This is a genomic window from Nonomuraea mesophila, from assembly GCF_004352805.1.
Taxonomy (GTDB): Bacteria; Actinomycetota; Actinomycetes; order Streptosporangiales; family Streptosporangiaceae; genus Nonomuraea; species Nonomuraea longispora.
In genome coordinates this window covers 1-56203 of the sequence record NZ_SMLD01000010.1, presented here as the reverse complement: position 1 = coordinate 56203, position 56203 = coordinate 1, and the positions used below count along the sequence as shown (strand labels likewise).

General features: G+C 69.4%; 55 protein-coding genes and 1 riboswitch (1 of these 56 cut by a window edge). Of the genes, 25 read left to right on the top strand and 30 right to left on the bottom strand.

The features are described from left to right. Together E1295_RS06100 and E1295_RS06095 are read right to left on the bottom strand one after the other, a co-directional pair. On the bottom strand, positions 1 to 79 hold the 5' portion of the coding sequence (locus E1295_RS06100) for a TetR/AcrR family transcriptional regulator (RefSeq protein ID WP_132628681.1). Its footprint begins 500 nt before the window's first position; only the first 79 of its 579 coding nucleotides appear in the window; its start codon is at positions 77 to 79; the stop codon falls past the left edge of the window. 28 nt (positions 80 to 107) lie between these two features. Further along, positions 108 to 1625 (bottom strand): MFS transporter, encoded by a 1518-nt coding sequence (locus E1295_RS06095; RefSeq protein WP_132628680.1) that lies wholly within the window; start codon positions 1623 to 1625, stop codon positions 108 to 110. A 264-nt stretch (positions 1626 to 1889) separates the two neighbouring features. On the opposite strand from E1295_RS06095, the gene E1295_RS06090 reads away from it, so the two are divergent. Further along, on the top strand, positions 1890 to 2456 hold the full coding sequence (locus tag E1295_RS06090) for a kinase (RefSeq protein ID WP_246079871.1): 567 nt from the start codon (positions 1890 to 1892) through the stop codon (positions 2454 to 2456). On the opposite strand, the gene E1295_RS06085 is transcribed toward E1295_RS06090, so the two are convergent. From E1295_RS06085 to E1295_RS06060, 6 genes are all read right to left on the bottom strand, one after another. Beyond that, complete coding sequence (locus E1295_RS06085) at positions 2398 to 3333, bottom strand: DUF6891 domain-containing protein (RefSeq protein ID WP_132628679.1); 936 nt, start codon at positions 3331 to 3333, stop codon at positions 2398 to 2400. The genes E1295_RS06090 and E1295_RS06085 overlap by 59 nt on opposite strands. 9 nt (positions 3334 to 3342) lie before the next feature. Then, a complete protein-coding gene (locus tag E1295_RS06080; protein ID WP_132628678.1) occupies positions 3343 to 4140 on the bottom strand; it encodes a polyphosphate polymerase domain-containing protein in 798 nt (265 codons plus the stop codon). Then, complete coding sequence (locus E1295_RS06075) at positions 4137 to 4688, bottom strand: DUF4956 domain-containing protein (protein ID WP_132628730.1); 552 nt, start codon at positions 4686 to 4688, stop codon at positions 4137 to 4139. The genes E1295_RS06080 and E1295_RS06075 overlap by 4 nt, the downstream gene beginning before the upstream one ends. Positions 4689 to 4776: 88 nt before the next feature. Then, positions 4777 to 5439, bottom strand: coding sequence for a response regulator transcription factor (locus tag E1295_RS06070; protein ID WP_132628677.1), 663 nt, complete (start codon positions 5437 to 5439; stop codon positions 4777 to 4779). After that, entirely contained in the window at positions 5436 to 6845 is a 1410-nt protein-coding gene (locus E1295_RS06065) for a sensor histidine kinase (protein ID WP_220448558.1), read from the bottom strand. Before E1295_RS06065 ends, E1295_RS06070 begins: the two co-directional genes overlap by 4 nt. A gap of 80 nt (positions 6846 to 6925) precedes the next feature. After that, a complete protein-coding gene (locus E1295_RS06060) occupies positions 6926 to 7300 on the bottom strand; it encodes a hypothetical protein (RefSeq protein WP_132628676.1) in 375 nt (124 codons plus the stop codon). Between the two features lie 167 nt (positions 7301 to 7467). On the opposite strand from E1295_RS06060, the gene E1295_RS06055 reads away from it, so the two are divergent. After that, complete coding sequence (locus E1295_RS06055; RefSeq protein ID WP_132628675.1) at positions 7468 to 8250, top strand: SDR family oxidoreductase; 783 nt, start codon at positions 7468 to 7470, stop codon at positions 8248 to 8250. On the opposite strand, the gene E1295_RS06050 is transcribed toward E1295_RS06055, so the two are convergent. The 7 genes from E1295_RS06050 to E1295_RS06025 form a co-directional block, all read right to left on the bottom strand. Further along, positions 8240 to 9730 carry a hypothetical protein gene (locus E1295_RS06050; RefSeq protein WP_132628674.1) on the bottom strand — a complete coding sequence of 497 codons (1491 nt, stop codon included), beginning with the start codon at positions 9728 to 9730 and terminating at the stop codon, positions 8240 to 8242. The genes E1295_RS06055 and E1295_RS06050 overlap by 11 nt on opposite strands. Then, positions 9727 to 10455, bottom strand: coding sequence for an ABC transporter ATP-binding protein (locus tag E1295_RS06045; RefSeq protein ID WP_132628673.1), 729 nt, complete (start codon positions 10453 to 10455; stop codon positions 9727 to 9729). Before E1295_RS06045 ends, E1295_RS06050 begins: the two co-directional genes overlap by 4 nt. Next, the gene (locus E1295_RS06040; protein ID WP_132628672.1) at positions 10452 to 11024 is read right to left on the bottom strand and encodes a peroxiredoxin family protein; all 573 of its coding nucleotides are present in this window, start codon (positions 11022 to 11024) and stop codon (positions 10452 to 10454) included. Before E1295_RS06040 ends, E1295_RS06045 begins: the two co-directional genes overlap by 4 nt. Then, positions 11021 to 11590: a MauE/DoxX family redox-associated membrane protein gene (locus E1295_RS06035; RefSeq protein WP_132628671.1), complete on the bottom strand. Its 570-nt coding sequence runs from the start codon at positions 11588 to 11590 to the stop codon at positions 11021 to 11023. Before E1295_RS06035 ends, E1295_RS06040 begins: the two co-directional genes overlap by 4 nt. Beyond that, a complete protein-coding gene (locus E1295_RS06030) occupies positions 11584 to 12483 on the bottom strand; it encodes an SDH family Clp fold serine proteinase (protein ID WP_166427101.1) in 900 nt (299 codons plus the stop codon). The genes E1295_RS06035 and E1295_RS06030 overlap by 7 nt, the downstream gene beginning before the upstream one ends. Then, the gene (locus E1295_RS48515) at positions 12480 to 13499 is read right to left on the bottom strand and encodes an MvdC/MvdD family ATP grasp protein (RefSeq protein ID WP_342775838.1); all 1020 of its coding nucleotides are present in this window, start codon (positions 13497 to 13499) and stop codon (positions 12480 to 12482) included. Before E1295_RS48515 ends, E1295_RS06030 begins: the two co-directional genes overlap by 4 nt. Positions 13500 to 13590: 91 nt before the next feature. Then, positions 13591 to 13800, bottom strand: a complete 210-nt coding sequence (locus E1295_RS06025) for a hypothetical protein (RefSeq protein ID WP_132628669.1) — start codon at positions 13798 to 13800, stop codon at positions 13591 to 13593. Positions 13801 to 13964: 164 nt separating this feature from the next. Here E1295_RS06025 and E1295_RS06020 point away from each other — a divergent pair, with 164 nt between their 5' ends. Next, positions 13965 to 16808, top strand: coding sequence for a helix-turn-helix transcriptional regulator (locus E1295_RS06020; protein ID WP_246079870.1), 2844 nt, complete (start codon positions 13965 to 13967; stop codon positions 16806 to 16808). A 113-nt stretch (positions 16809 to 16921) separates the two neighbouring features. Beyond that, positions 16922 to 17341: a helix-turn-helix domain-containing protein gene (locus tag E1295_RS06015; RefSeq protein WP_220448557.1), complete on the top strand. Its 420-nt coding sequence runs from the start codon at positions 16922 to 16924 to the stop codon at positions 17339 to 17341. 84 nt (positions 17342 to 17425) lie between these two features. On the opposite strand, the gene E1295_RS06010 is transcribed toward E1295_RS06015, so the two are convergent. From E1295_RS06010 to E1295_RS05990, 5 genes are all read right to left on the bottom strand, one after another. Beyond that, the gene (locus tag E1295_RS06010) at positions 17426 to 17692 is read right to left on the bottom strand and encodes a hypothetical protein (protein WP_132628667.1); all 267 of its coding nucleotides are present in this window, start codon (positions 17690 to 17692) and stop codon (positions 17426 to 17428) included. Between the two features lie 21 nt (positions 17693 to 17713). Further along, on the bottom strand, positions 17714 to 21631 hold the full coding sequence (locus tag E1295_RS06005) for a WXG100-like domain-containing protein (RefSeq protein WP_132628666.1): 3918 nt from the start codon (positions 21629 to 21631) through the stop codon (positions 17714 to 17716). 3 nt (positions 21632 to 21634) lie between these two features. Further along, positions 21635 to 21925 carry a hypothetical protein gene (locus tag E1295_RS06000; protein ID WP_132628665.1) on the bottom strand — a complete coding sequence of 97 codons (291 nt, stop codon included), beginning with the start codon at positions 21923 to 21925 and terminating at the stop codon, positions 21635 to 21637. A gap of 228 nt (positions 21926 to 22153) precedes the next feature. Continuing rightward, a complete protein-coding gene (locus tag E1295_RS05995) occupies positions 22154 to 22648 on the bottom strand; it encodes a flagellar hook assembly protein FlgD (protein ID WP_132628664.1) in 495 nt (164 codons plus the stop codon). A 606-nt stretch (positions 22649 to 23254) separates the two neighbouring features. Further along, positions 23255 to 23866: a hypothetical protein gene (locus E1295_RS05990; protein WP_132628663.1), complete on the bottom strand. Its 612-nt coding sequence runs from the start codon at positions 23864 to 23866 to the stop codon at positions 23255 to 23257. 152 nt (positions 23867 to 24018) lie between these two features. On the opposite strand from E1295_RS05990, the gene E1295_RS05985 reads away from it, so the two are divergent. The 3 genes from E1295_RS05985 (at position 24019) to E1295_RS05975 (ending at position 25771) form a co-directional block, all read left to right on the top strand. Then, positions 24019 to 24570, top strand: coding sequence for a hypothetical protein (locus E1295_RS05985; protein ID WP_132628662.1), 552 nt, complete (start codon positions 24019 to 24021; stop codon positions 24568 to 24570). Between the two features lie 313 nt (positions 24571 to 24883). After that, the gene (locus E1295_RS05980; protein ID WP_132628661.1) at positions 24884 to 25291 is read left to right on the top strand and encodes a hypothetical protein; all 408 of its coding nucleotides are present in this window, start codon (positions 24884 to 24886) and stop codon (positions 25289 to 25291) included. Positions 25292 to 25474: 183 nt separating this feature from the next. Beyond that, positions 25475 to 25771, top strand: a complete 297-nt coding sequence (locus E1295_RS05975; RefSeq protein ID WP_132628660.1) for a hypothetical protein — start codon at positions 25475 to 25477, stop codon at positions 25769 to 25771. Positions 25772 to 25851: 80 nt separating this feature from the next. Here the strand turns inward: E1295_RS05975 and E1295_RS05970 are convergent, their stop codons facing one another. Together E1295_RS05970 and E1295_RS05965 are read right to left on the bottom strand one after the other, a co-directional pair. Beyond that, positions 25852 to 26391: a hypothetical protein gene (locus tag E1295_RS05970; RefSeq protein WP_132628659.1), complete on the bottom strand. Its 540-nt coding sequence runs from the start codon at positions 26389 to 26391 to the stop codon at positions 25852 to 25854. Between the two features lie 120 nt (positions 26392 to 26511). Then, positions 26512 to 28011, bottom strand: coding sequence for an alpha/beta fold hydrolase (locus E1295_RS05965; RefSeq protein ID WP_132628658.1), 1500 nt, complete (start codon positions 28009 to 28011; stop codon positions 26512 to 26514). A gap of 1783 nt (positions 28012 to 29794) precedes the next feature. On the opposite strand from E1295_RS05965, the gene E1295_RS05960 reads away from it, so the two are divergent. Continuing rightward, positions 29795 to 30316, top strand: coding sequence for a hypothetical protein (locus tag E1295_RS05960; protein WP_132628657.1), 522 nt, complete (start codon positions 29795 to 29797; stop codon positions 30314 to 30316). A gap of 54 nt (positions 30317 to 30370) precedes the next feature. Here E1295_RS05960 and E1295_RS05955 read toward each other — a convergent pair whose 3' ends face one another. The 4 genes from E1295_RS05955 to E1295_RS05940 form a co-directional block, all read right to left on the bottom strand. Then, a complete protein-coding gene (locus E1295_RS05955) occupies positions 30371 to 31192 on the bottom strand; it encodes an HNH endonuclease (protein WP_220448556.1) in 822 nt (273 codons plus the stop codon). Positions 31193 to 31389: 197 nt separating this feature from the next. Next, entirely contained in the window at positions 31390 to 33018 is a 1629-nt protein-coding gene (locus E1295_RS05950) for a caspase, EACC1-associated type (RefSeq protein ID WP_281284720.1), read from the bottom strand. Next, positions 33015 to 33368: an effector-associated constant component EACC1 gene (locus tag E1295_RS05945; RefSeq protein WP_132628654.1), complete on the bottom strand. Its 354-nt coding sequence runs from the start codon at positions 33366 to 33368 to the stop codon at positions 33015 to 33017. Before E1295_RS05945 ends, E1295_RS05950 begins: the two co-directional genes overlap by 4 nt. A 187-nt stretch (positions 33369 to 33555) precedes the next feature. Next, the gene (locus E1295_RS05940; protein ID WP_166427099.1) at positions 33556 to 33807 is read right to left on the bottom strand and encodes a GntR family transcriptional regulator; all 252 of its coding nucleotides are present in this window, start codon (positions 33805 to 33807) and stop codon (positions 33556 to 33558) included. Positions 33808 to 34160: 353 nt separating this feature from the next. Between E1295_RS05940 and E1295_RS05935 the strand changes: the two genes are divergently transcribed. From E1295_RS05935 to E1295_RS05925, 3 genes are all read left to right on the top strand, one after another. Continuing rightward, positions 34161 to 34451 (top strand): hypothetical protein, encoded by a 291-nt coding sequence (locus E1295_RS05935; RefSeq protein ID WP_132628652.1) that lies wholly within the window; start codon positions 34161 to 34163, stop codon positions 34449 to 34451. Beyond that, positions 34448 to 34741 (top strand): hypothetical protein, encoded by a 294-nt coding sequence (locus E1295_RS05930; RefSeq protein WP_132628651.1) that lies wholly within the window; start codon positions 34448 to 34450, stop codon positions 34739 to 34741. Before E1295_RS05935 ends, E1295_RS05930 begins: the two co-directional genes overlap by 4 nt. Positions 34742 to 34969: 228 nt before the next feature. Beyond that, positions 34970 to 37411, top strand: coding sequence for a tetratricopeptide repeat protein (locus E1295_RS05925; protein ID WP_166427098.1), 2442 nt, complete (start codon positions 34970 to 34972; stop codon positions 37409 to 37411). 54 nt (positions 37412 to 37465) lie between these two features. Here E1295_RS05925 and E1295_RS05920 read toward each other — a convergent pair whose 3' ends face one another. From E1295_RS05920 to E1295_RS05910, 3 genes are all read right to left on the bottom strand, one after another. Next, complete coding sequence (locus E1295_RS05920; protein WP_132628649.1) at positions 37466 to 38212, bottom strand: DUF429 domain-containing protein; 747 nt, start codon at positions 38210 to 38212, stop codon at positions 37466 to 37468. A gap of 98 nt (positions 38213 to 38310) precedes the next feature. After that, a complete protein-coding gene (locus E1295_RS05915) occupies positions 38311 to 39108 on the bottom strand; it encodes a hypothetical protein (protein WP_246079869.1) in 798 nt (265 codons plus the stop codon). 445 nt (positions 39109 to 39553) lie between these two features. Beyond that, a complete protein-coding gene (locus E1295_RS05910; protein WP_132628648.1) occupies positions 39554 to 39805 on the bottom strand; it encodes a hypothetical protein in 252 nt (83 codons plus the stop codon). 318 nt (positions 39806 to 40123) lie between these two features. On the opposite strand from E1295_RS05910, the gene E1295_RS05905 reads away from it, so the two are divergent. The 8 genes from E1295_RS05905 to E1295_RS05870 all read left to right on the top strand — a co-directional run bounded on the left by E1295_RS05905 (position 40124) and on the right by E1295_RS05870 (position 48660). Then, complete coding sequence (locus tag E1295_RS05905) at positions 40124 to 41995, top strand: hypothetical protein (protein ID WP_132628647.1); 1872 nt, start codon at positions 40124 to 40126, stop codon at positions 41993 to 41995. Beyond that, entirely contained in the window at positions 41992 to 43479 is a 1488-nt protein-coding gene (locus E1295_RS05900) for a type 2 periplasmic-binding domain-containing protein (protein ID WP_132628646.1), read from the top strand. The genes E1295_RS05905 and E1295_RS05900 overlap by 4 nt, the downstream gene beginning before the upstream one ends. Continuing rightward, on the top strand, positions 43476 to 44126 hold the full coding sequence (locus E1295_RS05895) for a hypothetical protein (RefSeq protein ID WP_132628645.1): 651 nt from the start codon (positions 43476 to 43478) through the stop codon (positions 44124 to 44126). The genes E1295_RS05900 and E1295_RS05895 overlap by 4 nt, the downstream gene beginning before the upstream one ends. A gap of 63 nt (positions 44127 to 44189) precedes the next feature. Next, positions 44190 to 44867, top strand: a complete 678-nt coding sequence (locus E1295_RS05890; RefSeq protein ID WP_132628644.1) for an ABC transporter permease — start codon at positions 44190 to 44192, stop codon at positions 44865 to 44867. Beyond that, positions 44860 to 46044, top strand: a complete 1185-nt coding sequence (locus tag E1295_RS05885; RefSeq protein ID WP_281284719.1) for a betaine/proline/choline family ABC transporter ATP-binding protein — start codon at positions 44860 to 44862, stop codon at positions 46042 to 46044. Before E1295_RS05890 ends, E1295_RS05885 begins: the two co-directional genes overlap by 8 nt. Then, on the top strand, positions 46041 to 46817 hold the full coding sequence (locus E1295_RS05880) for an ABC transporter permease (protein ID WP_132628642.1): 777 nt from the start codon (positions 46041 to 46043) through the stop codon (positions 46815 to 46817). Before E1295_RS05885 ends, E1295_RS05880 begins: the two co-directional genes overlap by 4 nt. After that, positions 46814 to 47770, top strand: coding sequence for a glycine betaine ABC transporter substrate-binding protein (locus E1295_RS05875; RefSeq protein WP_246079868.1), 957 nt, complete (start codon positions 46814 to 46816; stop codon positions 47768 to 47770). Before E1295_RS05880 ends, E1295_RS05875 begins: the two co-directional genes overlap by 4 nt. A 38-nt stretch (positions 47771 to 47808) precedes the next feature. After that, positions 47809 to 48660: an SDR family oxidoreductase gene (locus tag E1295_RS05870; RefSeq protein ID WP_132628641.1), complete on the top strand. Its 852-nt coding sequence runs from the start codon at positions 47809 to 47811 to the stop codon at positions 48658 to 48660. Here E1295_RS05870 and thiC read toward each other — a convergent pair. Then, entirely contained in the window at positions 48657 to 50261 is a 1605-nt protein-coding gene (gene thiC, locus E1295_RS05865) for a phosphomethylpyrimidine synthase ThiC (protein WP_132628640.1), read from the bottom strand. The genes E1295_RS05870 and thiC overlap by 4 nt on opposite strands. Beyond that, positions 50254 to 50366: riboswitch (TPP riboswitch) on the bottom strand. Its footprint overlaps the gene before it by 8 nt. Positions 50367 to 50417: 51 nt before the next feature. Between thiC and E1295_RS05860 the strand changes: the two genes are divergently transcribed. The 6 genes from E1295_RS05860 to E1295_RS05835 all read left to right on the top strand — a co-directional run. Then, the gene (locus E1295_RS05860) at positions 50418 to 51029 is read left to right on the top strand and encodes a class I SAM-dependent methyltransferase (RefSeq protein ID WP_132628639.1); all 612 of its coding nucleotides are present in this window, start codon (positions 50418 to 50420) and stop codon (positions 51027 to 51029) included. A 38-nt stretch (positions 51030 to 51067) separates the two neighbouring features. Next, complete coding sequence (locus tag E1295_RS05855; RefSeq protein WP_132628638.1) at positions 51068 to 51415, top strand: hypothetical protein; 348 nt, start codon at positions 51068 to 51070, stop codon at positions 51413 to 51415. A 9-nt stretch (positions 51416 to 51424) separates the two neighbouring features. After that, the gene (locus E1295_RS05850; RefSeq protein WP_132628637.1) at positions 51425 to 52258 is read left to right on the top strand and encodes a universal stress protein; all 834 of its coding nucleotides are present in this window, start codon (positions 51425 to 51427) and stop codon (positions 52256 to 52258) included. A 116-nt stretch (positions 52259 to 52374) separates the two neighbouring features. Continuing rightward, positions 52375 to 53133: a hypothetical protein gene (locus tag E1295_RS05845; RefSeq protein ID WP_132628636.1), complete on the top strand. Its 759-nt coding sequence runs from the start codon at positions 52375 to 52377 to the stop codon at positions 53131 to 53133. 151 nt (positions 53134 to 53284) lie between these two features. Beyond that, the gene (locus tag E1295_RS05840; protein ID WP_166427096.1) at positions 53285 to 55333 is read left to right on the top strand and encodes an FG-GAP-like repeat-containing protein; all 2049 of its coding nucleotides are present in this window, start codon (positions 53285 to 53287) and stop codon (positions 55331 to 55333) included. Between the two features lie 28 nt (positions 55334 to 55361). After that, positions 55362 to 56203: FG-GAP repeat domain-containing protein (locus tag E1295_RS05835; protein WP_132628634.1), on the top strand; the 842-nt coding region annotated here is incomplete at its 3' end.

Genomic DNA, 56203 nt, shown 5'->3' with positions numbered 1-56203 from the left:
CCAGGGCGGCTTCGATGATCTCAGCCCGGCGCTTCTGTCCTCTGGCCCTGCGTGCGTCCGTCACCCTGTCGTCGCCCATGCCCCCTCCTGAGCACAAGGTTAGACGATCACGAGTTCGTTTCTCCGATGGGGCGGATGTGCCCCAGCCTCAGCAGGCACAGCAAGGTCACGGCCACGATCGCGGCTCCCGCGGTGAGGGAGGTGATGTTCAGCCCTGTGGTGAACGCTTCCCGCGCGCCTTGAAGGGCGCCTGGGGGAAGCCTGTCGGAGACGGCCACGGCTCCGTCCAGGCTGGCGCCGGCGCGGGCGGCGATGTCGGGCGCCACCTGCGACGGCAGCCCGACCTGCGAACGGAAGACGGCCGTGGTGAGGCTGCCCAGCAGGGCGACCCCTGCGGCGAGCCCGAGTTCCTGCACGGTTTCCGACATCGCCGCCGCCGATCCGGATTTCGTGGCGGGAGCGGCTCCGACGACGATGTCGGTGCCCAGCGCGGCGATGGCCCCCAGACCGAAATAGACGAATGCGAACCCGATCACGACGCTCACCGCGCTGCCGGTGTCCGCCGTGACGAGGAGCGCGTAGCCGATGAGGGAGAGCCCCTGGGTCGCCGCCATGACCTTCCCCGGCCGCCAGCGCGCGGCCACGACAGGGGCGCCGATGGCAGCGGCGAACATCGCCAGCGCCGGTGGCCCCATCCACAGGCCGGCCTCGGCCGGTGAGAGCCCTTCGACCAGTTGGAGGAACTGGGTGACGAGGTACATGGTGCCTCCCACGCCGACGAGCCCGATCAGCAGGACCGCCAGGGCGGCGGAGAAGGCACGGTCGGCGAACAACGTCACGTCCAGCAGCGGGGAGGTGAGCCGGAGTTGCCTGCGGACGAAGGCGACGCCCGCTGCCGCGCCGACCAGCAGGAGCAGCAGCGTCCACACGTCAGCCCCGTGCGTGGCGAAGCTCTTCACCGCGTAGACCACCGGCAGGATGGCGGCCAAGGACAGGGTGACGCTGATGAGGTCGAGGCGCCCTTCGCCCGGCGCCGCGTACTCGGGCAGCAGGGCGCGCGCGCCGGCCAGGACGACCAACGCGACCGGTACGGCGAGCAGGAAGGCCGCCCCCCACCAGAACCGGTCGACCAGGGCGCCGCCCACGATCGGACCGGCGGCCATGCCGAGGGCGAACATGGTGGCCCACACGCCGATGGCCACGGCGCGCTGGCGCGCGTCGGTGAACATGTTGCTGATCAGCGACAGCGTCGAGGGCATGAGCGTGGCGCCGGCGATGCCGAGCAGCGCTCGGGCCAGGATCAGCAGGCCGGCGTTCGGCGCGAACGCGGCGACGACCGAAACGGCGGCGAACGCGGCGACACCGATCATCAGCAGGCGCCGCCTGCCGATCCGATCGCCCAGCGTTCCCATCGTGATGAGGAAGCCGGCCACGAAGAAACCGTAGGCGTCCATGATCCACAACACTTGCCCAGGAGTGGGGTCCAGCTCGGCGGCCATGCTCGGCGACACCAGGTACAGGACCGTGACGTCCAGCCCCAGCAGCACGGTCGGCAACGCCAGCAGCCCCAGGCCGAACCACTCCCGCACCCCGGCACGCGTCGGTGCGTTCTTCTCCGTCAACATATTTGAACGATAGTACAAGTAGTACCATCGTTCAAAATGTTGGGAACACCGCCGGCAGGTCCCGGTCCCCGATCCGCAACATCGCCTCAAGGTGTCCGGCCCCACGCTGCCGCCTACGAACCACCTCCCGGACCCGTCCCAGGTCTCCCGGGCTGGGTGAAGTCGTAATGTCACAGCACGAGCCGTGCCCGGTCCCCGCCGGGCGCGGCCCGCCTGCCCGGTGGTGCGCGCCGGGGTGCTTCTCGCACGAACTAGCCTGGTGCGGTGCGTACGTGCTCGGACGAGACGCAACTGATCGTGCTGCGCGGCAACTCCGGCTCGGGCAAGACCACGGTCGCCCGCGCCATCCGCGACGCCTACGGCCGGCGCGGCCTCGCCATCGTCAGCCAGGACCTGCTGCGCCGCGAGATCCTGCGCGAGCTCGACGAACCCGGCGGCGTCAACATCGGCCTCATCGACACCGTCACCCGTTATGCCCTCGGCCACGGCCACCACGTCGTCCTGGAGGGCATCCTCACCGCGGCCCGCTATGGCGACATGCTCACCGCGCTGCGCCGCGGCCATCCGGGCCGCTGCCACTTCTTCTATCTCGACGTCTCCTTCGAGGAGACCCTGCGCCGCCACACCACCCGCCCCCAGAGCAGGGAGTTCGGGGCGGACCTGATGCGCGGCTGGTACGTCGAGCGCGACCTGCTCCCCGGCGCCCGCGAGACCGTCATCGGCCAGGCCAGTTCGCTGGAGGAGACGGTCAGGTGCATCGTGTCGCGGACGTTCACCACGGCACCGTCTCCACCTCCCCCAGATCCGCCAGGGTGGTCCGCCCGTTCGTGACGTGGACCGTGATCAGCTCCAGCGCCTCGTCGACGGTCACGTGCCGCCCGTGGAAGCACCGCGCCTCCGGGTCGGGCGACTCCGCCCACAACCGCATCTCCTTCTCCCACGCGAACTGCAGGGTCGGCCCCGGCCGTCCGTGGTAGCTGACGAAGTTGCCGGCGTACGGGGTCATCCAGAGCAGCAGGTCGCGGCTCTCCTGCACCGTCAGGTCCACGGGGGCGTCGGCCGCGAGCGAGGTGTAGTCGCAGAAGGTGACCGGCACGGTGGGACCGGCGGACGGCGGCTGCGCGCCCGGGTGGTCGGCCAGCGGCCCGAAGCGCCGTCGCCGCCAGTCGAGCGGCACGTCGATCCGCTGCCGGACGTCGCCGTCCCACTCGGGCTCCAGCCCGCGGCTCCGGCAGGCGGCCACGATCTCCGCGCCGATCCCGGCGGCGTCACCGTCGCCGGTGGCCCCGTAGGCGAGCATGACGCCGCCGCCCCCGGCCGCCGCCTGGGCGTCCTGCTGGTGGTAGAAGGCGTAACCGCGCATGCCGGGGAGGTCGCCGAGCTCCCCGCCGATCTCCGTGCTCGCGCAGTTTTGACAGCAGGTGTAGCTCTCGCGCGACAGGATTCCGGCCATCGCGAGGTCGATCATGGCCATGCTCAGCCGGTCGCAGTCGGTGACCTGCGGCCACGTCGCCTGCGCCGCGAGGTGGCCGGCGAACGCATGCCCGGCGATCTCCTCCGCCGTGCGCACGAAGAGGTCGTGGTCGTCGGCCCCCATCTCCCACACGTCCACGGCGTCACGGATCACCTGCTCGAACGTACGGCGCCCGATCGCCACGTTCATGCGGATATGAGCGGTGAGGGTCTTTCGCAGCAACTCGTCGTCCATGGCCGAGCACTATGCCACCTGGCTGAGACAGGAACGGCTCTCCCGGGGCGCGAGATAGCGCCGTACCACCGGACGCCAGCGGTTGCTGCCCGGCAGGTCCCGTAGCGCCGCCATGCCGATGCAGTATTTGCTCACGCTGACCGGCCGCACCCCCATCTCGCGCAGCACCCTGTCGACCAGCGCCCTGCCGTCGGCCGACTTCGACTCCAGCAGCACCAGGTCGCGCCGGGCGGGCACGTGCCCACGCCCGTCGTGGCAGAGCAGGCCCGTGTCGCAGGTGATCCGGGCCGCGCCCGCCCGGTCGATGAGCGTCACCCGCCGGTAGTCGGTGGACAACACCGGTCCGAGCCCGGCGGGCGGGGACAGACGCAACTCGCCGACCAGGGTGTTGTGCACGAAATCGCGCGCCTCCTGGGTGAGGACGTGCGCGGGCACGCCGTCGTACGGGATGCGGTGTTTGTCGGTGCTGCCGCGCGCGCCGCTGAGCTTGAGCTCCAGCCAGCGCCCGCCGCCGTCCAGATAGGTACGGGTCCGCAGCTTGAACCTGCGCCGTCTCCCCTGCCGGTGCTGGCGGAAGGTGAGCAGGTCGGGGGTGTCGAAGTAGGTCGAGGTGTAGCGGAACTGGCGTCGCCCGCCGATCCGCAGCACGGAGAGCCGGTCCCCCAGCTCCCCCGCCAGCCGGGCCATGGTCGCGCCCGTCACGAGATATTTGCGGTCGACCCGGCTCATCAGCTCGGGCACGTCCGCCAGCCCGACCGGCCTGGCGGCCGCGGCCACCCCGGCGAGCAGCACGTCCGCGTCCGTCATCGCCGCACCCCCATCGCGCTCGGCGCCGTCTTCGGCATCGCGTAGCGCACGTCGACCACGGTCACGTCCCGCACATAGTCGACCTGGGTGACCACGCAGTGCAGCACCCGCGCGCGCAGCCGGCTCTCCAGGTCGGCCCGGAGCAGGTCGGGGTCGGCGTGCACGACGTCCAGCGTCACGACCTGCTGCCGGGTGCGGCCGAGCAGCCGGGGGTGGTCGGCGACGTACATGATCGCCAGCAGCACGCCGTTCAGCAGCAGCGCGGTCAGCGGCCACGCCCCGGCCAGGCCGTTGACCAGCCCCAGCACGATCGCGATGAAGTAGTAGGCGATCTCCTGCTGGGTGATCTCGCTGGACCGCAGCCGGATGATCGACAACACCCCGAACAACCCGAACCCGACCGCGATGTCGACCCGCTGGACGAGCAGCAGGGACACCACGGCGAAGATGCCCACGTTGAGCGCGACGTAGGCGAACAGCAGGTCGCGCCGGTGGTGCCGCCGATAGTAGAGCCCGTAGGCCAGCGCGACGATCGCCGCGAGGTCCATCACCAGCCCGGTTGCCACGTTTTCTCCCTCTGTAGTGCCGTCGATGAACAGCCTCTATGGAGGGGGTGAAGCGACCGTGAGGTGATGATTAGGCCGCTCTCATCCGGTAGCCGGTGCCGCGCACGGTCTCGATGCGCTCGGCGCCGATCTTGCGGCGCAGGTAGCGTACGTACACGTCCACGACGTTGGAGCCCGGGTCGAAGTCGAAGCCCCACACGTGGCTGAGCAGCTGTTCGCGGGTCAGCACCTGGTCGGGGTGGCGGCAGAAGATCTCCGCCAGCGCGAACTCCCTGGCCGACAGGTCGACCGAGCGGTCCCCGACGTACGCCCGCCGCGTGCGCAGGTCGAGCGACAGGTCCGAGACCCGCAGCACGGTCACCTCGGGGGTGCGCTCCGCGCGCAGCCGCAGCCGCACCCTGGCCAGGAGTTCCTCGAAGGCGAAGGGTTTGGCGATGTAGTCGTCGGCGCCGCCCTCCAGCCCCGCCACCGTGTCGCTCACGCTGTCACGCGCGGTCAGGATGATCACGGGCATGGTGACCCGCGACTCGCGCAGCCGCCGCAACACCGTGAACCCGTCGCTCAGCGGCAGTCCGATGTCGAGGATGAGCAGGTCGAACCCGCCCCCGCAGGCCAGATCGTACGCGGCGACCCCGTCGCCGACCACGGCGGTCACGAAGCCGTTGGCCCGCAGCCCCTTCTCCACGAAGGAGGCGATCCTGGACTCGTCCTCGGCGATGAGAATACGGTTCACCACTGCCTCCACACCTGCCGCAGCGGCAGCGTCATGACAAATTTCGCTCCTCCGCCCGGAGCCTCCGTCACTTTCACGTCGCCTCCATGGGCCTCGGCGATGGACTTGACGATGGCCAGCCCCAGGCCGGCCCCATCGTGGGCGCCGTCATGGGCGCCGGTGCGGCCGTTGCCGCGGACGAAGCGCCCGAAGATGCGTTCGCGTTCGGCGGGCGGCACTCCCGGGCCGCTGTCGCGTACCCACAGCTCCACGTGCTGGTCGCGGACGGCGGACCCGACGGCGATCAGGTCGCCGTCGGCGGTGTGGCGCACGGCGTTGGCCGCCAGCTGCATGAGCGCCTGCGTGAGCCGCTGCCGGTCGGCGGGCATCCCCGCCTCGGCCACCTCGTCGACCCGCCACCGGCGCTCGCCCAGCGCACGGGCCTTGGCGACCACGCTGACCGTCAGGTCGGCCAGCTCCACGTCGTCGACCGTGAGGAAGCCGGGCTGCTCGGCCTTGGCGAGAGTCAGCAGGTCGTCGACGATGCGGTTCATGCGGTCGAGCTCGTCGGTGACCAGGGCGATGGTCTCCGCGCGGTCGGCGGGGTCGTCGCCCATGAGCTCCAGGTGACCGCGGATGACCGTGATCGGGGTACGCAGCTCGTGACCGGCGTCGTCGAGGAACCGCCGCTGGCCGACGAACGCGCGCTCCAGCCGGTCGAGCATGTGGTTGAACGTCCCGGCCAGCGCCGCCACGTCGTCGTTGCCGGGCACGTCGAGCCGGCGCGTGAGATCGGTGGAGTCGCTGATCTGCTCCGCGGTCTGCCTGACCAGCCGTACCGGTGCGAGCACCCGCCCGGCCACCAGCCAGCCGGCGCCGCCCGACAACGCCATCGCGGCCAGCGCCGACAACCCGAGCGTGCTCACCGCCTCCACGATCTCGTCGCGGTGCCGCTCGTAGAAGATCGCCACGACGAAGTGGCCCTGTCGGGGGTCGCCCTGCACGCGTACGGGGATCACGGCGTACTTGACCGGGCCCTGCGCGCTCTCCACCGTGCCGCGCTCGGCCTCGGTGGCCTCGGCCAGGTCGGCGACCAGCTCGGCGTCGGTGTCGAGGCGGACGGGCGGCGGGATGGCGGTGACCTTGTGCGCCTCGCCGTCGACGATGCTGAAGAAGGTCTCCCACCGGTCGGGCGTGTTGACCGACAGATAGCCGTCGAGCAGGTCGTCGAGCGCGGTGAACGAGTGTCCGGTCTCCGGGTGGACGTAGGCGCGCAGCTTGTCGACCTCGTTGCCGATCTCCAGGTTGATCCGGCTGTCGAGCCGGGCCAGCAGGACGGACCAGGTCGCGAAGATCGACACTGACAGGGCGAGGCCGACGACGGCGAGCATCCAGCCCACGATCCGGGCACGGGCGCTCACCCGCATGCGCCCTCCCCGTCAGTCGTCATCATCAGTCGCCATCAGCCGTCACCGGCCCAGTCGTCACCCGTCGCCACCGGTCGCCATCAGTCGTCATCATCATCGTCGTCGTCGTCACCATCATCGTCATCATCGCCGCCCCCCGGCCTCGGCGAGGGTGGTCTGACCGGCTCCGCCTTCGTCTTGCGAGGTGTGGGGCCCATGCTGGGGCGGGGTTCCGGGCTCGTGGACGGCGAGCCGGAAACCGCGGGCTCGGAGGTCTGCTGTCCGCTCGGAGCCGGGTCGGACGTGCGGGGGTCCGAGGTTCGGGGGTCGTACGCGCCGCGCCCGTCGGACGAGGGCGTCACCACGACCGGCCCGCCCAGGTCGGGCTCCTCGGACGCCTGCACCAGCCCCACCGACATGAATCCCGCCACGGCCGCCGCCAGGACGAGCAGGATCACCGTTCCCCGCTGCTTCATGAAGCCGAGCATGATGGCTTTCGAGGAGACCACGCTGAGGCCCGGATGAGAGAACTCTCATCTGAGGCCCGCTCCACCACAGTAGAATCATGTTCTGGCACCGGCCGGCTCGCTCGGAAACAGCTCGGGCTCGGGCCGGTCCGGGCTCGGGTACGGGAGGAGCACGGATGCGCGTACAGGGCAAGGTCGTCGTCGTCACGGGCGCGGCCGGCGGGATCGGCAGGGCGATGGCCCGCAGGTTCGCCGCGGAGGGAGCGGCGGGCGTGGTGGTCGCCGACCTCGACGCCGCCGGGGCGAGCGCGGTGGCCGCGGAGATCGGCGACCGGGCGGCCGCCGTACGCGTGGACGTGTCGTCCGAGGAGGAGGTCGCCGCGCTCGTCGAGACCCCGTTCGGCCCTGTCGACCTGTTCTGCTCCAACGCCGGCGTCATCGACGGCCACGGCCTGGACGCCTCGGACCAGGACTGGAACCGCCTCTACGCGGTCAATGTGCTGGCCCACGTCCACGCCGCCCGCGCCGCCGTACCGTCCATGATCGCTCGCGGCGGGGGCTACCTCCTCAACACCTGCTCGGCGGCCGGGCTGATCAGTTGCCCCGGCGACGCGCCGTACGCGGTGACAAAGGCGGCGGCGATCGCGTTCGCCGAATGGCTGGCCATCCACTACGCGGACAAGGGCATCGGGGTCAGCGTGCTGTGCCCGCAGGGAGTGCGTACGGCGATGCTGGAGCAGGGCCTGGAGGACGACCACCTGACCGCGCGGGCCGTCAAGGCGTCCGGGCCCATCCTGGACCCGGACGACGTGGCGGGCACGGTGATCGACGGCCTGGCGGCGGAACGGTTCCACATATTTCCGCATCCGGAGGTGGCGGAGTACGTACGCCGCAAAGCCGAGGACCCCGACCGGTGGCTCACCGGCATGTCCCGGTTCGTCACCTCACTCACGACCTGAGCTCGCCGGGGCGGCGGAGCGGCCATGGTGTGCGCGCGGCAAGGGCCGCACCGGCCCAGACCGCCACCGCCGCCGTCGACAGGCTCGCCACGACCATGGGCAGTGGCGCGTCCACGGCCAGCAGGCCCGCGCACGGCGTCCAGCCGAGCCCGCACACGGCCAGCGCGACCGTGAACCTCGCGGCGATCGGGTCGATGAGCGAGCCGGCCAGTTCGCCCGCGCCGCCGACGAGCACGGCGGTGATCGGAGCCAGCAGCACCCCGGCCCACCACAGGGGCGCCTCGACCACGGGCGAGAAGATCTGGGGCAACCACAGCGCCTCCAGCACCACGGCCGTGCGCGCCACTGGGAGGAGGTTGGCCCAGATCAGGACCCGCTCCATCCGCATGCCCGTCACCCGCGCGAAGTGGTGGTCGCGCTCGACGGCCACGCCTCCGACGAGATGCTCGCCCAGCAGATGCGGCACCGCCGGCAACAGCGGCACCCAGCCGTACGCGGGAGCCACCACCATGAGCCCCGCCACCGCCGCCAGGAGCAGGACGGGCATGACCAGGCGGTCGGCCAGCACCCGCCGCTCCTGCGCCAGCGCCCGGTAGAACACCGCCCGCTCACCGGTGAGTGCCGAAGGTGGCCTCAGCGAGGCGACCCCGGTCCGGAACCGCTCGGCTCCCAGCTCCTGACCGGAGTGGGAGTCGCGCAGCACCTCCTGCGCGCCGGCCCTCTCCCGCGCAGCCGCGTCGGCGGGCTCCTGGTAGCCGTCGGCCACGGCGATCAGGAGGGCCACTGCGCCCATCAGAGACGCCAGACCGGCCAGCAGCAGCGGCGCGGATCCCGGTGCCGGTTCGAACAGCAGTCCGGCCAGTCCCCGCACGAGCGGCGCGAGCCGTACCCAGGCCGCGGCGGGCAGGTCGGAGGCGTACGAGATCAGCATCGCCACGGCCCACGCCGCTCCGGCGACGCGCAGGGACACTCGCACCGGGGCGGGCCCCAGCGCCAGCAGGTGGCGTACACAGGCGACCAGCCCGAACAGCAGGAGCAGCACGGCGCAGGCAGCGGCCGGTTGCCACGCCCACATCGGGTCGAACCCCGCCCACCAGCGGGTCAGCGCTCCGGCGGCCAGGACCATCAGCGCGAAACGTGCCGGCCCGGCCAGCAGATGCCTGGCCAGCAGGGCGCGGCCGCCTCCGGGAGCGGTCAGCGACCACGAGGCGTCGGCGGTCGACAGCCGCAGCGGTGAGCGGCGCGTCGCGGTCAGCAACAGCAGGGGCAGGATCAGCGGCGCGACGGTGACGACCCGGTCGGCCACGCCGTCCTGGCCTGGAGGCGCGAGCGCGGTGATCCGCAACTGGAGCAGGGCCACCAGTGCCGCCCCTGCGGCCAGCAGCAGCATCCGCCACGGGCGCAGTTCCCGCACCCGCCGGGACCATGTGGCGAAGGAGAGATGGGCGAGGGCGCGGCTCGCGGCCGCGAACTCGTTCATCGGCTCTCCGCCGTCAGAGCGAGATAGACGTCCTCGAGCCCGGTTTGCCCGGCCAGCCCCGCCTGACGCACGAGGCTGGACAGGTCGCCGCCGGCGATGACCCGCCCGCGCTCCAGCACGATCACGTGATCGGCGATGCGCTGTGCGTCATGCAGGATGTGGGTGGCCACCACGACGGCCGCACCACCCGCCGCCAGGTCGGTGAGGGTGGCGCGCAACCGCATGGCGCTGTGGGGGTCCAGGCCGTTGAACGGCTCGTCGAGCAGCAACACCTCGGCTCCGTGCAGCAGCGCCATGACCAGGGCGAGCCGGCGCCTCAGCCCCTGCGAGAGCTCGTGGGGCAGCGCGTCGCGCCGGTCGGTGAGCTCGAACCGCTCGAGCAGCTCGCGGGCGCGGGGCTCCCATGCGCGCAACCGGTAGGCCAGGGCGACGAAGGTGATGTGTTCCCAGACCGACACTCCCGGGTACAGGTCGGGCTGCTCCGGCATGTAGGACGCCGTCTGCTGGGCCTGGGTGCTGCCGGGTGCGTGGCCGCCGACCAGCGTGGCGCCCGCGTCGAGCCGTACGAGCCCGGCCGCCGCCTTGAACAGCGTGGACTTGCCGGCCCCGTTGTGCCCCAGCAGCGCGGTGATCTGCCCGTACGCGCAGCGGAAGGTCGCGCCGTCGACGGCCGTCCGCTCCGCGAACCGTTTGACGGCCGCCTCGCACTCCCACGCCGCTGTCATCGTGCACCTACGACGTCCGCCTGCCAGCCGCGTACGAGGTTCTGCCAGCCCTGTGAACCGAGCGGGCCGCTGCCGCGCACCACGCCCGACTCCACGTGGCAGTACAGCGGCGTGGCCTGCCGCGGGTTGTAGAGCTCGCGCAAGGGGTGGCCCGGCGCGGCCAGCACGGTCCTGGCCGGGACGGCGTGTTCGGCGACCATGCGCTCGGCCTCGGCACGGCTTCCCGACTCTTCGTCGAAGACCACCATCACCAGTTCGCTCCCCGCCGACGCGGCCAGCGACCACAGCGCTTTCATGTGGGGGAGGTGCTCGTGGCAGCTCGGACAGTGGTGGGAGACGAAGACGAGGGTGAAGGCGCGCTCGGCGTAGTCCTCGGTGTCCAGCACCTCCCCGTCGAGCGTGGACGCGGAGAAGGCCGGCGCGGACGTGCCCTCCGGAAGTGTCAGGTCGGCCGGCTGATGGCGGAAGGGATCGAGCACGAACCTGAGCTTGGCCGCCATGAAGAGGGTCAGCGCCACCGAGCCGAGCAGGACGGCCCAGGTGAGGGCGAACATCGTCGTCGTGGTCATGAGAGGCTCTCCTTCGTGGCCGCCGCCTGCCGCGCCGGGCGCAGGATCAGGCTCACATCGGGCAGGCGCAGCCAGACAGTGACGAACAACAGGGCCATCACCGCGACGAGCGCGAGCGCGTCCGTACGCACGACACTCTGGTGCGACGTCAGCAGTTGCAGAACGAGCGCGGCGCAGGCGCAGGCGATCAGCCCGGCGTTACGGAGCAGGTCGAGCGCCGAGATGGGCTGCGTGCTGCGGCCGAAGCAGTTGCAGGAAACGCTCCGCCCTCTCAGCAGTGCCAGCGTGAGCTGGGCGGAGAACAGCAGCAGGAGACCCGCCGCGAGCGCGAGCCCCCACGTCAGCGCGGCGCCGCCGGCCGCGATCGACACGGCGGCGGTGGCCTCGGCCAGCACCACCGCGGTCGCGGCGGGCCGGGCCGCGCGGGCGGGCAGGCCCGACAGGTCGGCGGTCGCCTTCGTGAAGGCCGGCAGGTCGCGCAGCTTGGCCACGACCGCCAGGACGAAGACCAGGGCCAGGCTCAGGCGGAAGAACAGCAGCGCGTATTCGGGCAAGGGGCTCAGCATGTGCGTTCACCTCCGGGGTGGTCGAACTCCCAGTAGGGGCGGGGCGGCTGGTCGGGTGTGGGGGCGGTGAAGAGTCTGCGGGCGCGGAAGCCCTCGGCGTCGGCGACCATGCCGAGCAGGCCGCCGTTCTCGTCGCTGCGCGTGTGCCACTCGCGCAAGGGCTCGGCGCAGCGCCACATCAGCTCCTCCTCACGCGGGCTCGGCATGGTCACCCGGAGCCCCAGGCGCGCGATCTCGGCACGTGTGATGGCGTGGCCGTGGCTGTCGTAGCCGGAGACCAGTTCGTCGACGACGCGGGTACGTCCTTCTTCGCCCAGGCCGGGCCGCTGGAGGGCGATGAGCTCGCGTGCCGCCCTGCGGATGTTGCGGTCGGCCCGGTAGAAGGTGGACAGGGTCGTGGGGAACAGCCGCTGGCTCACGGCCGAGAAGATGTGCACCTGGTCGGCCTTCTGGTCCAGGCCGAACCACTCACCGGCCATCCTGGGCAGGAGCCGGATGTCCTCGGCGGAGATCCGGCCGGGACCCGCGGCCTGCTCCCCCGCGGCGGAGACGTGCGGATCGATCGGCCCCAGTTGCGCCATCGGACCCAGCACCAGCTCGTCAGCGGCCAGACACAGCAGGGTCCCCGCGGACTCGGCGTGGTCGGGAACGAGCACGGTCAGCCGGTCGGCGTGCTCGCGCAGCAGCAGGGCGATACGCCGCGTGGCGTCCACGTCGCCTCCGCTGGTGAAGAGCACGAGGTCGATGCGCTCGGTACGCTCGCGGCCGCGCAGGCACTCGTACAGGGCGTAGGCGTGCGTGGCGTCGAGGCGGTCGGCCAGCAGGGCGAGCGCCCGGCCACCGCGTACGCTCTCCAGCTCGGCCAGCACGTCGGCGACCACGTGCCCGCTCACGACGGCCGTCCCGCGTTGACCAGGCAGCCGGCCAGCGCATCTGTCATGCGCAGCTCCGGCACCCGCTCCTCGATGTAGAGGAACTGGCCGATGGGATTGTTCTCCAGGAAGACGTGGCGGCCGTCCGGAGTCAGGATGAGGTCGAGCGCGCCGAAGGTCAGGCCGTAGCTGTGCACGAACTCCAGGCATCGCCTCGCCACCTCGTCCGGCAGCCGGGCAGCCCGGTAGGGGACGTCCACCTCGAAGTGCCGCAGGTCCACCGCGGTCTCCGGCCGTGCCTGCGAGTGGATCTCGGCGGCGAAGACCTCGTCGCCGATGACGGTCACCCGCAACTCCCTGTCCTTGTCGACGTACTCCTGGAACAGGCAGGGGGTCAGGCGAACGGCGTCCAGCGCCGCCAGCTCGGCCTCCCCGAGCATGGTCGTCGGCATCTCCAAGGTCGTCGGCGGTGCGGGCACCGCCTCCGAGGTGGGCTCGACGGAGGCGAGCGCCGCGGGTCCCGTCATGCTCTTGAAGATCATCCTTTCCCCGCACTCGGCGTGGAAGGCGCGTGCCGCTTCCGGGTCGCTGGTGATGAGCGTGCGCGGCACCTCGAAGCCCATGCGTGCGGCCCGCCGCAGTTGCTCGGGTTTCCAGCTCGCCGCCCTGACGTCGCCCGGACGGCTCATCCAGTAGCAGTCCAGCGAGGCGAGCAGCCCGCCCATGGTCTGCTCCAGTTCCGCGACGGCGAAGGCGCGCTCCAGCGGCCCGAGCGCGGCCGACGGCCCGTACGGGTGGGGGCGGCGCAGCCACACCGACCGCACGCGCTCCAGGTCGGCGACCCGCTCGCCGGCGTTCATGTGAAATCCGCCCGTCCAGCGCGGGCCGCGCAGCGCCGTACGGATCACCGCCGCGTCGGGCAGGTCGTCGGAATTCAGCCGCACAGGTTCATGACCCCAGCTGTTCAGTTTTTTGATGACGACGTCGGCGTGCGGATCCATGGTGTTCGTGAATATTAATATCTGCGATTCCTGCATTTCTGCGGCCCGCCGGTTCGTAGGGATGTGAACGGGGTGGGGGCTCGGGGCGGACGCCGCGAAGGTGTCCGCCCCGAGCTGTCCCAGCGGGTCAGCAGCCGATGGGGCCGGTGTCCCAGAGCTGCCGGTTGTAGGTGATGCAGCCGCCGAGGGCGCACACCTTGAACTTGGTGCAGTAACCGGCGGAGACGTCCTCGCCGCCGACCCACACCTGCCGGCCGGCGTCGTAGGCGCCGGCCGGCTCGCCGGTCGCCTCGGCGGGGACGGTGCGTGCGATTCCCAGACCGAACGGAGCATTCATTTTCTGTTCCCTTTCTTTGGGGGCTTTCTTTCGGGCGATGGCTTAATAGTGCCGACGGCCGGGAGATGACAACAGTCACGAAAACACCTGACATCCGCGTGGTCAGGCAACCGCCCAGGCAATAGGGTTGAAGATCGTTGATCTCGCCCAACCGGAGGTCGTACGTGGACGGTCGAGTCAAGCGGCTCGTGGGAAGACAGGCCGAGCTCTCGGCGCTCGACGGTGTGCTGAGGACGACTCTCTCCGGGCGTTTCCAGCTCCTGGCGGTGACCGGTGAACCCGGCGTGGGCAAGTCGCGGTTACTCGATGAGGTGACGGCCAAGGCGGAGCAGCACGGCATGTGCGCGGCCAGGGGGTTGGCTTCGGAGTACGAGTCCGACCTGCCGCTCGCCCTGGTCGTCGACGCCCTCGACGAACGGCTGGCCGGCCTGCGTGAGGAGCTGGGCGAACGCCTCGACCGGCCGGCGATCTCCCTGCTGGCCTCCGTCTTCCCCTCTCTGGCCGGCGAACCGGCCGACGACGCGCGGCTGAGTCCGTTCACCCGCAACCGGTTCTACCGGGCCGTCAGGGGTGTACTCGAGGAGCTGGCCGCTCCCGGGGGTCTGGCCCTGGTGCTCGACGACGTGCACTGGGCCGACGAGGCGTCGGCGGAGCTGCTCGGCTATCTGATCCGCCATCCGCCCGACGGCAGTGTGCTCATGGCGGTGGCCTACCGTCCCGCGCAGGCCCCCTCCCACCTGGTCAAACTGGTGCAGCCCGGCAAGCACGCCCACCGGCTGACGGTGGATCCGCTGAGCCGTACCGAGGTGGAGGAATTTCTCGGCCCGGCGGCCGGCCCAGCCCGTTCACAGGCGTTGTACGAGGTCAGCGGCGGCAACCCGTTCTACCTGGAGGTCCTGGCCGACCTGGGTTCGCCGGTCATGGCCGAGGCGATGCCGGGCGGTCTGCCCGCCGACCTGCGTAGCGCGCTCAGGCTCGAACTCGACGCGCTGCCGCCCGACGCGCTGCTGGTGGCCCACGGCGCGGCGGTCGCGGGCGAGGAGTTCGATCTGCCGATCCTGGAAGTGGCCGCCGCGCTGCCGGAAGAGGCCGTCGCCGAGAGCATGGACCGGCTGGCCGCTCGCGACGTCATCCGCCCGGCCAGGTCGGCCAGTCGCTTCCGCTTCCGCCATCCCCTCGTCAGGAGCGCCGTCTACGACTCGGCGGGCGCCGGCTGGCGGGTACGGGCGCACGCGCGCATCGCCGCGTACCTGGCCGAGATAGGCGCGCCGGCCTCGCTGCGCGCCCACCACCTGGTGCAGTCGGCCCGCCCCGGCGACGGCGGCGCGATCCGGACACTGAAGGCGGCGGCGCAGTCGGCGGAGGAACACGCTCCCGCCACAGCCGCGCGCTGGCTGCAGGCGGTGCTGCGCCTGATGCCGGAGGAGGAGCCGGACCGGGTGGAGGTCCTCATGGAGCTGGCCAGGCTCCAGGCGATCAGTGGCCAGCTGCGCGAGGGCAGGAGCACGGCGCAGCAGGCGCTGCGGTTGCTGCCCGATTCCGATCACGCCCGACGGGCGTCGGTGGTCCGGCGCTCGGCCATGATGGACCGGATGCTCGGCCGGCCGGCCGAGGGGCAGGCCCTGCTCACGGCGGAGCTCAGCCGCATGCCGCACCCCCTGCTGCGCGCGGCGGTGCCCCTGCGGCTGCGGCTCGTCGGCGACAACCTCATGCGCGGCGACGTCCAGGCCGCTCAGCACTACCTGGACCTCATCCCGGAGATCCCCGTGGAGGAGGAGCCGGGCATGGCCGTGGCCGTGGCCGCGCTGCGGCCCATAGCGGCCTACTCGGCCGGGCGGGCGGACGACGCGCTCTTCCACATCGAGGCCGCGGAGCGCCTGGCCGGCAAGAGCTCCGACGAGCACCTGGCCGAATGGATCGACGCCTTGTCCTGGTTCTGCTGGGCGCAGACGTTGCTGGGCCGCCAGAAGCCGGCGCTGCACTGGTTCTCGCGCGCTGTCGCCGTGGCCCGGTCGACGGGCCAGACCTACATTTTGCCGAACCTGCTGGCCGGGCACGCCCGTACGCTCTGGCAGGCCGGCGAGCTCTCAGCGGCGGAGTTGGCGGCCGACGAGGCGACAGAGATCGGCAGATCCCTGTCGTCGGTGCAGTTGCTGACCTTCGGGCTGACGGAGCGCTGTCTGGTGGCGTCCTGGTCGGGACGGCACGAGGAGGCCCTGCGACACGCCGAGGAAGCGATGCAGGTGTGCGCGGGCAGAGAGGAGTCGTGGGCGGCCACCGCCCGCTACGCCGGCGCGCGGGCGCTGATCAACTCAGGCGAGGTGAGCGCGGGTGCTCAGGCGCTCGCCGAGGTCTGTACGCCGTCCGCCAGGATTCTCCTCGACCGGGCCACACTGCTGGCCTCCTACGAGACCATGGCCTTCGCCGAGATGGCCCAGGAGCGAGGCGAGCAGGCCACGCTGTGGGCCGAGCGCGCCACCCGCCTCGCCCCGTCCGCCTTACCCGCCTCCCAGGCGACGGCCCGGCTGAGCAGGGCCCACGCGCTGCGCCTCGACGAGCCCGCCGCCTCGGCCGAGCAGGCCGCACGCGCAGCCGAGGAGTTCACCCATGCCGGGCACTGGGTCGACGCCGGGCGCGCGTGGCTGGGCGCGGGCGCCGCCTTCACCGCCGCGAACGCGCGCGGCCCCGCGCGTACGGCCCTGCAGCGAGCAGCGGAGATCTTCATCCGATGCGGGGCCAAGCACCTGCTGGCCGAGACCGTACGAGAGCAACGAAAGATCGGGGTGCGCGTGCCGTCGTCACCAGGCCGCGCGGCGGGGCCGTTCGGGCTCTCGCGCCGCGAGATGGACGTGGCCGCGCTGGCGGGCGAGGGCAGCAGCAACAAGCAGATCGCCCAGCAACTGTCGATCAGCATCCACACGGTCGAGACCCACCTGTCGCACATCTTCACCAAACTGGGCGTCACTTCCCGTATCGGGATGAGGAACGCCCTCGATGGCTGGATCTGACCACCAAGAACCCTGATGCGGCGGATCGCGGGGAATCAAGGTTTACCGCGATGTTCGCCTGGCCCCTCGTCCCCCATGCTGAGCAGGTCCGTCACAGAGCTTGGGGTGCCTACATGACGATCGTCTCTGTTGTCTCACCATCGCCGGTTCTCACGCGCGGCCTGTCGGAAGTGCTCCATGAGGAGGGCATCGACGCCGCCACCATCACACCCGTCCTCGTACTGGTGGCCGGCGGGCAGCACGGCGGCCTGGTCGAGAAGGTCGTGGGAGTGATCCAGGAAGTGGTGGAGGACGATCCGCCCCTGCGTCACCCCGACCTGTCCAGCAGGGAGAACGAGGTTCTCCAGCGGATCGCCGGCGGCCTGACCCAGCAGCAGATCGCGCAGAGCCTGGGCATCAGCCGGCACACCGTCGACACCTACCTGCGCCGGATCAGGACCAAGCTGGGGCTGGGCAACAAGGCCGAACTCACCAGGGCGGCCGTGCTCGGCCATCATGCTGAGCCGACACTGACGGAGGGCCGGAGCGCCTGAAGCGCCGAGCGCGCCGGCCCGCATCGCGAACCGGACCCCGCCGTCGCCCGGCCACGGCTGCCCGGCGCGCACGTTTCCCCTCATTCACGACCTGAGAACACCCCGCTCGCCGGTGTCCTGCTCATAGGCGGCCAGCGCCGGCTCGCCGCCTTCGCGCAGCTCGAAGAGCACGCCGCCGTCCCCCGGATAGCCCTGCCGGTGATCGAAGCCACCGAAATAGATCTGGTCCGGTACGCCGCCGGGAAATGCCTCACAGAACGGCAGGACCCGGTCGAGCGACGTCGTCCCCGCCGGGTTGGGCCGCTTCCTGATCCGGGAACACGCGTCGCAGATGGCCGGCCGTGGCCGCATATCCTCTCCCCTGCCTCTCTTCTATGGCGGTTCGTAGTCGGGGTTGTCGTGCCACGGGCCATATTCCGGCGCGGCCCCACCGTTCCCGACCTCTTCCTCGTTCAGCATCACCCGGAATCTCCGCACGTGCTTGTAGGGGAAACCGCCAGGGATGGCGACCTCCTGCTGGTGCCCGCCGTACAGTTCGCTGCCGACGGTCCGGTCCGCGTCGACGCCGCCCTCCAGGTCGAGCTCGTACTGGTATCTCCCACGCCAGGGCATCGCGGGATTGCGGCTGGTCGACACGAAGGCCCCGTTACCCGCGCCGAGGTGCTGGTCGAGGTCGGCGTCCTGGATGTCCTTCGCCACGAAACCGGTCTCCTTCAACTGGTCCGGGCCACGGTTGTCCACCCGGTAGAGCGGCTCCCGTGTCTCCCGTATCACCACGTTGTCGACATGGCGCCCCAGATTGTCGATGACGTATTCCGACAGGGCCTTCCACTGGGCGTCGGTCCGCGGAGGGGCGACCCGCCCCGCCGCGTACTCGTTGGGCGGGGCGTAACCGGTCGGGGAGATGCCTTGGGGGAAAAAGCTGAGGCCGAGCCGGTCCTTCACCCGCCCCCGCGACTTGAGGTCGTTCTCCGTCCGCACCGTCATGTCGAAGACGTGGGCCGGTACCCAGCGCTCGACAAGGCGCTTGTCCCACACCGTACGCTCGATGACGATGTCGGCGCGGACGGCTCCTACTCTCTTGTGCAGTGGCAGCCGCTCGTCAGCCGGCACGTCCATCTCGCGGCCACGCCGGTCGTACTGGACCCCGCCCCGGATGCGATAACCCCGTCCCTCGTCGAGCAGGCCCGGCCCGTTGCCGGCGAGCCACTCGGCGAGCTTCTCGCGGGCATGCCTCATGGCAGCGTCCTTGGCAGGCCCCGCGAAATGCACGTCGCTCCTGTGCAGATCGGGCTGCGTCTTCTTGACGTATTCCATCCCCGCTGCCCAGGCGGCGTCGATGGCGTCCGTCAAGCTGTCTCGCAGATGGCGGATCGTCCGCTGGATCTGCCGCTGCACGACCCGGTCGTCGTTGGGCACCTCCGGATCGTTCAGCGGAGGCACGAATTCGCCGCGCCGCGCCGCCGCCTCGGCCTCTTCCTCTGCACGCTTCACATAGCCGAGGGCGTCGGAAGACTCCAGGGTGCGGCCGAGATCATGTTTGCCGGACCCGGGCGAGGAAGGCTCCGCCACCGCCGGGCGCGCGCCGGAACCCGCATGGTCTCCCCCCTCCGCCGTCCGGGCGCCCTCACCCGGCGGATAGAGCTCATCGTGCGTCCTGCCGAAATGATTTTTCAGCGCCGCGTAGACGTACTCGTGGCCCTTGCGGATCTCGTGCCATTGTGGATGATGTGACGGTACCGCTCGCCAGTTCTCCTTGAACTCCCGCCAGGCGGCCAGGTCATCAAGGCCGGCGGCGATGATCAGCTCCCGTTCCGCGGCCTTGCCCTCCTCCCACCTGACCCACTGGTGGTTCAGCGCCGCGGTGGCACGGGCATCCCCGACGCGAAAGGCCTCCAGCGCCACATTCACCCAGAAGTCGTCGACGTCGTCCGGCCGCGAGGAGAAGGCGTCCCGGGCATGCACCTCCTCCAGCTCCCGCGTACCCGGCTCCGTGGAACCGTCCGGCCGGCTCGCCGCATCACGAGACAGGTGCCGGTCGATCAGCCGGCCGATCGCCGTGGCCAGCGGGCGCGGCCGTTCGGCGTTGTGGAATTCGGTGAACGCCTCCGCGATCATCTCGTGCGGGTCCGCCGCCCCGATGGTCGACAGGTGCCACTCGACCTCCGTCCTGATCGCCGGATCGTCGTGGAAGTCCCCCGCGTCGTACCGCATGCGCAGCGTCCGCGACACGGCCTGGTCGAGCTCCGCGCGGAGGGCGGGGTCGCCCAGTACGCCCTCGGCGAGCTGGTGACCGTACTCGTGGTGGACGATGCCTTCGACCGTGCCTCCGCCGGGCACCGTACGGCCTGTTTCCTCGTCCCGGGCCGCACGCGCCACCACGCCGGCGGGGTCGGCGAACTGCCGCCGGTTGAGATAGATGCCCCGGCGTTCCCCGTTGGTGACGGCCAGGGCCGATTGCGTGTCCGCGCCGGGGATGTGGGCGAAGTCCTCGTCGAAGTTCACGGCCCGGAAGTGGCGGAGCCCTTCGACCGGATAGCGCTCGGCCAGCTTTCGTACGGCCGCCGCACTCGAACGCGCCGCCTCCGGGTGCATGCCGCCGAGATCGACGCGGAGATCGACGCGGGGGCCGGTGCCAGGCAGGCGTTCCGCCTCCCGCGAGGCGTGGGCTCCGGGGCCCACGTCCCGTGCCGCGAGGGGTGCGGCTGCTCCGCCAGGAGCGCCGCCGGCTGCGGTCGCGGGCTGAGCCGATTCGGCAACCCGCGCCCCCGGCGGAAGAGAGGAACCGCTGCTCCCCGCCGACGGATCCGGAGATGAAGCGGCATGTCCGGTACCCGGCACGTTGGTCCCGCCGAGCGCGTTCGTCAGATCTGCAGCGGACGGGACGACGTCCTCGCGCCCGAGCCCAGCGTTCCCACCAGGAGGGGAAGCAGGGGCCTCAGGCGTGCTCGGCGCTCCCGTATCCGGACGTCCGCGAGAAGGTGCGTCGGGCATCGACCCGCCGCCTTCGTGCCGCACGGAACCGGATACCGGGGAGGACACGGCAGTGGGAGGGCTGGTCGAGCTTGGTGTGGTGGACTCCCGGGACGCTGAGGGATGGGACTGACTCGGTACGGACCCGGCCGATGGGGCCGGCGTCGGGTCGGACTGCGGCGTCGGCGCTCCGGCGGGTGGCAGAGGCGGCTGGGCCGCAGGGGTGGAGTCGGCGCCCCCGGAAGGTCCGGGAACGTGCGGCGCAGGAGAGCCGGCCGCCCCGGGACCGGGCACGGCGGCGGGGCTCGCGGTCCCGGACAGCCCGGAAGGAGGTTCGGCGGTACCCGAAGGGCCGGAAGGAGGTTCGGCGGTCCCTGAAATGTCGGAAGGGGAGCCGGCGGAACCCGGAGAACCAGTCGACGGCGCGGCAGGAGTCGGGCCGGCGTCGAACGGGGTGATCAGCTCGCGGATGCCCGTAGCCGTACCGATGACGGATTGGGAGACGCCCGCACGTGCCATGTCCTCGAGCGAGACGGGCTCCCCCGTGATGAAGCCCATCACCGCGGCCGCCGCGGCGCCACCCGTGGCGCCGCTGAACGCGTTGTTGCCGGCGGCTCGCAGCAGCAACATCCGGCCGGCGTCGGCGATGCCGGTCGTCCCGGGCGCGCCCTTGCGGTTCAGGGCGCCCTGGGTGAGGCTCTGCACGATCGACTCCATGGCCTCCTGGAAACCCTCGATGGCCGCCTTGCCGAGGTCGATGCGGTCCCGGTTGCCCTGGAACGCCTGTACGCCCTGGACCGCCACGGACAGGCCGGCCCCGGTCGCGAAGTCGACGGCGGCGTACCGAAGCAAGGACTGCAGCAGTTGCCGGTAGATGAGCGTGATTTGCATCCGCTGCTGAGCCAGCCGGGCCGCGACCGCGACCGCGGTGATCCCGCCGGTCCAGAGCGCGGTCACGAGCCGCGCGATCGAGACGACCACCACGGCGAGCGTGGCGAGGATCATCATCTGGGCGTATTCGATCTCGGTGGCGGCGTCCTTGAACTGTGTGCCCATGGCCCGGCAGAGCTGTTCGAGCCGGGCGGCCGACTCGCGCAGCTCGCTCGCGCGGCCCGCGAACGCCTCGGACGAGTCGCCGGTGTTGTGGGAACTGACCTGGCCGAGCACCTCGTCCAGGTGGGGAAGGAGCGCCGCCACGTCGTCCGCCGCGCGCAGCCACGCGTCGCCGAGGCGGCGCATGGCCTCGATGTCGACATCCGGCCACTTGCAGCCGCCCAGCCATCCGGCCGCCCACTCGGCCCAGGAGGGGAACTCCATGGATCAGGCCTTCGAACCCATGCCGCCGTCGGTCTCCGCCGCGAGGCGACCCGTATCCGCGACCTCCTCCGCGGTGCCGGACAGCTGCGTGACCACCTGGCCGAACAGGTGCATCGCGACGTCGCTGTTGGGCTCGAGCGATTCGGCGAGTTGCCGGCCAGCCTCGTCGTTCCGCTCCCAGCCCTCGTTGGCGGCGATCTCCCCCTCCAGCGTCGACCTGATCGTGTCGAGCTCCCCGGCCAGGGCGTGCAGCCGCGCGGCGTCGCCGGACAGCCCTTCAGGCTGCACTTCCATGCGCCTGACGTTCACATTCCGCCTTTCCTCGGGTGCGTTATGGCGCCGATCCAGCGTCACGTGACATGTGCGGCCGGATATCAGGTCAACTATCGGCGAAATAATGTGAACGCAGTTTCGGATTGCGGCATCAGGCCATCGTACTGTCGCTGCGCCGCAGACCAGAATGCATCAAAAAACTTCGAAATATGGCCCGCACCTTCGACGGATGCACGTCCGGCGGATCGGTCACCCGGCCTTTGACCGGCATCGCCGCCGGCGGATGAAGATCACTGTCGCGGACGTGCCCGCGACGAGAAGACCTCCGAGGATGATGACGGGCGGGATGACGTCCATCCGCTCCTCGACGGCGTCAGGAAGCCGGAACATGCCGGGCCCCACCGCGAACGTCCCCGAGTCGTCGATGGCACCGCAGGTGATCGTGTAGGTGCCCGGCGGCACCGGATTGTCGGAGGTGAGGGTGACGACCCAGTCCTTGCCACCGACGGTCGTGCTCGGGCCCGGGCTGTGGTCGAGCTCGATCGCCCGGCCCGCGGAGTCCTTCACCTCGCAGAAGGTCGCGTAGTTGGGCGGCTCCCGGAAGATCGCCAGGCCCTCGCGGTCGAGCCGCACGGTCTGCTCCTGCCCCGCCCGCAGCTCGGCGACGGGATCCGGCGGCACCTCCAGCAGCCACCAGAGCAGCCACAGGCCGGCCGCGACCACGGCCAGAACTCCGACAGGCACCAGATACCAGCGCGCCGACGGCCGCGGAGACCTCGCAGACCGTGGGTATGTCATGCGAGGGAGATTAGCGACGCGACAGGACGGACAGGACCCTTCGCCAAAGCTGGAACACCGGGAAGATGGCGTCCTGCTGTTCCACGACACTCAAGATGGTGATCTATGGCCTGCCTGAGCCATCGGCGATGAAGATGAGCCGGTGAGATGTCAGTGGGCTATGTCCGTTTTCATGTGCGACAACGTGGTGGTGATGAACGACCCTGGTGCTGGGGTTTTGTCGCCGTGATGTGACGATGCGGAATCGATCGACTCGTTCGTGTTGATCGCGGCGTGAGGGCAGCGCCAGCGTGACCACGTTCGTGAAAGGCCACGACCCTCCCGCTTTCGATTGGCGCCGAGACCGGGAGGGCCGTGGGTGGCAGTGCCGGAGGCACCACATGGTCACGGTAGAGGTCGATGCCGTCTGCGTCGAGCGCAGGCTGAACAATGGTGAGCTGAACTGTCCCCGGTGCGGCGGCGTGCTGGCCGGGTGGGGATTCGGGCGATCGCGGCGGCTGCGCGAGCCCGACGGCGGGGTGAAGGAGATCCGACCGGCTGCTCGGCTGCCCTTCAGGCAAGATGCGTGCCGGGAGCGACGGTCGGCTGGAAGAGATCAGGCCTGTGCTGGCGGACCTGGTCGCCCATCGGGCCGTGTTCCCACAGGGGATCGACAACGCCGAGGGGGATGCTGATTCTCTGTAGCCCCGATGCCGGATCGATGGGCAGCCGGGCCCGATGGGCCAACAACCAGTTGGGGGCGTTGTGAGGAATCTCGAATTCGCCCCAGCCGACCAGGCCGATGCATTGCCCGGCTCCGGTTCGGACACCTATCCTGCCGGCCTTGGTAATGGTCCGTGTACTGGAAATCCCGCTTTCCACGACATCGATGCGCTCAACGTGTCGCCATGCCAGGCGCACACGCGATCCGTACCGGTCCTCCATCTCCACGCCCTCAGTAGAGAGGCGCACAACCGTGGCAGCGGCCATCTGCCGCCACCTGACCAACCGCACTCCAGCGAGGGCCACCGTCGCCCCTGCTGCAAGGATCACCAGCTCGCTCCGATGATGATCAGGGATGAAGGCGATGAATACCAGCCATACGGGGATTAGGAGCACGGAAGGGAGAAACAACCGAACAACGGTCGCGACCGAAAATGCGCGCGCCATGCGGAACTCTTCCATGAACTAAACCTGGGACCTCGACGCCATCGATGTCAATGTGGGATGTACTGCTTGTGTCGTGATCGCGAGGGCCGTGGCGCTGTTCTTGGACCATGGCCTTGACGTCTTGCGCAGACCGGGATGTCTCCGTATAGAGCAGGCGCAATGACAAGGTGCACATCAAGCCGACAAGCCGCACACCAAGACCCCGTCAGTCTCACGCTGCCGGGGTCTTCTCGCACCACCACATCCTCATCCTGAATGACGCGTTCATCCTCAACTTGAGTGTCCGCGCACACCTGCGCGCCTACATGTTCCTGCTGATCACTTCCGGCGTGTCCGGGTTGTCGCTGGTGTCGATGATCCGCCGTTCGTCCGTACCGGCCGGGACCGCGCTCCTCGGTCAGCTGGGCGTCGGCGAGCCGGTCGAGGAGGCTTTCGGCGTGCGCGACCGGCACGCGGGCGAGCGCGGCCGCCGCGGCCACCCCGAGGTCCGCGGTCTCCAGGAGGCTTGCCAGACGGAACATGCGCTTGCGCTCGGTGAGGGTGCGCAGCCGCGCCGCCGCTTCGTCGGGGTCGGCCGGGATGGCGGAGCTGCCGACGCCGAGGGAACGCAGCATCCGGCTGAGCGCGCTGACCTTCGAGGACGAAGGTGGCGCGCCATCCCACCACAGCGCGTCGAGGAGCCGGGACGACGGTACGGGCCGATTCGCCGAACGAAGTAGCAGCCCGAGGAGCATCCGCTGCTTACGCGACCCGATGTCGACGGGCTCGGCGTCGCCGGCGCCGGCGACACCGCCTCAGCCGGGCCGTTGCCCGCCGGGACCGTGACCTCGAGCCGGCCGAGAACGCTGAAGGCCAGCTCAGCCATGGGCGGCACCTGGGACGATGGCGGGTTTGACAAGCCCCGTTAACCCTCGGCTCATACGTCCGGTCATACGCCGACACTAACACCCGTACGCCATTGTGAGCCTGACGTTCGAGGGGCGGGCCCCTCAAGCGTTTGTCCAGCACTCGACCATTCGGAAGAGAGACGACATGAAGCTCGTTTTCAAGCAGGCGGTTCTCGTTCCCGCGGCGATTATGGCGATGGCACTGACGGGTGCGGCCCCGGCCGGTGCCGCCGTGTCCGGCCCGCTCGGCAGCACCGGCGCACAGGTCCAGCAGGAAGGGCCTTCGACCCTCGGCGAACTGTCGATCCCCTGCGGAAAGCCGCCCGTGGCGGGGAGAGCCAATTTCTCGTACAACCCCGGGTCGGCCTCGGTGACGGTGTACTACAACAACCACTGCAACCATATGGTGGCGGTCCAGGTGCTCGCCTTCAGCGGAAGCGAGGACCAGTACACCTGCATTCAGGCGCCTCCTCACACCAAGAGCAGCAAGAAGGTCAGCTACGGCCTGGCCGGCAGCTTCCAATGGCTCAAGAAGGGCTGTAACCGGCCCTGAACGATTAAGGCCGGGCGTTCGACGCCCCTCTGTTCAGTTTGCCAACGGCTCAGGCGAGAAAGTCGCGAGCCGGACAAGCAGCAAAAGCTCCTTCGTCTGCTGGGAACCCACCCGCCTGGCCGCCGGCCACGGCGCCGAGCCCTCGCAGCAGGGCGACGAACACGCGAAAGGACGACCGACGTGATGAGAGGAATCGCCGGCGCGGCCTGCGTGGCGTTCGGACTGATGACCGTCACCGCAGCTCCCGCCATGGCCGCGGAGGGCCGCCTGGTCCTGCGCGGCGCCGAGACGACCTCGGTGCTGACCGACCCCCGCCCAGGCTGCTACCGCGCCACCGTTGCCTTCACCACCGTGGCCAACGACACCGACACGGCCGTCACCGTCTACAGCGAGCCCGGCTGCGCCGGTGCTTCGCTGGTGGTCCCCCCGGGCCGCACCACAGCGGTCGGTGAGCGCCTGAGCGTCTCCGTTCCCTCCTGATCGCGAAGCAGCTGGGGTGAGGTCCGCTTCTTGGACGCCGGGTCGTCCGAGGAGCGGGCCTTCGCCCATGACCGGCGGAGCTACGCGGCGTCGCGCAACGCTCGGATCGCCGCGAGCACCTCGTCCCGGTTTCCCGCCGACTTCATCCACGCGGGCAGCCGCTCCAGCAGGCTCTGCGACCCCGCGGGCCGGGGCCGCTCACGCAACGTCGCGGCGACGTACGCCTCCATGAACTCCAGATGAGCCACGTTGTACGCCCACAACACCTGCCCCCGGCACGGCCGTCGCAACCACAGCGGAAGCCCGAAGTAGGGGTCGTCGGGACCGCCCAACGCCGGCACCGCGAACACACCGCGCGAGGAGAAGTACGCGTCCCCCTCGCCCGTCCGCCACGGCTGGGGCGTCCATTCGGCGACATGACCGCACGCGGGACACGTGAGCCGGTGCGGCGCCGTCAGCCAGCCGACCGCGTACCTGTGCCCGTCCCGATGATCGGGACGCACGGCCACCAGCGCGCGACCATCGCACCGTGGGCACCGGACCAGGATCTCCTTGGCGAAATGCCACAACCGCACCCCAGGATCCCGAAACCGGTGCCCGCCGTCCTGCTCACCCTCCATACGGTCCATCCTGCCGCGCCGCCCGGGCCGGATGGTCGTACGCAGACTGTCCGGCCAGGCCTGCCCGACCGGCTGAGCAGCGGACGGCCGACGCCGGACCGGCAGCCGGCCGCCCGCCGTTCACTGCTTGGCGACCTCCTTGTCCGCCGGGCAGCGGGTGCCCTTGGCGGGCACGGTCAGGGAGATCAGGTACTTGTCCATCACCGCCGTGGTGCAGTCAGTCATGCCGTAGATGCCGTGGCCCCAGCCCTCGTAGCTCAGCAGCCTGGCCTTGGGACCGAGCTGGCGGGCCACGTTCGCCGACCACGCGTACGGCGTGGACGGATCATGCCGGGAGGCGCCGACCAGCAGCGGAGCGCTCCCCTTGTACCGCAGCCGGTGCTGCGGGTTGTTGACCGGATGACCCTGGCACCGCGGCATGTCACCCATCGGCATCGGGTTGTACCGCATGTCCGGGGCCACCGCGTTGGCGGCGCGCATCACCCCGGCATACGCCTTGTAGCTGCTCAGCTTGAGGTTGTAATCCTCACACAGGATCGCGGTGGGGAACTCGGCGTGCTCACCGCTGGCGGGTCCGTTGCCGGGAGGGCCCGGCATGTCCGCGGGCACCGGGCCGCCGTCGAGAGCGCGCAGCACCTTGGCCTCCAGCGCCCAGTCCGGCCCCTCATTCATGATCACGCCCAGCCACAGCAGGTTGTGAGCGCTCACCGGCTGGTCGGTGTGACCCGGCCAGTACAGCTTGCCGCGATCGGCCTTGTTCAGCAGCTTCTTCCACAACGCCCGCACATCGCTGCCGTGCAGCACACAACTGGCGTCGCGCTTGCACCAGGCGACGAACTCGTCGAAGCCGTCCTGGACCGCCGCCGCCTCGCTGACCTGGAACGCCTTGGCGTTCAGGCTGTGGTCCATGTTGCTGTCCAGCACCATGGCCCGCACCCGGTTCGGGAACAGCTCCGCGTACATCTGCTGGGCCAGCGTGCCGTAGGACACACCGTAGGAGGTCAGCTTCTCATCGCCCAGCGCGGCGCGGATGGCGTCCATGTCACGCGCCACGTTCGCCGAGTCGATGTGGTCATACAACGGGCCGGTGAGCTTACGGCAGTCCGCACGCAACTCCTTGTTGAAGGCGATCCACTTGTCGTAGTCGGCCTGGCTGCTCATCACCTCGTACGGAATCTTGTTGTACACCGACGCCGAACAGGTCACCGCACCACTACGGGCCACCCCCCGCGGGTCGTAGCTGACGATGTCGAAACGCCGCTGCACCTCCTCACTGAACCCCGAAGGACGAAGAATGTCGTTCACACCGGAGTTGCCAGGCCCACCCGGATTGGTCAGCAACGACCCGATCCGCGCGGAAGGATCAGCGGCCTTACGCCGGGCGAGAGCCAACTCCACGGTGGGCCCGTCCGGCTTCGACCAGTCGATCGGGACAGCCAGCTTGCCGCACTCGACGCTGGGCTCGTCCTCACACGCACCCCACGCGATGCCACCCTTGTCGGCGGCGTCCGTGACACCCTTTCCAGGCACGGCCGCGTTCGCCACCCCGGCCATCGAGGCAGGTAAGAGGGCCGCCATCACGACGAAGCCGGTGGCGAGCGTGGATAGTCTTCTCCGCACATTTCTCCAATCGTGGATCGGCGGACCGGCCCGCGCACACGGACGCGACCGGCCTCCCCCCTCACGCGCCTGCCGACCGCTACAGGGCGGGAACACAGGCTCGTCGAAGGCCGACCTGCAGGCTGTCGAGACGTACCTAAGCCGAGCAGGGTCGTGGACGCCTGCCTCTTTTGATCTTTTAGCCCTCGAATATAACAGGACGAAAGCCTAATTTTGCCCTCGGGCCGCGCATCGCCCCGTTCGTACGACAGCGCAACCGACCTGACCGATGGCGCCCACACGGCGGCCCAGCGGCCACGCAGCCGCTCCCGACCTGGGTTGGAACGCTCTCACGACAGGAGAATGTCTTGGCACTGCTGACGTCGCTGGACAGGCGCAACATGAATTCCGCCCACGAGCCCCTGCCCCGCTTCCACCCGTGACCTCCCAGGACGTGCCGTACGCGAGCCGTCCGCGCGGCCGCACTCGCGATCTGGCCGTGCACACAACTTAGATGAAACATTTACTATTCTCGGTGACTGGTGTTCAATAAGCCATGTCGATGCGTGAACCTCCTACATGATCGGAGTGAGTCGTGAAGCTCAGAAGAATGGCGTTACGCACGGCGGCGATCGGCATCGCCGCAGCCTCCGTACTCGGTGTCATAAGCACCCCGGCATCCGCCGACTGCCGTGGAGGGGGTCATTACTGCTATCACTCGATCGGCCGGTGATGATACGGCTGCTCGCAGGACAGTTCTCAAGGTCGGGGAATCGGGCGCCGCGCACCGGCACAGCCGGTGACCAGGGCAAACCCGCCTGACCAGGGACGTCGGGTAGGGAGCCGGCGGGGCGGCGCATTCTGGCGGCGAAATTCGGGGACTTGGTTCCCCGCTTGCCGACGGTTGTACTCTCCCGACGACCATGACCAGACTTTCAGCTGCGTTTCCAGCTCCCGCCCCTCGAATCGCACAACCAGCGCTCATTCGCCTGTCCGGCCGGCGCATTATGCCGTTCCGGTCATCTCGCTATTGACGTGCGTCGCAAGCACCGGGCCACCCATTTTTGACAGCCGTATGTGTCAGTGCTTTTACCGCTATCGAGCCTGCAGCGACGCTCTTTTGTGCCGCTCCTCCGCACGCCTATGCGCGCCGCCGCCGCAGGCCGCAGGCGATCCCGTATCGGATCGCGATCATCTGCCGGTGCGCCGGCCCGAGAGCACGAACCTAACACCGCATGACTCCGCGACGTTCGTCCTCCGCCCGATCGTGAGCCTGACCCCGCAGCCGGTACGCCGCGCGGTACGCGCTCGGGAGGACGACGATGCGCTCGGTGATGCGCCGACGCAAGGGTCACCGATGAGCCGAAGTCGGCCAGCTCGACGACGCTCTCGATCGGGGTGTCGGCGGTCCCCAGGATCTCCCGGACGCGCTCCAGCCGCGCCGCCAGCAGCCGAGGGCTGAAACTGGCCTTATGGTTCATCCAGCACACCTACGGCCCTCAAACGTCGATGAACGTGGAAATGGTCTCGGAGTACGAAACCCGCTGTGCACGCTCCTCCTGATCGTCAACGGTGCGGCCACGGTGACCGCATACGTGACCTGCCAGCCGGAGGGTAAGGCCGTGGCGCGGACATGCGCAATGGCCGGGGAAAGCCCGGGCATCGCCCTGTCCTGACCCTTATCAGTGGGAGAACGTGAGAGGCAGGCCGATCATGCAATTGGCTGCTCATCTCCTTGGGAGCACGGAGACGCTACGCGAAGACGTGTTTCCATAGCCCTCGGAATGGAATCAGCATGACGAGAATGCACGTGCTCCTGTCAGCGCTCGCCTCCACCGTCCTTCTCCTGGTCACATCCGCTGCGCCTGCGGCAGCGACTCCGCCTTCTACCAACCCATCCGGCAAGTACTGCGTGATGGTCATCGGCAAGGCGCCTCCCGGAGAGGCGTCACCAGTCCGGTCACACGAATGCGCCGATGACTACGCCACCGCCTCCAGCAAGGCCGGCGCGAACGACACGGTGCTCCTCATGGAGTGGTTCTGGAACGCCAACAACAGCCCCTCCGACCTGACCCGCATCCACGGCGACGCCGGCAACTGCGACCCCGACGGCTATCGCATCAACATCCTCGACCATTGGGCAAACAACATCTCCGGCTTCAACTCATACAGCAGGTGCAACGTCGTCACGGGGTACAACTTCACCCTCTGGCAAGGCGACTCGCAGCGGTGGTCGATGCACAAGCCCTGCAAGTGCCTGCTGCAGGGGTGGGTCGGCTCGTACATGAACGACCGCATCGAATCCTTCTGGATCCGCGAGGGCTGAGCCACAACGATCTCACAGGCGGCGGGTACCCCGGCCCGGCCCTCGTCGCGTCGGCTATATCGCCGCGCGGAATCGCTCGTAGCGTTCTGCGAGGAGGTCAGGGTTGGGACGGTCAGCGCGTCGTTTGGGAAGCTCGAGCCTGACACTCTGCATCTCTTGAAGTCCGTGCTTCAACATCGGCCCGTCAACCTCCCGCAGAACGTCGGCCCGTACTTCGATGACGAAGTCGGGACGGACTCCAAGAATGTTCTCGTCGTACGCCGCATGGTGGATCTTGCAGAGGGAAACACCGTTGGACACGGCGGGGACTCCCCTGACGTCACGGTCAGGGATGATGTGGGCGGCATCGAGGAGCGACCGATGTCGCAGGCGGCACATGGCACAACTGCTCTCGTACGCCTGGATAACCCGCTGCCGGAAGACCGGCTGATGCAGTCGATTTCTGCTGATTCTCTGAGAATATCGGCGCTCGATCTCACTCGTTACACCGTCGACCGACAGGTGACGCTGGCTATCCTCCAACGCCACTGCCACTTGAGACTGATCGGCTTCAACAGCAGTGACCCAAACGGGAGCGAAGGGCAGGTAGAGCCCCGGACCGATGCCGAAGAACCACATCAGCGGCACTTGGCGATCGTGAGCAACCTGCAGTGCAGCATTGGTGTAGTGCTTGAGGTTCCCCTGGAATTTGTACCGCAACAGGCCGTCGTCGCCGACCGCATCCTCATAAGGCGGACGTTTGCGGTCAGAGGTGTACGTCGTCAGGATTGACAACGCAGCGGCCAGTCCCTTGGGTTTTCTGATGCCAAGCTGATTATCGATCAGGGGAAACGTCTGTCCCTCGAACTGGAAGTTGAGCAGCTCACGACGTGTCACGACAGGGTCGTCGGGTGTACACCGTTGGCGAAGCCACGCTAGGGCTGCCGCTCGCACACGGCTGTCCAGATCAGGGCCGGTAGTCGCGATCACAAGTCTTGTTTCTACACCTCTAGCCAGGCAAGCCGCTAGGGGCGGCCGCACCCGAACGGCACAGTCCTCCATGTCGCCGGGGTTCCGAATCGACGAACAGAACCCTAGCTAATGTGGCCATATCGAGGGTATAGATCCTTATGGTGCTCGCGATGATAGCGAAGGGAGTTCTGGTCTATGTCGTGCTTCCTAGCCAACTCACCGAGTGCCACCCCGTCCACTTGATCGATTACCTGATAGTCGTCATCGACGACAATAGCGCCATAAACAAAGAGCTCACTATGATTCGGACATAGACAGAGCATATTGTCGAGGCTATCGGAGCCGTTATGGGGACGCTCCAACCCTCTGATATGCACGGTGTTCGCTAGACACAAGCCGCCCGGCATCTTCAGAACGATGCCGCAAACTTGACATGCATACTTGTAGAGCTCCTTGAGCTTATTAGACAGCGAGATATCGGCGTACAAGTCCGATGAGACCTTCTGCCAACGCCCGAGCTCCGGCTCGTGAGACGCTTCCCCAACGGCCCGATCGACCCCGTCAGAAATCTTCTCGAGTCGGAACTGCAGGACACTCGGGCCATCGATGCTCCGCGCTGTCCAATAGTCGGTGACCTTGAACAGACCGTCATACCGGTAGCCGTATTCCGGCGAGTGTTCCGGGTCACCAGACGCGCCACGAACCACTCGAACAGGTAGCCCCGTAATGATGTTCTTGATGAGAGCGGCATTACCGGAGTGCTTGGGCGACTGATCGGCAATTTGCATTCCACTATTCGGGTCTCGCCCGCCATGACCTGTATAGATGATCACATTGCCGTAGTCACGGTCGTCCTTGTATCCCCCCGAGACTACTATCGATTCCGCGCCTCCACGCTCAGCTGTGCCGCAAATGCCCGCTTGCAGCGGCCGATGGATTTTAGCGTCGTGGAGTTCTCGACGGTTCTGAAATATAGGGGAAGGCCTCCCCCGCCACGTAGGGCCATAATAGGATTTGGTTTGGGCTTTGTACGCTCGGTTGCGAAAGAGGTTCAGGTTCGCACCGAAGTCCCGTTCACGGTTTTGAGGGATCGGCATGTTCTTGTTCCGCAGAGCATTCCTGGCATACCTGAACAGTCCATCCACCGTGAAGAACTCTGCGCCGTCTGGATCTCCCTTTCTGATCAGGTCAATCAGCTCACCTGTGAAGGCACTGTATTGGCCAGCCACTTTCGCGTTTTTCATAGAGGCAGCCATAACATACGTGCCATTGATCGCAGCGCTGTCTGCCATGAGTTCAGCCTCATCGTCGCCGCTCATGATGTCGAGTGCACGACCGCTATGACAACAATCCAGAATGACCACAATGCGCCGAGCCTGACCATCAAGCAACTCGTGCCTCAGATGAGGAAATTGCACCGCGGTATACAAGCGTTCCCGGTTCGACTCTGGTAGCGTCAGATAGAGTTCACTCGCTGCTGAATCATAGAGGCCGTGACCAGCAAAATAGACCAAAAGCGTGTCTTTTGCTGCAGCCACCGCGTCACGTACAGGATCGAGCATTTCACTAGGCGACTGCGGGTTGAGTATTACGGCACAGTTCTCCGGAGGAAGCCCCCAGAGCGCCTTGTCCTGCAGCAGCTTTTTCAGCGCGTTGAGGTTATTTTCCACTGCCGGCAACTCGGGCATGTGGGTGTATGCACTCGTCCCAATGAGTACCGCACGCGAGTCAGATATGCTTGGCAGCGTCAATCGTCAAGATCCATTGCATTGAGGAGTTTCACCACTTCGTCCATGCTAGCTCCGGTAACCTCCACTCGCATAGCACCGTTATCACTGCGTTCGATCGTCACCTTAGCCTGCCGGCGCCGTGTAGAAATCCAGCCGAGGATAGCGTCAGCGAGCCCTGGTAGTTGAAGACTGCTCGTGATCACTAAGCTGATGAGATCAAGCGTGTCACCCATCTCGTCAGCTTTGAGCTCTTTCGAGACGAGGCGAACCTCCGCATGGTGCCGAATGGTCGGATCCTCGCGAAGCCAGTCGTATAACGACCGTAAATCCTGATCAGCATTATCTCCGGCAACCCGAATGTTGATAGCCATGACCACCCTTGCCCGCAATCCTGATTGCTCGTACGACGCGGTAAGAGTACATGGGCAAACAACCTCAGGTGCCATGTATACGACTAATCCGACCAATACCGTCCAGTAGCCATCAAGCCTGTACGGTATGTGCATGCTAGGGCGGCATTGGGTGCATCAAGCCCCCTCGGCCTGAGTTGCGAGATATCTAGTCCTCGGAGGTCTTCACACCCCGGGAGCGGCTCACGAAGGTTCCCTTGCCCAAGACTGAATAGAGAGTGCCGTCCTCGATCAAGGCGTTCAGCGCCCTACGCGCCGTCCCTTTTGACACACCCAGTTCCTCGGCCAGTCGCGGCTCCCCAGGGACCGGCATGCCCGGCTGGTATACCCCTTCAGCGATCCTGCGCCTGACCTCATTGGCCACAGCCTGCCAGCGCAGTTCGTCGGGCTTGAACTCCATGGAGGTAACGGTAGGAACCCGAAGGTTCCCTCTCATTCCCTGGGGTACCTAGGGGTACCTCTAGGTAGGGCTAGGTAGGTTGCCGTATGCTGCGGTCATGCCTCAACGCTCTCGCTCCCCCTGGCCGTCTGCCCTCCTCGGCATACCCATCCAGCTGCCGCGGAGATCCGGCTCGCACGGAGTTACACCACTGACCTACGGTTCACTCCTCTGCTTACGACAGAGGTCCAGGCCGTACTGGAGAGGCACGGTTATCGCCTTCCCCTTGGGAGCGACCACATCCCCGACCTCGTTCTGGCGCGCGTCGACATCGCGCTCAAGAACCTCGTCGAGATCTACGAAGGAAGGATCTGGTGACCCGGCGCAACCAGTTCCCCGACTTCCACGGCCCGCACGCCGAGCCACCCAAGCCGGACCGCGTCACCCTCACCTGGCACGAACCGTCCATACGGGTTCCTCGCATCCGTGTCGTCTCGCACACCTGTCAGTGCCAGGCGGTGACGTACGAGTTGTGCGCCGCCGCCGGTCAGGCCTTTGTCCGCCGTACGGACCGCGGAACGGGCGCCGTCCACGAAACCGCGTGGTCTCTCACGTCGGCGGCCATGCGTACGTTCACCCAAATCCTCGAAGGCGAGGCCCGATGAAGACCTTCACCGTCACCATCGCGGGGAACGAGCGCTTCGACGGCGAGGCCCCCTACACCTGGGTGGTCACGGCCCCCGACATGGCGACCGCCGTCAACCGGGCCCTGGCCCACCACGCGCTCTCCCTGACCCAGCACCTATGTGACCTGGAAATCGACCCCCTCCACACGTTCGAAGGTCCGCCCCCGGACGACTGCACGTACCACTGGAACGATCTACGAACCGCCACCCCGTCCCAGCCGTTGGCAACGACCCTCTCCAAAGCCACAATCCGCACATCGACGTCCTGAGAATCTGAGCAAAGCCCGCCGAAGCCGCGCCGCCCTCCCCCAAGGACTACGTACAGTAACGACATGGATCCCGTGAGCGTCGTGGGGGCGTTGGCGGGGGTGGCCGCGGTGGTCATCGCCGTCCTGCAGTTGCGCCGGACCCCTCGTGAGAGCCTCCCGGCCCCTGTGGTCCCGCCTCCGGCTGACACGCCTTCTTCTCGTACCCCTCCGTCCCAAGCACAAGCAGGTATGTCCCACGCCCCGCCCGACATTTCCGACACGCCCGCTGCCGACGAGCAGCCGGAACCGCCCGTCGTCCCGGTGCTCCGGGCGCCGGTCGGGCGGCTGCCCCAGGTCCGCGGCAGAGAGGACCTGCTGCAGTGGTTGGAGCAGCGTCTGGCCGAGCCGGACGGCGCGTTCCACGTACTGGGCGGTCTGGGAGGAGTCGGCAAGACCACGGTCGCGCTCACGCTGGCCGAACGGGCTCAGCAGGCGGGACGGCACGTGTGGTGGATCGCCGCCACGGACGCGCAGACCGTGACGTCGTCCCTGCTGGCCCTGGCCGGCGAGCTGGGCGCCTCGGCGATCGAGGTGGAGGAGGCTCGGGCCGGACGGCGTGATCCCGCCACCGTGTTGTGGACGCGGCTGGAGCAGCGGACCGGGTGGCTGCTCGTCCTCGACAACGCCGACGACCCGCGGGCGCTGGAGGTCGCGGCGGCACCGGTACGCGACGCGACCGGCTGGCTGCGGCCCACCACGTCGGGGCTCGTCGTGGTGACCACCCGCGTCGTCGAGCAGCGGGTCTGGGGCCGGTACGGGCGGGTCCATCCCCTCCTGTGCATGAGCGAGAGCGACGGGGCGCGGATGTTGCTCGACCTCGCCGGAGACGCCGGCACGCTGGAGCAGGCCGGCGCGGTGGCCAGGCGTCTGGGCGGGCTGCCGCTGGCGTTGTCGCACGCCGGCAACCACCTCGCCTCCCCCTTCTCCACGGAGCGGACCTTCCCCGACTACCTGCTCGCTCTGGACGACCGCTTTCCCGCGCTCCTCAGCGGCGACGGTGCCGGGACGTCCATCACCACCACCTGGGAGATCTCCCTCGACGCCCTGGCCGGGCGTGGCTGCGGGCAGGCCCGCCCCCTGCTGCGGGTGCTGGCCTGTCTCGCTCCCGCGGTGGAGATCGACATCGGCCTGCTGGACGCCGCTCTGCTGGGTGACCTCTGCCGCGGCGAGCACAACGTACGCCCGGGGCTGGAGGCGCTGAGGTCCATGGGCCTCATCCAGATCCGCTCCCCTTCCTCGCTGGTGGTCCACCCGTTGGTCGCCGAGGCGAGCCGTACACACGTCACACCCGCCATCACCGCGGTCGCGGTCGCCCTCGTACGCGGCGCGCTGTCCGGCAGGCGGCACGACGCGCCCTCCGACTGGCCCGCCTGGCAGGAGTTGATGCCTCACCTGCGCGCCCTGCTGTCCATCGCTCCCTCCGCCCTGGCAGAGCTGGCTCTGACCGAGCTGACCGACCTGGTGAGCCGCGCGTGCGGAGCGCTCCGGGCGAGCGGCTACTACGCCGCGGCCACGGAGCTCGCGACGCTCTCACTCCGGCAGGCCGACGTGCTGGGGGCGGTCCATCCGCGTGTGCTGGCCCTGCGCCACCAGCGGGGCGCCGCGTGGGCGTCCATGGCCAGGGCCGTCAAGGCGGAGGCGGAACTGGCGTACGTGCTGCGCGCGCGGGCCGAAACGCTGGGCGCGGAGCATCCCGACACGCTGGCGACCCGGCACGAGTTCGGGTTCGCCCTGTTCGAGCAGGGACGTTACGTCGAGGCGCACGACTGCTACGAGCAGACGCTGGCCACCAGGACGCGGGTCCTCGGCCCTGACCATCCGGACACCCTCACCACCTGGCACGAGATCGGCCGGGTCCTCGCCATGCGCGCCCTGCTCCACGAGGCCGAGGCGGTGTGCCGGAGGGTGGTTGAGGCGCGCGCCCGTGTGCTCGGCCCCGACCATCCCGACACCCTGGCCAGCCGCTTCCACCACATCCGCGCCTTCAGCGATCTCGGCGACTACGCGACGGCGGAGAGGGGGTACGCCGACCTGCTCGAGGCCCGTACCCGCGTCATCGGGCCGGACCACCATCTCACGCTGCGCACCCGTTTCAACATGCTGATGATGGTGGCCCTGCAAGGACGCACGATCGAGGCCGCGCTCGGGATGGCCGACCTGGCGGCCTACCAGACCAAGGTCCTCGGTCCCGGCCACCCCGACATCCTGCTCACCAGGTCGAACAGGGCCTGGATGCTTCGCGACATCGGCCAGGAGAGCGAGGCCGAGCAGGAACTCGACACGATCATGCGAACGGCCCCGCAGGTGTGGGGCGAGAACCACATCTACACCCTGGACATCCGCTACGAGCTGGCCCGGACATGGCGGGTCGCCGGTGCTCACGGCCGGGCGGAGGACGAGCTGCGCGACGTACTGCGCCGCCAGACCCGCACGCTGGGACCGCGGCATCCCCAGACACTCGCGACCCGCTACGAGATCGCCCGCGTCCTGGAGGAACAGTGCCTCTGGGACCAGGCCTGCCGCGAATACCGTGCGGTGCTGGAGCTGTACACGGCCACGTGCGGCCCGGACCACCCGCAGGCCCTACGGGCAGAAGAGGGACACACAAGAACGTCGCTGCATGCCCGCTAGGCCACGGACGGCACTTCCGGCCGCACCCGGTCCCACGCGAACGTCGCCCGCGACTCAGGGGACGAGGGTGTGCAGGGGTGTGGCCGGGAGTGCGATCCAGCCTTCCGTGGCCGCTGCCCGCTCATGGTCCCCGTCGGGCACGGTCGCGAGGCCGAGCGCTGACGCGCGTGCCGCGAAAGCCGAGATGACGGCGTCGGTGGCGTCGTCGGAGGTCCGGCAGAGCGGCTCGTGATCTCCCAGGTCGAGCCACGGCGCCGCGTCTTTCAGCCGGTCGACCAGTTCTCCCAGAGCGGCGAGGTTGGCGGTGCGCTTGTAGCCGCGGTGGGGCAGCCCCCACAGTTTGAGGGCGGCGGCCGGATAGACCTCGACCACCGCGCCCCCGCCCCGCCGGTCGACGGGCTGACCGCGGCGTGCCAGCTCGGCCAGCAGGGCGGCGCAGCGCATGGTGGTGTGTGCGATGCGGTCGGCGGAGACGCTGAGCGGCGTCAGCCCGGTCCGCGCGTGCACCACCTGGTCGGTGACCCGCCAGGCCAGGTCGCGCCGCCAGGCCCGGCCCGTGAGGCCGTCCGGGACCTCGACGTGCCCGGCGCGGTGGGCGGTGACGAAGTCGACGAACCGGTCCGGCCAGCCGAGCGGGCAGTCGATCCCCGCCTTGCCGGCCTCCGTCACCGCCTCGACGATCACCTCGTCGTCGGCGCCGGTCCGTACGTCGACGAGCCGGGCGCGGCCGTCGTGCCAGTCGAGCCGGGCCACCGCGGTCCGTGCCGCCTCCGCGGCGAGATCGACGCCGACCGTCACCATGTCCTCCACGGTAGGCCCCGAAGCCGCGAACGTCCCGATCCGCTTCGCGTCATGGGCGAGCGGCGAACGGCGTCAACACCGTCTGAGCGCGGCGGGGGTCATCCCAGGGCCTCGTGGGCGGAGTCGACGCTGCGCCGCAGGGCCTGCTCCAGCTGGGCGGCGTCGGCGGCCAGGTGCTCCAGCTCCGGCACCGCGAACGTGTCGGCCCCCGTCTCTGCCGCCAGTTCCTCGTACGCGTGCGCCTCTCCGAGCAGTTCCTCGATCTGGTGGCGGGCCAGGTACGCGCGTTCGGCGTCGGCGACGTTGGCCGCGTACCGTTCCAGTGCCTCGACCCGGGCCAGCACCGCCGCCTCGCTGCTGTTCAGCGCCTGCGCCATGGGTTCGGCCACGGCCTGCGCGCCGGGCGTGAGGCCCGCCGAGACCACCTTCTCGTGCTTGGTGCGCAGCGCCGAAAGCTTGGCCAGCAGACGGGCGATCTCCCGCTCCTGCGCCGGCAGCATCACCGCGTTGCGCACGTCGTCGAGCAGGCCCTCGGCATTGACGCGGGAACCGCTCACCGTGGCGATGGCCTGCCGCGCACGGGCCAGGAGCCGGGCGGCGGGCTCGTCGAGGTCGCCGGTGAACACGTAACGGCCCTCGTACCAGCGCAGCTGCGCGAACGCCTCCCGCTCGAAGCCGTGGTCCTCCGTCTCGTCAGAGGATCGGCGCCTGCGGTCGATCAGCATCATCAGCAACGGAACCATGGGCAGACCGAGCAGCAGCATGGCGAGCCCTGGCTGCATGATGCCGAGGCTCAGCAGCACGCCGAAGGTCGCCGCCGGCCCGAACGTCGCCAGCATCCAGTACTGCAGGCCGGATGATGGCCGCCAGAGCTTGGGGTCCCATCCCTGCCGCATTCTGACCAGAACAGGCCCGCTCCTTCTGAGCACCCGGGCGTCCTGCGGCGGTATTTCGGGATCGACGATCACATCCGCCACGGCACCGGGTCCTCGCCGGCGGAGTCGGCGGGCACGTCCGGGCTGGTCAGCGCCCCTTCGATCCGCGCGAAGAGAGTCGTTGTCGGCACCTTGCTCCTGTCGTTGCCCAGCCGGCCGAACTGATCGAACCCTCACCGGCGATCAGCTCGTCGATGGCGGCGCGGACGCTCTCGACGTCGCCGGGATCTCCCTTCCCGGATCCTGCCAAGCTCATCTTACCTGACCAAGTCAAATCTAACTTGCCCAAGTAAGCGGAGCAACGGCGCCTCGGTGCATCGGTGGTGGGCCCGTATGGCGGGCGGCGCTGTACGGGCCCGGCACCGGAATGGCGGTGAATGGAGAAATCAGCGTGATTCGGGTCGGCTCAGCAGATTGCGACGCGGTCGAAGGTGGCACCCGGAGTGGAGGTGCTCGTGTATTGTTCGCGCACGCTGAGCTCGACACACGAACTGTCCGGCCCGTTGTTCCACACGACCTTCACGTCGTACGTGAACGCGCAGTTGTTCTGCACCGTGGCCCAGGGGGTGACGAGCGAATTCTTCCCGGCTATTTTCTCCACACAACTCGCCATGACCATGTTCGTGGATTGCGCCTGCGCGCCGCCCGCCCCGCTCATGAGAAGGAGTGCGGCGCCCGATGCCACGGCCAATGCCCTGCAAGTTCTGTTCATTTTCTCCGTACCTTTCGGATGGCGGTAGTGGAAAGGTAGCAGGGGCGAAGCGGATCGCGGCCGTAAGAGCGTTTGCAGGATGCCGGACCCGTTCTCGTCCGCGCTCCGCGTTCGCGGGTGGCCGCACGCGGACGCCGCGGCTTTCCCGCCATGCCCGTACGCGACCCGTTACCGGGCCGGTTCGTTGCCGTAACAGTCCTGCACGCGCCGCAGAAGCGGATTAGGCTTCACGTATCCCCCTGTTTCATGAGGGCACCCCTTCACATGAGCGAAACACAGCAGGACGAGCCGGCTGCGCCGCCCCCGTCGAGAAAGGCGCAGATCGCCGCAGCGGTGCAGACGGCGCTGATCGGTGCCCTGGCCGGCGCGTTCGTGACGTGGATCTCCGCGCCGTGGCTCGGTCTGTTCGCACGCCAGCCCCTCCACGTCCAGTTGTGGGTTTCGCTGGCCGTGGGGGGCGCGCTCGGCGTCCTCGCGCTGATCCCGGTGTTGCGCGACCTCATCCAGCGGCACCCGGACAAGGTCAGGACGGCGCTGTGCGTGCTGGCGGGCGCGGCGGTGGCCACCGGGGTGTGGACCGTGATCCGGACGGCCGCCGCCGACGACCAGTGCCCCGCGCCCGCGGAGCTCCGGCTGGTCACCGCGTCCGAGAACGTGGCGGAGCTGACCGCGCGCACCCGGGCCTACGTGCGCGAGCACCAGACGGAGGACGGCTGTCCCGTGGTCAGGATGACCGTGGGGGTGGCGCCGCCTCCCATCCATCTGCGTGACGCGTTCGACAACGGCTGGGAGTGGCGGGAGGACCGCGGCGAACAGCCGTACGCCCGCCTCTACGACCTGCAGCCGGACGCCTGGGTAGCCTCTTCCTCGGCCGAGGCGGACGAGCTGCGGGCAGGTCAGCTGCGCTCGCTCAGCGCCCGCAAACGGGAGGACACGGTGGGGCGGGACCAGCTGGTGCTGGCGATGTCCGGGAAGCGCAGCGATGAGCTGGACACGTACATGGACAATCCGGACGACTACCCGTTCGGTGAGGTCTGGGACACGCTGACGAACACGATGGGCATGACCATCGCGCGGCCGTTCCCCGAGACGTCCGTGGCGGCGCTGATCGGCACCCATGACGTGTTCCACGACCGCGGGCTGCCCGAGTCCCGCTATCTGGAGGCCGAGCGGAAGCTGGTGGACGACGGGCTCGGCGCGGACACCGTGACCTCGCTGTTGTGCGAGTTCGACCGGCTCGCCGACCGGACGGACGGCGGCGATCCGAAGATCGCGCTGCTCGTGCCGGGGCACAGCGTGGACGACTACAACGCCGGCCGGGTCGAGGGCTGCGAGGGCACCGGTGACAGCGCGTCCCTCGTCGCCGTACGTCACCACGACCTCAGCACGCTCGACTACCAGTTCGTCAAGGTGTCGTGGCCGGACCAGCGTTCGCCCCAACGCGAGAAGCTGGTCGAGCACTTCGGTGCGTGGCTGCGCGACCACCCGCTCTTCCCCAACGCGCCTGGGCCCCGCGACAGCGAGCTCGGTCTGCGGGAGCTCAGGCAGCTGAGGAAACTGGTGCTGGACGAGCTGCGCCCGAAGCTGGGGCTGCGGCTGCTCGTCGACACCTCGGGATCGGCGGACCGCCCCGTGCGCGTCCAGGCCGCCGAGGCGGTGCGGGCCAACAGCAGGCTGCTCCAGCCGCGCGACAGGGTCGAGGTGTTCGGCCTGCACGCGCGCAAGAAGAACGGTCCCGCCGAGGTCACGAGCATCGCCGCCGGGAGCACCAAGGAGCAGCTCGGCGACGTGGCCACCCTCATCGAGAACACCGCGTTCGACGACTGGGACGCCCCCGCCTCCGCCGGGCTCTCCCTGCTGGGCGCGGGCGACGAGACGGTGGCCGCGCCCGTGGTGCTGCTGACCGACGGCAGGTTGTTCGACAACGAGGGCAGGGGCGACGCCGCGCAGGTGATCGCGCGGGCGCTGGAGGACGCCTCGACGGTCTCCGGTCTGTACGTGGTCGTCTTCGGCCAGGACGAGTGCGCCGTGACCGCCCTGCCGGGCACCGGCAAGCCCTATCGCTGCGTGACGGTGGGCGAGGGCGCGGACCAGGCGCTCACCCGGGCCATCATCACGGTGCGGGGGTGGCGATGACGGCATGGCTCCGGCCGGGCCGGCGCACCCGAGCAGGCCGGCCCCGCAACGTCCGGCTCCCCCACCTCCGGCTCAGGAACGTCCATTCCAGGAACGTGGTGGCGGCCGGCTGCGGGGCCCTGCTGATGGTGCTGCTCCTCGCGTGGCAGGCCGCCATGTCCGCCGGTCCGTCCCCGCCGGCCATGCCCCGGACGACTCTCTCGCCGCCCTCGGTGCCCACGACGCCGCAGGAGAACTGCGGCGGCAACGACGCCGAGCTGGTCGTGGCCACCGGCGACGACGTCAGCACGGGCAGCGTGCGCCGCGAGGTCATCGAGGAGTGGAACGACCCGCTGAAGCCGCCCGCCGACCCGCGGGCCAAGCTGCTGGAACTGTCCGGCAGCACCGACGTGCGGCGGGCCCAGATGGCGGCGCTGGCGCAGGCCGGCAGCTGCGCGTACGACGTCCTCGTGCTCGACGTGGCCTGGGTGACCGAGTTCGCCCGGCACGGCTACATCCGGCCGATCGACCTGGACGATCAGGACAAGCGGTTCCTGAGCGGCCCTCTGAAGGCAGGGCAGATCGACGGCAGGCAGTACGGCGTGCCGTTCGCCGCCGACGCCCCGCTGGAGTTCCGGCGGCTGGACCGGCGCTCCGGCGGCTACCTGCTTCAGCTGGACGACAACGAGATGGGCACCATCAACTTCCTGGAGACGATCGAGCTGGGCGGCGGGAAGGTGCTCGACGGCGACGACAGGACCGCCATCGTCCTCGACCGCGCGCGCGACGACGTGTGGCAGGCGCTGACGTCGCCGAAACGCACGCTGTCCAGCACGGAGGAGAGCGCGGACGTGTTGCGCGAGTCGCTGCGGATGGACGAGGACGCCAGCGTCGTGGCCTTCAAGGAGAGCAAGGCCGGCGGGCGACCGGTGGCGTACATGCGCAACTGGCCGATCGCGTTCCACCAGCTGGCGAGCGACCCGCGCATGCGCGACTCCGCCCAGAAGCTGCGCTTCGACGTGCACGCGCCCGCCGGGCCCGGCGGCGTGCTCGGCGGGTCGGTGCTGGCCGTCTCGCGGCACATCAAGCCGGCCAAGCTGGCTCCGGCCATGCGGCTGATCAACCGGCTCACCAGCCCGGAGGTCCAGGGCAGGTTGTTCGCCTGCGGCGGTTACTCGCCGGTTCTGATCGAGGTGTACGAGCGGTACGAAGCCGGCCGCGGTCCGCGGTGCCGCCGCCAGAACGGTTCCGACATCACCGATCCGAGCCTGGATGAGCTGGAGAAACTGGCGGCGGAGACGAGGAAGTCGATCGAACACGCCCGGCCGCGGCCGAAATCGCCCTACTACGCCCAGTTCAGTGAACTGTTCCGCCGGTGCGCCAGGGGCGTCTGGGAGAACAAGGTCTCGCGGGAGACGTTCTTCGCCTCCGCCGGCGCCCTTGAGGGGGCGCTGAACGGCCGTGTACAGGACGATCGCCCGCTCTGCGGGAAGGACGGCACGTGACAGAGGCATCGATGACGGCGGGACCATGGGACCGTCCGCTCGGGAAGCTGATCGTGCGGACCGTCATCTGCGTGCTCGTGGCGGCCGGGCTGGCGATCTTCGCGGGCGGGCCCACGTGGGGCGCGGTGGGGCCGGCGATCGGGTTCATGGCCGGCTCGTTCCTGACCGGCCTGCTGACCGGGCAGGTGCTCGGGCGGTCCGCGGACCCGGAGCGGCGTGTCGGGGTGGTCATGGTGGTCCATCTGGCGCTGCAGGAGCTGATCCGCGTGGGGCTGGTGCTCTGGTCCGGGATGAGCGCGGTCGACGCCGCGTGGATCGGGCTGCTGACGTGGAGTGTCGTGCTGCCGCTCGGGCTGCTCGGGCTCAGACGTCTGTCCACGGTGGAGCGCGGGCCGGAGGAGAGGCCCGAGCCGGCTCTCGGACCGGTGAGCGTGCTGGTCAGTGGCGGGGTGATCGCCAAGGCGATGGCTCCTTGGCTGCTGGTGGTGTGGAGCCCGCCGCTGGTCCTGCTCACGTTCGCGGTGCAGGCGGGGGCGGGCCTGCTGGAGCGCGGCACGGAGCGCAAGCAGGTGTTCTCAGCCGCCGCCGGTTATCTGCTCATGGCCCTGGCGCTGGCTCTGTGGCTCTCACCTATGGGACAGGTGTGACTAAAGGGACAAGAGTTCCGGTTGTGAGGTTTGGTACGTCGAATACCGGTTAGTACGTACTCGATGACCCTGTGGGAGTACGTCGAGGACCGGTGGGACCTCATCCTCTTCGAGACGGCGCAGCACGCGAGCATGGTCGCCCAATGTGTCCTGGTGGCGGCCCTCCTCGGCGTGCTCATCGGCGTGGCCACCTACCGCCGGCCGCGGCTGGCGTCGCTGGCCACCGCCTCGTCCGGGGTGTTGTTCACCGTGCCGTCGCTGGCCATGCTCGGCCTGCTGATCCCGGTGCTCGGGCTCGGCGTGGCGCCCAGCGTGACCGCGATCGTGTTGTACGCGCTGCTGCCGATCATCCGCAACACCGTCGTCGGCCTGCAGGGCGTCGACCAGCTGGTGGTCGACGCGGCGCGCGGCATCGGGATGAGCAGGCGGCGGTCGCTGGCCAGGATCGAGCTGCCGCTGGCCTGGCCGGTGATCCTCACGGGCATCCGCGTGTCCACGCAGCTGGCCATGGGCATCGGGGCCGTGGCCGCCTACGTGTCGGGGCCGGGGCTCGGTGAGCAGATCTTCTCCGGGCTGGCCCGGCTGGGCGGGGCCAACGCGGTCAACTCCACGCTGACCGGCACGATCGGGGTGGCCGTCCTCGCGCTGCTGTTCGACGGCTGCTTCGTGCTGCTCGGCAAGCTGACCAGGCCGGAAGGCCCGCTGAGCCGCCGCTTGACCACAGGAGGTGTCCGTGGCTGACCAGAGCACCTCCGGCGTGCCGATCGAGCTGCGCAAGGTGACCAAGGTGTTCCCCGGCGTCGGCGAGCCGGCCGTACGCGAGCTCGACCTGAACATCCCGGCGGGCGAGATCGTCGTGCTGGTCGGGCCGTCCGGGTGCGGCAAGACCACCACCATGCGCATGATCAACCGCCTGATCGAGCCGACCTCCGGCGACATCGTCATCGACGGCCGCAGCTCCCACGACATCGACCCCGACCGGCTCAGGCGCAACATCGGGTACGTCATCCAGCAGGCCGGCCTGTTCCCCCACATGACGGTGGCCGCGAACATCGCCCAGGTGCCGCGGATGCTCGGCTGGGACCGCGCCCGCATCGCCGAGCGGGTCGACGAACTGCTCACCCTGGTCGGCCTGGACCCCGGCGAATACCGCGACACGTTCCCGCGCCGGCTCTCCGGCGGCCAGCAGCAGCGCGTCGGCGTCGCCAGGGCGCTGGCCGCCGACCCTCCCGTGCTGCTCATGGACGAGCCGTTCGGCGCGCTCGACCCCATCAGCCGCGAACGCCTCCAGGACGAGCTGCTGGGACTCCAGGACGACCTGGCCAAGACGATCGTCTTCGTCACGCACGACATCGACGAGGCGCTGAAGATCGGCGACCACATCGCCATCATGAAGGCGCCCGGCCACATCGTGCAGTACGCCAGTCCCGCCGAGATCCTCACGAACCCGGCCGACGACTACGTCGAGCAGTTCCTCGGCGCCGGTTCCTCGATGCGGCTGCTGCGCCTGACCAAGGTGGGCGACATCCAGGTGGACCAGGTGCCGTACGCCTCGGAGGACGTCGACGCGGCCGAGGTGCTCGCCGAGATCGAGCGCGACGGCCTGGGCTACGCCCTGATCACGGACGGGATGCGGCGGCCGCTGCGCTGGGTCGGCGCCGAGCATCTCCAGGGGGTCACGGGCCCCGTCGGCTCGGCCGGCGACCCGATCACCGGCACCCTCCACCACCGGATGACGCTGCAGGACGCTTTGGAGGCGCTGCTCAACGCCGACAACGACGTGGTGCCCGTGGTGGGCAGGCGGCGGGCGTACGCGGGGGCGCTGTCGCTGAGCACTGTGCAGAACGCGATCCAGGCGATCAAGACCAGGGAGCGCGAGCGCCGCCTGCACCGCGGGGAGCCGGAGGCGGATCGATGAGCGTCTCCACGGCAGTCCCCGACGAGGCCACCAGCCCGGAGCCGCGGCTCGGCCGCTCCTGGCACATCGTGCTGCCGCTCCTCTGCTATCTGGTCGTGGGCGCGGCCATGATCATCTACACGCAGTCGGTGCCGCTCGACGGCATCGAGCGCGGCTCGCTCAACCTGCCCTACATCTTCGGCCGCACGTGGGAGCACATCCAGCTGGTCTTCTACTCGACCGTGCTGGTGCTGGTGGTGGCGCTGCCGCTCGGCATCCTGCTCACCAGGGGCGCGCTGCGCCGGGCGACGCCGTTCGTGCTGGCCGTGGTCAACGTGGGCCAGGCCACCCCGGCGGTGGGCCTCGTCGTGCTGCTGGCGGTGCTCTTCCAGATCGGCTTCTGGACGGCGGTCGCCGCCCTGTTCACCTACAGCCTGCTGCCCACGCTGCGCAACACCATGGTCGGGCTGCAACAGGTGGACTGGCGGCTGATCGACGCCGGCCGGGGCATCGGCATGTCGGCGGCCAGGGTGCTGTTCAAGGTGGAGCTGCCGATGGCCGCGCCGGTCATCCTGTCGGGCATCCGGACCACGCTCGTGCTGAACGTCGGCACGGCCAGCATCGCCGCCTTCATCGGCGCGGGCGGGCTCGGCGACCTGATCACCACGGGCGTGAGCACGCAGCGCAACCTGGTGCTGGTCACCGGGTGCGTGCTGATCGCGGTGCTGGCGCTGATCATCGACTGGGTGGGCGGGCTGGCCCAGCGGCTCCTTGCCCCGAAGGGGCTGTCGTGAGAGTCTTCCTGGCCCTGCTGCTCGTCATCGCGATGGCCGGGTGCGGGCTGCGGCCGGCGTCGTCGTTCGTGCCGCCGGTCGAGCCGGCCGGCATCCAGCCCATCCCGACGCTGGAGGGCACCAGGATCCGGGTGACGTCCAAGGAGTTCACCGAGCAGCTCGTGCTCGGCAAGATCGCGGTGCTCGCCCTCACCGCGGCCGGCGCCGACGTGGCCGACCAGACGAACGTGCAGGGCAGTGTGAACGCCCGCGCCTCCCTGACCCGCGGCGACGCCGACCTGATGTGGGAGTACACCGGCACCGGCTGGATCACCTACCTCGGCCAGACCAAGGCGCTGCCCGACCCGCACGAGCAGTACGTCGCCGTCCGCGACCTCGACCTACGCGAGAACGGCATCGTCTGGCTGCCGCCCGCGCCGCTGAACAACAGCTACGCCATGGGCGTCACCCGGGCCACGTCGCAGAAGTGGGGCGTGAAGACGATCTCCGACCTCATGAAGATCCCGGTGCAGGAGCGTACGTTCTGCGTCGACCACGAGACGTTCGGCCGCGACGACGGTTTCCTCGGCATGCTGAAGGCGTACGGCATGACCTACGGCAAGGAGGTCCCGCAGGCCAACGTGCGCCGGGTGTCGGTGGGCGTGCTCTACAACTCCGTCGCCAGCGGCCAGTGCGCCGCCGGCATGGTGACCACGACCGACGGCCGGGTCCAGGCGCTCGACCTGGTGCTGCTGGAGGACGACAAGAAGTTCTTCCCGAGCTACAACGCCGCGGTGACGATGCGGCGCGAGCTGGCCGACGCGCACCCCGAGATCGCGAAGATCTTCGCGCCCATCAGCGCCAAGCTGACCGACGACGTGATGCGCGGTCTCAACGCCAAGGTGGACGTCGACGGCGACGTTCCCGCCCTGGTGGCGCGCGAGTGGCTGCGGGACGAGGGATTCGTGCGGTAGGGGCGTTAACCCCGCCCTTTCGGGGGCAGCCGCTGGGCATGTCGCACACACCACCCGCCCAGAACCAGCCGTACCCGGGCCGTACGGGAGAGATGTCCCCCGAGCCGCGCGACGAGATGCGCGGCTACGTGGGCCGTGACCTGCTGCACGACAAGAAGGCGTTGATCACCGGCGGCGACTCGGGCATCGGCCGGGCGGTCGCCGTGGCCTTCGCCAAGGAGGGCGCCGACGTCGCGATCGCGTACCTCAGCGAGCACGAGGACGCCGCGCACACCGGCAAGCTGGTCGAGGCGGCCGGGCGGCGCTGCGTGCTCCTGCCCGGCGACCTCGGGGACCGGGAGCACTGCGCCTCCGTCGTCGAGCAGACCGTGGCCGAGCTGGGCGGCCTCGACGTGCTGGTGAACAACGTGGCCTACCAGGAGCCCGTCGACGGCCTGGAGGAGCTGACCGACGAGCAGTGGGAGCACACGTTCGCGGTCAACATCCACAGCTACTTCCGGGTCATGAAGGCGGCGCTGCCCCACCTGCGTGAGGGCAGCGCGATCATCAACACCTCCTCGATCAACGGCCTGCGCGGCAACAAGACGCTCATCGACTACTCCGCCACCAAGGGCGCCATCAACGCCTTCACCTACTCCATGGCCCAGAACCTGGTCGACCGCGGCATCCGGATCAACGCCGTGGCTCCCGGCCCGGTCTGGACGCCGCTGATCCCGGCGACCCTGCCGGAGGAGAAGGTGGACTCGTTCGGCGGGCACGTCCCGATGGGCCGGCCCGCCGACCCGGACGAGATCGCCCCTTCGTACGTGTTCTTCGCCTCCGGCCGGATGTCGTCGTACTACACGGGTGAGGTGCTGGCCCCGATCGGCGGGGAGACGCTGCCCGGCTAGTCCGCGATCGGCAGGTAGACCCTGCCGCCGCGCCTGGTGAACTCGGCCGACTTCTCCGCCATGCCGGCCTCGATCGCCTCCTGCGTGTCCAGCCCGTGCTCGTCGGCGTAGCGCCGTACGTCGTGGCTGATGCGCATGGAGCAGAACTTGGGCCCGCACATGGAGCAGAAGTGGGCGGTCTTGGCCGGCGCGGCGGGCAGGGTCTCGTCGTGGAACGAGCGCGCCGTGTCGGGGTCGAGCGACAGGTCGAACTGGTCCTCCCAGCGGAACTCGAAGCGCGCGTCCGACAGCGCGTCGTCCCACGCCTGCGCGCCGGGGTGCCCCTTGGCGAGGTCCGCCGCGTGGGCGGCGATCTTGTACGTGATCACGCCGGTCTTGACGTCGTCCTTGTTCGGCAGGCCGAGGTGCTCCTTGGGGGTGACGTAGCAGAGCATCGCGGTGCCGTACCAGCCGATCATGGCGGCGCCGATGCCCGAGGTGATGTGGTCGTAGCCGGGGGCGACGTCGGTGACGAGCGGGCCGAGGGTGTAGAACGGCGCGTCGTCGCAGAGCTCGCGCTGCAGGTCGACATTCTCCTTGATCTTGTGCATGGGCACGTGCCCCGGACCCTCGATCATCACCTGGACGTCGTGCGCCCGCGCGATCGTGGTCAGCTCGCCGAGCGTGCGCAGCTCGGCGAACTGGGCCTCGTCGTTGGCGTCCGCGATCGAGCCTGGACGCAGCCCGTCGCCGAGGGAGAACGACACGTCGTAGCGGGCCAGCAGCTCGCACATCTCGTCGAAGTTGTCGTACAGGAAGCTCTCGCGGTGGTGCGCCAGGCACCAGGCCGCCATGATCGAACCCCCGCGCGAGACGATCCCGGTCTTGCGGCGGGCGGTGAGCGGCACGTACGCCAGCCGCACCCCCGCGTGCACGGTCACGTAGTCGACGCCCTGCTCGCACTGCTCGATCAGGGTGTCGCGGAAGACCTCCCACGACAGCGCCTCCGGGCGGCCCTTGACCTTCTCCAGCGCCTGGTAGATGGGCACGGTCCCGACCGGGACGGGCGAGTTGCGGATGATCCACTCGCGGGTCTCGTGGATGTCGGGCCCGGTGGACAGGTCCATGATCGTGTCGGCGCCCCACCGGGTGGCCCAGGTCATCTTCTCGACCTCCTCCTCGATGGAGGAGGTGACGGCGGAGTTGCCGATGTTGGCGTTGATCTTCACGAGGAAGTTGCGGCCGATGATCATCGGTTCGGTCTCGGGGTGGTTGACGTTGGCGGGGATGATGGCTCGGCCCGCGGCGACCTCCTGGCGTACGAACTCGGGGGTGACGCCCTCCCGCACCGCCACGAACTCCATCTCCTTGGTGACGATCCCCCGTGTGGCGCAGGCCACCTGCGTCACGGGCGCGCCCGCCGCACGGCGCTCGGCGATCCACGGCTCGCGCAGTCGCGCCAGCCCGCGCCGCACATCGGTCTCGACGTACGGGTCGGTGTACGGGCCCGAGGTGTCGTAGAGCGTCACCGTCGATCCGTCGGTGAGGTTCACCTGGCGCTTGGGCACGCGGAGGTCGCCTTCGTAGATCTTGGTAAAGGTGGGGACACGCGCGTCGGTCATCGCGCAAACTCCCTTCGCCGGCATTACCCGGAGCAGGTTCTGGCGGTCGGCGGCTCTCAGCCGTCCTCTCAGCCCGGTCTGCACCGGGCTCCCGCGTTGGACGGCGGTGATCGTACCCACACTCATGCCAGGACGAAACATGACATCATCCGCAAAATGGAAGATCCCACGTCAACGACCACGGCCTCCTACGACCACATCGCCCCCGACTACGCCGCCCGCACCGAGCACCCCGACGACGCACTGCAGACCTTCAGGCAGCGCTTCGCCGACGCCGTGCCCGCCGGCTCGACGGTCGCCGACCTGGGGTGCGGGCCGGGAAGGGACGCCGCCTGGCTGCGCGAGCGCGGGCTGCGGGTCGTCGGCGTCGACCGCTCGGCCGCGATGACGCGGCTCGCCGCCACCCGCGGCGTGCCCGCCGTACTGGGCGACCTGCGCCGGCCCCCGTTGACCCCCGGCTCGCTCACCGGCCTGTGGTCGGTCGCGGCCCTGCTGCACGTGCCCGCCGCCGACACCGAGGCCACGCTGCACGCCTGGCGGACGGCCCTGCGCCCCGGCGGCGTGCTCGGGCTGAGCACCTCGGCGGGCGACACCGAAGGGTGGGAGGAACTGCCGCGCGTCGCCGGCCGCCACCGCTGGTTCGCCCACCGCGACCCCGGCACGCTCCTGCGCCTGCTCGGCGCGGAAGGATTCGACACCGTCGAGCACGGCCTGCACCGCGCCGAACGCACGTGGCTGAGCGTCCTCGCGATCAGGCGCGAGGTTTGACGACCGCCTCCAGCGGTACCAACCCCATCAGGGGGACTATGAAAAAGATCGCCGCTGTCGCAGGACTCGTGCTGCTGGCCACGTTCGGCGCCACCGCCGCCCACGGCGACGGTACGGACCAGCACGAGGTGAGCGAGGAACAGTACGAGACCCTGCTCGCCCAGTGCCGCTACGCCGGCACGGGCAAGGGACGTTGCCGCTCGACGGTCAAGGAGATCTACCGTATCGGCGCCACAGACGCCAAGCTCGACTGCCGTACGTACGCCGGCGTGTCCGTCTGCGGCACGCTCAAGCTCAGCAAGGCCGAGCAGGCCTGCATCCGCGACTCCGTGGAAGGCGGCATCTCGTTCCGCCGCGCCGAGGTGGAGTGCTACGCGTTCTCCTGAGGAGATGCCGTGATCATCGTGGGGGTCGATGGTTCGCGCGCCGGGCTGGAGGCCGCCGGCTGGGCGGCCAGGGAGGCGGCGCTGCGCCGCACACGGCTGGCCGTCGCGCACGCCGTGCCGCGCTGGGTGTGCGAAGAACTGTCCGCCCGCTACGCCGAGGTCGCCCGGTGGATGCGCGACGAGGCGAACTCGGTGCTCACGGCCGCACGCGACCGGGCGCTGCGCGAACGCCCCGCCATCATCGTCGAGACCACCCTGCTCCCCGGCGACCCCCGCACCGCGCTGATCAAGGCCGCGGAACAGGCCGAACTCCTGATCGTCGGCAGCCACGGCATCGGCGGCGTACGCGGGCTGCTCGTCGGATCCGTCGCCCACGGGGTCGCCGCGCACGCCCGTACGAACGTGGTCGTGGTCGGCGAGCGGCCCACGACGCCGCGCGGCGAGATCGTGGCCGGCATCGACGCCTCCCCGCACAGCCTCCGGGCGCTCGACTTCGCCCTCGCCGAGGCCGAGCGGCGCGAGGCGCGGCTGCGGGTCGTGCAGGCGTGGGCCTGGCCGCGTCCCGGCGGGTTCGTCCCGGCCGATCCCGACACCGAGCAGCACACCCTGCAGCAGCTCAAGGACCTGCTGGCCGAACCCCATGAACGGCGCCCGGACGTGGACCTGGTGCCCGAGCTCGTGCACGGCCACCCCGTCGAGGTGCTGAGGGAGGCGGCCGCGGGCGCCGACCTGCTCGTCGTCGGCTCGCGCGGGCACGGCCAGCTCGCCGGCATGCTGCTCGGCTCGATCAGCCAGGCCCTGCTGCACCACTCGCCGTGCCCGCTCGCGATCGTACGGGGCTGAAAGTCACATCCGTCCGCGCAGGTCACCCGGCCTGACGCGGCGTACGGTGGAGCGGACCCGTCGCCTCCCCCGGCAGGGGGAGGCTCAGGACGCGCGGCCGCCGTAGCGTGGCCGGCATGAGAGCACTCCTCCGGCCGGCCCTGCTGACCGCGGGTTTCGCGGGGGCCGCCGCGCTGGCGCTGGTGGCACCGGGGAACCTCGTCATGCGGCTGGCGTTCGGCAAGCTCGACGACCCGGCGCTCGGCCGGCAGCTCCTGCTCACCGCGCTGGGACTGCTGCTCGCCCTGGCCACCGTGCGCTACGGCACCCGCCCGCGCGCACCCCGGCCCGACGGAACCGTACGCCCTTCGCCCTGGGCCAGGGCGGCGACCTGGGCGGCGGCCGGCGTGCCCGCGCTGGGGTTCTCCGTACCGCACCTGCTGTGGGGGCTCGGCGTGCCGTTCGGCGCGGCCGGACCTTCGGTGGCCGGGCTCGCGGACCTGAGCGGGTCGCCGGTGTACTGGGGGCTGCTCGTCGCGGGGCCGGTGGCCGGGGGCCTGCTCACGCTCGGGCTGGTCAGCCGGTGGGGGCAGATCGTGCCCGGATGGGTGCCGTGGGCGGGCGGCAGGCGCGTACCGACCGGCCTCGCCGCCGTCCCGGCCGTGGTCGTCGGGCTGCTCGTCGGCCAGTACGGGACGATGATGACGGGCTGCCTGGCGTTCGGCGTCACCCGTACGTGTGCGCCCGAGGGCGGCGCCGACGTTCTCGACGGCAGCTGGGCCTTTGCCGGGACCTATCCGGTCTTTCTGGCGTGGGGCGTCTGCCTGCTCGGCGCCGCCATGGGATATGTCCATACCCGGCACTCTTCCAAAGAGCGACAAATAGGATTCAATTGACAAATAGTGTGAAATTTCCGATATACCGGCGATATAGAGGGCCTCACTAGGTTTCCCACCCGGCAGCGGGCGACGGCGTCCGCGACCGAGCGAAGGGAACCCTATGCGGCGGTTATCACGTACCGGCAGAACTCTCGCCGGACTGGTCTCGATGGCGACGATCATCACGGGCACCGTGGTCGCGACGTCCGCCCCGGCCGCGGCGGCGGCCCCCGATCTCCAGCTTCCCTTTCCCTGCGGGCAGAAGTGGCGCCTCGACACCTGGGGGCACGCTCCCGCGCTCGACATGGTGAAGGAGCCGGACCAGCACGGCACCGACGGCGCCACCCTGGTCGCCGCCGCGGCCGGGACCGTCAGCGAGTCCCGGTGGCTGGACAGCAGCGGCTGGTCCCTGCAGATCGACCACGGCGGCCGCTACTTCACCACCTACATCCACCTGAAGTCCAAAGGCCTCGCGGCAGGGACCAAGGTCAAGCGCGGGACGGTCATCGGCAAGGTCGGCGCCAGCGGCTCCATGTCCAACAACCATCCGCACCTGCACTTCGAGCTGGGCTACGACTCCAACGGCGACGGCCGCGCCTCATGGGGAGACAGCGGCGAGAAGGTCCGGCCGACCTTCGACGGCGTCACCTACGGCCAGGCCAACAGCCGGACCTGGCGCAACGTGGAGAGCCACAACTGCGGAGGCTCGGACGAGCCGGATCCGCCGAGCCTGTTCGGGGCCGACTTCAACGGTGACGGCATCGGCGACATCTTCGCCACCGGCACCGGCAGCCTGACCATCTGGAACGGCAAGGGCGGCAACAACTTCACCCCGCCGGACGTGGTCGGCGCGAACTGGAACACCTACAGCCGGCCCATCGGCGGCGACTTCAACGGCGACGGCAAAGGCGACCTGGCCGCCGTACGCGACGGCACCCTCCACATCTGGAACGGCAAGGGCGGCAACACGTTCACCCCCGCGGAAGAGGTCGGCTCCGGCTGGTCCCACCTGGCCAGGACGCTGGTGTCCCTCGGCGACGTCAACAAGGACGGCCGTACCGACATCGGCGCCGTCGACCCCGACGGGGTGCTGTACGTCTGGAACGGCAAGGGCGGCAACAACTTCACCTCACGCGACCGCGTCGGATCCGGCTGGACCGGCTACGGCCGTCCCGTGGGCGGCGACTTCAACGCCGACAAGATCGGCGACATCGCCGCCGTCGACACCGACGGGGTGCTGCACATCTGGAACGGCAAGGGCGGCAACAACTTCACGCCCGCGGTGAGGGTCGGTTCCGGCTGGAACCGCGCGCTGGCGAGCACGCTGATGTCGCTGGGCGACGTCAACGGGGACGGCCACACCGACCTCGCCGCCGTCCAGGACGGAACCCTGTCGATCTGGAACGGCAAGGGCAACAACAAGTTCGGCCCCGCCGAGCCCACCGGCCCCGGCTGGACACCGCACTTCCCCGCCGAGTTCGGCGCCGACTTCGACAGCGACGGCGTCGGCGACATCTTCGCCACCGGCACCGGCACCCTGCACGTCTGGAACGGCAAGGGCAGCAACAACTTCACCCCCGCGGACTCCGTCGGCGCGGGATGGGCGGACGTCAGCCGCCCCGTCGCCGCCGACTTCAACCGTGACGGCATCGGCGACCTGGCCGCCGTACGCGACGGCACCCTCCACATCTGGAACGGCAAGGGCGACAACACGTTCACCCCCGCAGAGGCCGTCGGCCCCGGCTGGGAGGACCTCGCCGCCACCCTCGTCTCCCTCGGCGACGTCAACGGCGACGGCCATCCCGACCTCGCCGCCGTCGACGCCGAAGGGGTGCTGCACGTCTGGAACGGCCAGGGCAACAACAACTTCCACCCGCCGGTCCGCATCGGCTCCGGCTGGACCGGGTTCAGCCGCCCCATCGGCGGCGACTTCAACCGCGACGGCATCGGCGACATCGCCGCCGTCAAGGACGGAACCCTGTCGATCTGGAACGGCAGGGGCCACAACACGTTCACCCCCGCCGAGGCCGTCGGCCCCGGCTGGACGGATCTCGCCCACGCGCTGATGTCGCTCGGCGACGTGAACAACGACGGCCAGACCGACATCGCCGCGATCGACCCCGAAGGGTTCCTCCACGTCTACAACGGCCAGGGCGGCAACAACTTCGACCCGCCTGTCCGGATCGGCCCCAACTGGAACGAGCACTTCCCCCGCTGATCCCACCCCCCATCGACAGGAGCACGACATGTCCTCGTCAACTCTCCGCGGCGCCGCCACGGCAGCCCTGGCCGCGCTCACCATCGCCTGCTTATCCGCGCCGGCGCACGCCGTGAACCCGCCGACCGAACCGCCGGCCGATCGGCCGACCGGCGACATCACCCTCTTCGACGTCACCGTCCAGTGGGCCACGGCCGCCTGCGACCCCAACGGTACGACCAGTTCCGACGCCACCATCGCCTCACAGTTGAACGGCGTCCTCACCGGCAGGCTCGACGGCTACATGACCGCGTACAAGGTCTCCTGCGCCCGCATGGTGGTGAAGGCGGTCCGCGACCGCGGCATGCCGAAACGAGCGGCCGCGATCGCCATCACCACCACGATCGTCGAGACGAACATCGAGAACGTCAGCGAGATGGTCGACCACGACAGCCTGGGCCTGTTCCAGCAGCGCGGCTCGTGGGGCAGCGCCAAGAACCGGCTGAACCCGATCTGGGCGACCAACGCCTTCCTCGACAAGATGGTCAGGCTCTACCCGAACGACTCGTGGCAGTCCGCGCCGATCGGCGAGGTGTGCCAGGCCGTACAGGTCTCCGCGCATCCCGACCGCTACCAGCCGCAGGCGAGCGACGGCCAGAAGATCGTCGACGCGCTGTGGACGGCATCCGAACGGCCGAACCTGCACGGGGCCGACTTCAACGGTGACGGCGTGGGCGACATCTTCGCCACCGGCACCGGCAGCCTGACCATCTGGAACGGCAAGGGCGGCAACAACTTCACCCCGCCGGACGTGGTCGGCGCGAACTGGAACACCTACAGCCGGCCCATCGGCGGCGACTTCAACGGCGACGGCAAAGGCGACCTGGCCGC

Excerpts from the sequence above, each read along its gene's own strand:
- thiC (WP_132628640.1), bottom strand. The coding sequence starts at position 50,261 with ATGACCGACGCGCGTGTCCCCACCTTTACCAAGATCTACGAAGGCGAC.
- E1295_RS06055 (WP_132628675.1), top strand. The coding sequence starts at position 7,468 with ATGCGCGTACAGGGCAAGGTCGTCGTCGTCACGGGCGCGGCCGGCGGG.
- E1295_RS05930 (WP_132628651.1), top strand. The coding sequence starts at position 34,448 with ATGAAGACCTTCACCGTCACCATCGCGGGGAACGAGCGCTTCGACGGC.
- E1295_RS06050 (WP_132628674.1), bottom strand. The coding sequence starts at position 9,730 with ATGAACGAGTTCGCGGCCGCGAGCCGCGCCCTCGCCCATCTCTCCTTC.
- E1295_RS05920 (WP_132628649.1), bottom strand. The coding sequence starts at position 38,212 with ATGGTGACGGTCGGCGTCGATCTCGCCGCGGAGGCGGCACGGACCGCG.
- E1295_RS06085 (WP_132628679.1), bottom strand. The coding sequence starts at position 3,333 with ATGGACGACGAGTTGCTGCGAAAGACCCTCACCGCTCATATCCGCATG.
- E1295_RS06000 (WP_132628665.1), bottom strand. The coding sequence starts at position 21,925 with ATGGAAGTGCAGCCTGAAGGGCTGTCCGGCGACGCCGCGCGGCTGCAC.
- E1295_RS05925 (WP_166427098.1), top strand. The coding sequence starts at position 34,970 with ATGTCCCACGCCCCGCCCGACATTTCCGACACGCCCGCTGCCGACGAG.
- E1295_RS05880 (WP_132628642.1), top strand. The coding sequence starts at position 46,041 with ATGAGCGTCTCCACGGCAGTCCCCGACGAGGCCACCAGCCCGGAGCCG.
- E1295_RS06025 (WP_132628669.1), bottom strand. The coding sequence starts at position 13,800 with ATGAATGCTCCGTTCGGTCTGGGAATCGCACGCACCGTCCCCGCCGAG.
- E1295_RS06065 (WP_220448558.1), bottom strand. The coding sequence starts at position 6,845 with ATGCGGGTGAGCGCCCGTGCCCGGATCGTGGGCTGGATGCTCGCCGTC.
- E1295_RS05900 (WP_132628646.1), top strand. The coding sequence starts at position 41,992 with ATGACGGCATGGCTCCGGCCGGGCCGGCGCACCCGAGCAGGCCGGCCC.
- E1295_RS05870 (WP_132628641.1), top strand. The coding sequence starts at position 47,809 with ATGTCGCACACACCACCCGCCCAGAACCAGCCGTACCCGGGCCGTACG.
- E1295_RS05855 (WP_132628638.1), top strand. The coding sequence starts at position 51,068 with ATGAAAAAGATCGCCGCTGTCGCAGGACTCGTGCTGCTGGCCACGTTC.
- E1295_RS05915 (WP_246079869.1), bottom strand. The coding sequence starts at position 39,108 with ATGCGGCAGGGATGGGACCCCAAGCTCTGGCGGCCATCATCCGGCCTG.
- E1295_RS06075 (WP_132628730.1), bottom strand. The coding sequence starts at position 4,688 with ATGGACCTCGCGGCGATCGTCGCGCTGGCCTACGGGCTCTACTATCGG.
- E1295_RS06015 (WP_220448557.1), top strand. The coding sequence starts at position 16,922 with ATGACGATCGTCTCTGTTGTCTCACCATCGCCGGTTCTCACGCGCGGC.
- E1295_RS05840 (WP_166427096.1), top strand. The coding sequence starts at position 53,285 with ATGGCGACGATCATCACGGGCACCGTGGTCGCGACGTCCGCCCCGGCC.
- E1295_RS05890 (WP_132628644.1), top strand. The coding sequence starts at position 44,190 with ATGACCCTGTGGGAGTACGTCGAGGACCGGTGGGACCTCATCCTCTTC.
- E1295_RS06005 (WP_132628666.1), bottom strand. The coding sequence starts at position 21,631 with ATGGAGTTCCCCTCCTGGGCCGAGTGGGCGGCCGGATGGCTGGGCGGC.
- E1295_RS06010 (WP_132628667.1), bottom strand. The coding sequence starts at position 17,692 with ATGCGGCCACGGCCGGCCATCTGCGACGCGTGTTCCCGGATCAGGAAG.
- E1295_RS05940 (WP_166427099.1), bottom strand. The coding sequence starts at position 33,807 with ATGGAGTTCAAGCCCGACGAACTGCGCTGGCAGGCTGTGGCCAATGAG.
- E1295_RS05975 (WP_132628660.1), top strand. The coding sequence starts at position 25,475 with ATGAGAGGAATCGCCGGCGCGGCCTGCGTGGCGTTCGGACTGATGACC.
- E1295_RS05990 (WP_132628663.1), bottom strand. The coding sequence starts at position 23,866 with ATGGAAGAGTTCCGCATGGCGCGCGCATTTTCGGTCGCGACCGTTGTT.
- E1295_RS06095 (WP_132628680.1), bottom strand. The coding sequence starts at position 1,625 with ATGTTGACGGAGAAGAACGCACCGACGCGTGCCGGGGTGCGGGAGTGG.
- E1295_RS05905 (WP_132628647.1), top strand. The coding sequence starts at position 40,124 with ATGAGCGAAACACAGCAGGACGAGCCGGCTGCGCCGCCCCCGTCGAGA.
- E1295_RS06060 (WP_132628676.1), bottom strand. The coding sequence starts at position 7,300 with ATGAAGCAGCGGGGAACGGTGATCCTGCTCGTCCTGGCGGCGGCCGTG.
- E1295_RS05970 (WP_132628659.1), bottom strand. The coding sequence starts at position 26,391 with ATGGAGGGTGAGCAGGACGGCGGGCACCGGTTTCGGGATCCTGGGGTG.
- E1295_RS06040 (WP_132628672.1), bottom strand. The coding sequence starts at position 11,024 with ATGACCACGACGACGATGTTCGCCCTCACCTGGGCCGTCCTGCTCGGC.
- E1295_RS05960 (WP_132628657.1), top strand. The coding sequence starts at position 29,795 with ATGCACGTGCTCCTGTCAGCGCTCGCCTCCACCGTCCTTCTCCTGGTC.
- E1295_RS05860 (WP_132628639.1), top strand. The coding sequence starts at position 50,418 with ATGGAAGATCCCACGTCAACGACCACGGCCTCCTACGACCACATCGCC.
- E1295_RS48515 (WP_342775838.1), bottom strand. The coding sequence starts at position 13,499 with ATGCAGGAATCGCAGATATTAATATTCACGAACACCATGGATCCGCAC.
- E1295_RS05980 (WP_132628661.1), top strand. The coding sequence starts at position 24,884 with ATGAAGCTCGTTTTCAAGCAGGCGGTTCTCGTTCCCGCGGCGATTATG.
- E1295_RS06080 (WP_132628678.1), bottom strand. The coding sequence starts at position 4,140 with ATGACGGACGCGGACGTGCTGCTCGCCGGGGTGGCCGCGGCCGCCAGG.
- E1295_RS05945 (WP_132628654.1), bottom strand. The coding sequence starts at position 33,368 with ATGGCTATCAACATTCGGGTTGCCGGAGATAATGCTGATCAGGATTTA.
- E1295_RS06045 (WP_132628673.1), bottom strand. The coding sequence starts at position 10,455 with ATGACAGCGGCGTGGGAGTGCGAGGCGGCCGTCAAACGGTTCGCGGAG.
- E1295_RS05910 (WP_132628648.1), bottom strand. The coding sequence starts at position 39,805 with ATGAGCGGGGCGGGCGGCGCGCAGGCGCAATCCACGAACATGGTCATG.
- E1295_RS05845 (WP_132628636.1), top strand. The coding sequence starts at position 52,375 with ATGAGAGCACTCCTCCGGCCGGCCCTGCTGACCGCGGGTTTCGCGGGG.
- E1295_RS06035 (WP_132628671.1), bottom strand. The coding sequence starts at position 11,590 with ATGCTGAGCCCCTTGCCCGAATACGCGCTGCTGTTCTTCCGCCTGAGC.